Consider the following 45,465-nt stretch of genomic DNA (forward strand, 5'->3'; position numbering starts at 1 on the left):
CTACAACCTCAAGTAGATGGCCCCCACGCTCGTCGCTTCGCGTGCCTACGGCGGTTCGCTGCCCCTTTCCTCACGTATGGGGGCGCGTTTTTTCTTGGGGCGGCCCGGCGAAAAAACCTTGTCCTTTAATCATCACCCTCGAGCATAGGCATGGGAAAGCGACTCGTCCCCGCCATCCTGATTGCGCTGTTGGCTATCTTCCACGCGCAACTCTGGATCGGCCGGGGCAGCATTCCCAGCGTGCGCGACATGCAGCACCGGCTCACTGAGCAGCTCGCCAAAAACGTTCAGGCGCAGGCTGCCAATGACCAGCTCGCCGCAGAAGTCCGGGACCTCAAGGAAGGGCTCGAAATGGTCGAGGAGAAGGCCCGGATCGAGCTAGGAATGGTCAAGCCGAATGAAATTTTCGTGCAGGTGACCAAGTAAGCCCCTGGCATCCAGCCTGCGAAAGTACCCTGTGCTGAAAATTGCTGTTACCGGCGCTCCTCTCACCGGGAAGAGACAGCTTGCCGATGCGTTGGCCTCTGCCTTGAAAACCTCGGGGCATGAAGCCACGGTGGCCGTGACCGATGCCGAATTCCTTCCCGCCGAACTCTGCAGGTTTGAGCTGACACTGCTAATGGGGCTGGAAGATGCGCCGTTGCGGGCGGCCCCAACCGCCGTTGAAAACCGGCAACTTCAACAGGATGCCGATCTGTCGATACGTGCCGCCCTGTCGCAGGCAGGCATTCCCTATCGCGTGATGTACGGTCCCGCGGACCAGCGTCTTGCCCAGGCGCTGGAGGCCGCGCAAAGCCTGCGCTCTCGCGCCCCTGCTTTGGCGCAAAGCCCATCCGGCATTTCATCCGGATCCGGAGAAAGCCGGAAAGCCTGGACCTGGGCCTGCGAAAAATGCAGCGATCCCGTCTGTGAGCACCGCCTGCTCAGCGACCTGCTGGCAAAGCGCGCCGCCGCAATCGCTTGAACGCTTGAGGCACTCATGGCCGCAGCGCGGCTCGTGACGCTATTGCACGGTCGAGGTAGGCGGTTGCTGGTTGGTCTGGCTGGTGAAAAGCTGCGCTGCATCGACCGGGTCAAACTCGTACTGCGCACCGCAAAACTCGCACCCAACAGCGACCTTGCCGCGCTCGGAAATGATGCTTTCGATCTCGTCCGTCCCCAGGCTGCGCAGCATGTTGCCCACGCGGTCACGCGAGCAGCTGCAGGCAAAGCTGGGTACCGAGGGTTCAAACCGGGTGACCTGCTCCTCCCAGAACAGGCGGCGCAGGATGGTGTCTGCATCCAGGGTTAACAGCTCTTCTCGCTTGAGCGTGCCGGCCAGCATGGCGATGCGTTTGTAGTCCTCGTTCACGCCGATCTGGTCTTCGTTGGCGTCACGGTCAATCGTACCTTCCAGGTTGCCCTGGCCCTTCACCGGCAGGCGCTGGATCAGCAGGCCAGCGGCGACCTTGCCGTCGGCGGCCAGAATCAGTTTGGTGTCGAGCTGCTCGCTTTGCAGCATGTAGTGCTCCAGCACTTCGGCCAGATTCTCGATTTTTTCGTGATGGTCGCCAAAGAGCGGAACCACGCCTTGATAGGCTTGCTGCCCCGGCAGCTTGTCTTTGGGGTCCAGGGTGATCGCGCAGCGGCCCTGGTTGCCCACATTGACAAGCTGGCTGAGCGAGCTGCCCGCGTCGACCGTGCCGGTGACCGTGGCTGTGGCACGCAGCGTCAGGTCGGGCTGCACCTCGGCCACGGCCAGTTTGACCGGGCCGTCGCCAAAAATTTGCAGGATCAGCGCACCGTTGAACTTGATGTTGCTTTGCATGAGCGCCCCCGCGGCCGTCATTTCGCCCAGCAGCTGCATGACCTCGGCCGGGTAGCCACCACCCGCCTGCCTTCGCTTGAGGATTTCCTGCCAGGAGTCGGTCAGGCGAACCAGCATGCCGCGAACCGGCAGGCCTTCAAAGATGAATTTATGCAATTCAGACATTAGGCCCCCACGCTTTTCACTTCGCCTTCGGCTCCGTGTAATGCGCTGCCCCCCGAGGGGGCGCTGCGCCTGCGGCCCGGCAAAGCCGGTTCCGCGGCCCCTGCTGGAATGGGAACTCCGACGCTAGCGCTCTGTGGGTATTTTTTGGATTTGATCATGCTTAAGTGCTGTTCAGGCGATTTTCTTGAGCCCGGCCTTGTAGCGCTGGGCATTTTCTATATAGTGCTTCGCGATCATTTTTAAACCCTCGATCTGCTCGGGGGAAAGCTGCCTTATCGCCTTGGCGGGGCTACCGATGATCAGGGAACCGTCCGGGAATTCCTTGCCTTCGGTGACGACAGAGCCCGCGCCGACCAGGCAGTTTTTTCCGATCTTCGCGTGATTGAGCACCACTGCCTGGATGCCGATCAGCGAGCCATCGCCGATGGTGCAGCCGTGCAGCATGACCTGGTGGCCCACCGTGACGTCTTCGCCGAGGGTGAGGGGCACGCCCATGTCGGCATGCAGCACGCTGTTGTCCTGGACATTGGTGCCCCGGCCCACCGTGATGGTTTCGGTGTCGCCCCGGATCACCACGCCAAACCAGACACTGCAGTCTTCACCAAGCCGTACATCGCCTATCACCTGGGCGTTGTCCGCTACCCAGGCAGATGCAGGCACATCGGGGGTCAGCTTGTCCAATTGGTAAATAGCCATGCGTTCTCACTCAAATTCAGGCAAAGGCCACACAACACGAAGAAAGTGGCACCGATGCCTCATTGTAAGGAGGCCTGCTTCCTGCACCCCGGGGGCGCCGCGGGCACCCGGCCGGCGGCGGCAGCATCAACGACAATGGCGCCATGACGGCAGATCTCACGGCTTTCACAGAACTGCGCCAGCAAGCGCTGCAGGCCTTGCTCACCACAAATCCGGAGCAAAAAGTGCTCCTGACCCAACAGACACGTGCGCAAGCAGCTACTATTTTGATAGCAACGGAGCTGCAAATTCCCGCACCGCCTTGCGTGCCCGGTTGCCCGGAACGGCCCGAGCTGCGCTCCCACCTCGACGTCCCCAAGCGCTCACCTTTCACCCACGAAGGATTGGCGGCGCTGCTCCATGCCGTCACCCATATTGAGTTCAACGCCATCAACCTTGCCCTGGACGCCATCTGGCGTTTTGCCGGCATGCCGCGCGCCTACTACCTCGACTGGCTGCAGGTGGCGGCCGAAGAAGCCCATCACTTCAGCCTGCTGCGCGCTCACCTGCAAAGTATGGGTTACGACTACGGCGATTTCCCCGCGCACACGGGCCTCTGGGACATGACGGCCAAAACCGCCGGCGACGTGCTCGCGCGCATGGCGCTGGTGCCGCGCACACTGGAAGCCCGCGGCCTGGATGCCACCCCGCCTATGCAGGCGAAACTGCGCAAGGTCGCAACGCCCGACGCGCTTCGGGCCGTCGGTATCCTGGACATCATCCTCGCCGACGAGATTGGCCACGTCGCCATCGGCAACCACTGGTACCGCCACCTGTGCACCCAGCGCGGCCTGGACCCCGTCGCAAGTTATGCGATGCTGGCCCGGCAGTACGAGGCGCCCCGCATCAAGGGCCCGCTGAACCTGGACGCCCGGCGTCAGGCGGGTTTTGACGAAGCCGAGCTTGCCGTCCTGGGCCTGTAACGCTATTTAATTAAGCCCAGTCAGAACTGGTTCCAAGACGCGGCGAATTCCTACGCAGGAAGGCGACAAGGATTTTCGGGAGACGCTAGACTGCAAAACTCTTGAAAAGGAGTTTGCGCATGATCCGGCATCTCGTTCCAGACATTCCCTCGCAAATGCCGCGTTTGCCCGCGGACATCGCCTTGCAGCTCCCGCAGGGCCAGCGCCTCGGAGAACCCAACGCTCCGGTCAAGCTCGCGTTTTCCCACTGGTCCTCTATCGCCCGCCTCAAGGCCGGCCAGATTGGCGCCCTGGCAGAAGAGTATGTTGAGGGCAAACTCCAGCTGGAAGGCGCCATGCGCGACGTGATGCGCGCCGTCACCAAGCTGCTGCCCGGCAACCCCGTACACAGCGACACCGGCTGGTGGTCGGCCCTGCTGCACCGGGCCAAATCCATGGCGCACCACACCCATGCCCGCGATGCTGCGCAAATCCAGTTCCATTACGACGTGTCRGATGCCTTTTACGCGCTCTGGCTTGACCCCCGGCGGGTTTACTCGTGCGCGTATTACCGCGATGCCTCCATGTCGCTGGCCCAGGCCCAGGAAGCAAAGCTTGACCACATCTGCCGCAAGCTCATGCTCAAGCCGGGCGAACGTTTCCTGGACATAGGCGCCGGCTGGGGTGGATTGCTGATGTGGGCGGCTGAACATTACGGTGTCGACGCCACCGGCATCACCCTGTCGAAAAACCAGCACGCGCACGTTCAGCGGCTGATCCAGGAAAAAGGCCTGGAGGGGCGCGTGCGCATGGAGCTGCGCGACTACCGCGACCTGCCGGAAGACCAGCCCTTCGACAAGGTATCGTCCGTCGGCATGTTCGAACACGTGGGCCATGCCAACATGACCGCCTACTTCCAGAAAATCATGCGCCTGCTGGCCCCGGGCGGGCTGGTCATGAACCACGGCATCACGGCCGGCGGCCTGGAAAATCGCCAGCTCGGCGCCGGCATGGGGGAATTCATCGAGAAATACATTTTCCCCGGCGGAGAGCTGATGCATGTCAGCGCCGTGCTGGAACACATGTCTCGCGCCGGGCTTGAGATGGTCGACACGGAAAACCTGCGGCCGCATTACGCCCGCACGCTCTGGAACTGGTCGGATGCCCTGGAGGCACGGCTGGACGATGCGCGGCAGGTTCTTGCGCGGGACGGCGGCGCATCGCGTGCCGAAAAAACCCTGCGTGCCTACCGTCTGTACCTGGCCGGCAGCGCCATGAGCTTCGAGCAGGGCTGGATATCGCTGCACCAGATGCTGGCGGCGCGGCCTTCAGGCGATGTGCACAGCGCAGCCATGGCCGGCGCCCAGTCTGCCTACCCGTTCAACCGGGGGTATATGTACACCCCCGTCCAGGCTCACTCCGTGTAGCCTGTTCCCCCCTCAAGGGGGCGGCGCCTGGGGCCGGCGAAGCCGGACCCTCGGCCCCCACTGGTGAATACCCCATTCAACCGAACATATATATACACCCCCGTCCAGGCTCACTCCGTGTAGCCTGTTCCCCCCTCGAGGGGGCGGCGCCTCGGGCCGGCGAAGCCGGACCCTCGGCCCCCGCTGGTGAATACCCCCGGTGGTTATACCGTTGACTCTTCAACTCAGCCGGCGCCCGGGGGCGGCGGTCACTCGGCCTTGATGTTGGCGGCTTTCACAATACGGGCGTTGCTGGCGGACTCGCCGGCGATCTGGCGGGCGAAGTCTGCCGCGCTGCCTCCGGTGGGAACGTTGTCGGCATCCAGCAGCTTTTTGCGCAGCTCGGGCGTGCGCAAAGCCTGGTTGATCTCGGCATTGAGCCGCAGCAGCACATCCGGCGGCGTTTTGGCGGGCGCAAACACACCAAACAGCGACGTCAGGTTGGCAGGCGCGAAGCCCAGCTCGGCAAAAGTCGGGACCTGCGGCAGGGCTTCCACCCGCGCTGGCGCACCCACGGCAAGCGGCCTGAGTTTGCCCGCCTGGATATGTTGCATCACGACGCTGCTGAGGTTGGTGGAAATGACCTCCACCTGCCCACCCAGTGCGTCGGTAAGCTGCTGGCCGCCGCCCTTGTAGGGTATGTGGGTGAGTTCAACTTTTGCGCCCTGGCTGACCTGCTCCAGCACGATATGGCCCACCGTGGCGAGTCCTGACGTAGCCCATCGCACGCTGCCTGGCCGGTTCCTGGCCGCGGCCAGAAAATCCTTGAAATCCGTGCCGGCGAATGCGGGCGTGGCCAGCAGCACCACCGGTGAATACATCACGCTGGCCACGGGAGCAATATCCCGGGCAGGGTCAAAAGCCTGCTTGCCCAGGTGAGGATTGAGGGCCAGCGGGCTGATGGACGAAAACCCTAGCGTGTAGCCGTCGGGTGCGGCCTTGGCGACCGCATCCATGCCGATGCTCCCGCCGGCCCCGCCGCGGTTTTCAACCACCACCGGCACGCCCAGCTGCTGAGCAAGCTTTTCGGCCAGCGCCCGTGCAACACCATCGCTGATGCCGCCTGGCGGGTACGCCACCACAATACGGACCGCACGCGCCGGCCATGGGGCCTGCGCGATTGAAAACGAAGGGAGCGTGCAACCGCACAGCGCAAGCAAAGGCAGCGCAAGCAGGCGGCGGCGCGGTGGTGTCAATGGCATGAATTTTCCTGATGTGGTGTTGCCGGTATTTTGCGGCAAGCACAGGCTGATCGGTTCGCAGCCGCGAGTAGGGTCCGTGAGAGTCTTCCTCGCCAGCAGGGGCCGCGGAACCGGCTTTGCCGGGCCGCAGGCGCAGCGGCCCCCTCGGGGGGCAGGGAGTACACGAAGTGAGCGACCGTGGGGGCGAAATCAGCCTCTGGGGTGATGCTGCGCATGCAGCGCTTTGAGCCGCTCGCGTGCCACATGGGTATAGATCGTGGTGGTGGAGATGTCCGCATGGCCCAGCAGCATCTGCACGGCGCGCAGGTCAGCGCCGTGGTTCAGCAAATGCGTGGCAAACGCGTGGCGCAAGGTATGCGGAGACAGCGGCGAATTGATGCCGGCCAGCCGCGCATATTTCTTCACCAGCATCCAGAACATCACGCGGCTCATGCCCTTGCCGTGGCCGGTGACAAACAGGTCATCCGTCTGCTGCCCGCCCAGGATGGCCGGCCGGGCGTCGGCGAGATATTTCACAATCCATTCCCGAGCCACCTGGCCGAAGGGCACCAGCCGCTCCTTGCTGCCTTTGCCCATGACGCGAAGCACCCCTTCGTTCAGTCCCACATGAAATGTCTTGAGGCCCACCAGCTCGCTGACGCGCAGGCCGCTGGCGTACAAAAGCTCCAGCATGGCGCGGTCCCGCTGGCCCAGCGGCGTGCCGTCGTCGGGTGCGCCCAGCAATGCCTCAACCTGGGCTTCGCTCATGACTTTGGGCACGCGCAACGCCTGCTTCGCCGACTGGAGCTTGAGCGTCGGGTCCGCAGCAATCAGGCGTTCACGCAACGCCCAGCGAAAGTAGCGCTTGAATACTGTCAGGCGCCGGTTTGCGGACGTTGCCTTGGTCGAGGTGTGCCTGGCCGAAAAATAGCGGTTGAGGTCGCCCTCCGCCGTCTCGTCAAGCTTTCGCCCACCCTGCTCTTTCGCTCCCAGCCAGCCAGCGTAAAGCGACAGATCGCGGCGGTAAGCCGCCAGGGTGTTTTTGGACAGCCCGTCCTCCAGCCACAAGGCGTCAATAAACCCATCAATGCTGGACTGGCTTTCTGGCTGCATGGGGTGACCATAACAAAAAAGCCGCCGCACATTTGAATGCGCGGCGGCCAGTCTGCAGTTTCGCTTCCGGCAAGCCGGATTCCCAGTCTTATTCGAGTTTGAGCTTGGCGGAATCAACCACCTTTTTGTACACGTCGAATTCGGCCTTGATCTGCGCCGTGAACTGCTCAGGCGTATTGGCGATGATGAGCGAGCCGGTGTCCTCGATCCGCTTGCGGATCGCCGGATCTTCCAGCGATTTCTTCACGCCGGCGCTGACCTTGTCGACCACTTCCTTCGGCAGCCCCTTGGGGCCGATGATGCCGTAGTAGGCCATGCGGTTCACAGGCTCCAGGCCCACTTCCTTGAAGGTAGGGATATCCGGCAGCACGGCCAGGCGCTGCGGCGCGGCCACCACAATAGGGATCAGGCGTTTTTGCTGGATGAATGGCAGCGCTGACGGCAGGTTGTCGAAAATCATCGGGACCTGTCCCGCCACGGTATCGTTCAGGGCGGGGCCCGCACCGCGGTAGGGAATGTGCGTCACGAAGGTGCCCGACATGCTCTTGAAGAGCTCCATCTGCAGGTGGCCGATGCCGCCAGTGCCTGAAGACGAGTAGGAGTACTTGCCCGGGTTCTTCTTGAGCTCAGCCACAAACTCCTTGTAGTTGCGCGCCGGAAAGCTCGGGTGTACCGCAATGATGTTGGGCGTTGCCGCGATATTGATGATGGGCGTGAAGTCCGTCAGTGTGTTGTACGGAATCTTGGCGTTGATGGCCGGATTGGCCGCGGTGGTGGACACCGTGGCCACGCCCAGCGCATACCCGTCAGGAGCGGCGCGGGATGTCTCAAGCGCGCCCACGACGCCGCCGCCGCCAGCACGGTTCTCGACGATCACGCTTTGGCCCAGTGCCTTGCCCAGGGGCTCGGAGATGACGCGGGCGACGATATCAGTGGTGCCGCCGGGCGCGAAGGGCACCACCAGCTTGACCACCTTGTTGGGATAGCCCTGCGCCAGAACGGGGCCTGCGGCAGCACCCAGCGCAAGCGCGGACACCACGGAATAGGCAAACAAATAACGACGTTGCATGTTCAGTCCTTCAATAAAAACAGCAGAAATGGTAATCGCAACATCCGTGCCCTGCAGTTGTGGATTACGCATAAGGGCAAACCCGAAGGGATTGCGGTTATTCTCGGCGAGTGAACTACGCGCAGCTTCTTTTTCCCGACTTTTCCCTCATCGTTTGCGGCTACCTTGTCTGCCGCTACACCGCCCTCAACCGCACGGTATGGGAGCAGGTGGAGAGCCTCGTTTATTACTTTTTGTTTCCGGTCCTGCTCTTCCACTCCATCGTCAAGAGCCCGCTGGACCTGGGCGCCGCGTCCAGCCTCATCAGCGCCGGCATCCTGCTGGGGGTTGCCGGTATTGCGATGGCCTACAGCCTGCCGCACCTGCCATGGCTGGGCAGGCACATCGACTCGCGTGAGCACGCTGCCAGCGCGCAGGTGGCGTTTCGCTTCAACTCCTTCATTGCGCTGGCTCTGGCCGACCGGCTGGCGGGCAGCCAGGGCCTGCAGCTGATCGCCGTGCTGATCGGCGTGTGTGTTCCCCTCTTCAACGTGGCGGCGGTGTGGCCCATGGCGCGGCATGCCCAGCGCGGTTTCATGGGCGAGCTGATGCGCAATCCGCTGATCCTGGCCACGGCCACAGGCCTGGCGGCCAACCTGCTCGGCTTTACCCTGCCTGTCTGGCTCGAACCCACGGTGACCCGCATTGGCGCCGCCTCGCTGGCACTGGGCCTGATGGCGGCAGGCGCCGGCATGCAGTTCGGCCACCTGTCGCAAGCCAAAACGCTGGCAGTGGCCGTGCTGTCGATACGGCATCTGTTGATGCCGCTCGTGGCTCTGGGTCTGTGCAAAGCCTTCGGGCTGTCGCCCGTACAAAGCACCATCCTGCTGGCGTTTTCCGCCCTGCCGACAGCTTCCAGCGCGTACGTGCTGGCGGCGCGCATGGGCTACAACGGGGGTTACGTGGCGGGCCTGGTGACCTTGTCCACCATCCTGGGCGTAGTCAGCCTGCCGTTTGCGCTGGGTGTGCTGCGTTAGAACGAAGCTGGTTCGTTGCTATTGATTTAATAGCTGCTTGCGCACGTCGTTAAAGGGCTGCGGGCCAATTTCATTCAAATTTACTGAGCGAGAGCCCAGGCCACATGCTCCCGCACCAGCTCGCTGGGAGAGGCGGCATGCATTTGCAGGGCTTCGCGCAGGGGCTTTGCCGCCTCGGGATCAAGCACACGCAGGGCATTGCCCATGGCCACCGCAATATTGCGCAGCCAACGTTCATGGCCGATCCGCCGTATGGGGCTGCCTTCGGTAAACCGCAGGAATTCCGCCTCCGTCCAGCCCAACAGGGTGATGAGCTGCTGCTCCGTCAGACCCTTGCGTTCGTCAAAATCCGGCAAGGCGCTACGCTGGGCGAACTTGTTCCAGGGGCAGACCAGCTGGCAGTCGTCACAGCCGTAGATCCGGTTGCCCATCAATGGGCGAAGCTCCAGCGGAATCGCACCCGCATGTTCGATCGTGAGGTAAGAGATGCAACGCCGCGCATCCAGTTTGTGGGGCGCGATGATTGCCTGCGTGGGGCATATATCGATACAGGCCTGGCAGGTGCCGCAGTGTGGTGTCACTGGCTCGCTGGGCGGCAGGGCAATGTCGACGTAGATTTCCCCCAGGAAGAACATGGAGCCCGCTTCCCGGTTGAGCAGCAAGGTGTGCTTGCCGCGCCAGCCCTGCCCGCTGCGGGCCGCCAGCTCGGCTTCCAGCACGGGTGCTGAATCAGTGAAAGCCCGGTGGCCCAGCTGGCCGACATGGCCGGAGATGCGTTCGCTGAGTTTTTGCAGGCGGGTACGCATGATCTTGTGATAGTCGCGGCCGCGCGCATACACCGACACGATGCCTTCGGCCGGCCGCTCCAGCCGGCTGAACTCAAGGGCTTGCCATTCGCCCGGGGCGGCGGCTGTCGAGGCGGGCAGGTAGTCCATGCGTGCCGTGATGACGCTGACAGTGCCCGGTATCAGCTCGGCCGGCCGGGCCCGTTTGAGCCCGTGCGCCGCCATGTAATGCATGTCACCATGGAAGCCCGCGGCCAGCCAGGCCGATAATCCTGGCTCGGCCGACGATAAATCCACACCGGCCACGCCAATTTGCGAAAATCCAAGCTCGCGCGCCCAGGTTTGAATTTGAGAAACGAATTGATGACTGTTCAAAGAATTGCTGGCGGGCACCCGCTGATTGTAAAAAATATTCGCTGGCCCGACGAGGCGGCCACGGCGGCATTCGCACAAACACTGGCGGGTCATCCCGCCATTGGCCGCGCCCTCATTGAGCTTCAGGGCGACCTTGGCGCCGGCAAGACCACCTTTGTGCGCCACCTGCTCAAGAGTTTGGGTGTCGAAGGCCGCATCAAAAGCCCCACGTATGCGGTGGTCGAGCCCTACACTCTGCCGAAGATGAATATCTGGCATTTTGACTTCTATCGCTTTAACGATCCGCGCGAGTGGGAAGAGGCGGGGTTACGCGACATCTTTGCCAGCACAGGGCTCAAGCTGGTCGAATGGCCGGAAAAAGCCGGCCCGCACCTGCCGCAACCTGATCTGCTGCTCCACCTGGAAGTCCTGCCGGACGATACCCGTGCAGTGACCCTGACGGCGCACACGCCTACGGGCGCGGAATTGATGGCATGAAGAGCCAGCCCGTCACCCGCCGCAGTGCCCTGCAACTGGGCAGCGTGGTGTTGCTGCTGGGCGTGCAGCACATCGCGCGCGGCGCGACCATCGTGGCAGTGCGCGTCTGGCCGTCCAAAGATTACACGCGTCTTACCATCGAGTCTGACGGCGAGATCAAGGCGAAGCAATTCTTCATCGCCGACCCGCCGCGCCTTGCCGTTGACATGGAGGGCATAGACCTGATCCCCGCACTGCGCGAACTGGTGGCCAAGGTCAAATCGGACGACCCGAATATCTCGGGCATACGCGTGGGGCAAAACGCCCCTGGCGTGGTGCGGCTGGTGATTGACCTCAAGCAGCCCATCCAGCCGCAGGTGTTCACCCTGCCGCCTGTGGCGGCCTATCAGTACCGGCTGGTGTTCGACCTGTACCCGACGCAGGTTGCCGATCCGCTCGAGGCCCTGATCGCCGAGAAGCTCGCCGACAGGCCACCGGGCGCGGCGGCCGCGCCTGCCAACGACCCCATCGCCGACCTGATCGCTCGGCAGTCCGGCAAGCAGGCCGACAGCAGGCCGCCACCGGCCGCCGCGGAAAAAGACAAGGACAAGGCCCACGGGCCAACTTCCAGCCCTGCCAGCCCGGGCGGCGCCAAGACCTCTCCCGAAGCGGCCATCATCGCGAAGAACAAGACCGACCGTCTCGTCATCGTCGCGCTGGACCCGGGCCATGGCGGTGAGGATCCCGGCGCCGTTGGGCCGGGTGGCACGCGCGAGAAAGACGTGGTTCTGCAAATTGCCCATCGCCTGCGCGACCGTATCAACCAGCAGCCCAATATGCGCGCCTACCTCACGCGCGACGCCGACTTCTTTGTGCCGCTGCATGTACGCGTGCAAAAAGCGCGGCGCGTGCAGGCCGACCTCTTCATCAGCATCCATGCAGACGCATTTTTTACGGCACGGCCGCAAGGTGCCAGCGTGTTTGCACTCAGCGAAAAAGGCGCATCCAGCAGCGCCGCACGCTGGATCGCCGACAAGGAAAACTCCGCCGACCTGGTGGGCGGCATCAACGTCAAGGCCAAGGACGCCCAGGTGCAGAAGGCCCTGCTGGACATGAGCACCACCGCGCAAATCAATGACAGCCTGAAGCTTGGCAGCGCCATGCTGGGCGAGATCGGCAATGTCGGCAAGCTGCACAAACCGAAAGTCGAACAGGCCGGCTTTGCAGTGCTGAAAGCGCCTGACATTCCGAGTGTGCTGGTGGAGACCGCGTTCATCAGCAACCCCGACGAAGAAGCCAAACTGCGCAGCGATGAATACCAGGTGCAGCTGGCGGATGCGCTGATGCGCGGCATCACGCGCTACTTCGCCAGAAACCCGCCGCTGGCCCGCAACCGGGCCGTGTAAACACCCCACCATGCGCGTCAGCGCGCCGAAATTACCCAAAAGGACCGCAGCAAACCGACACAGCGCGGCAACCTTCTCCTACAGCGCCCACCTGCCCAGCTCCCTACAGTGAAGCAACAGGCAAAGCCCGGTGTCACACAACGTGACACCCATGGCAAGAGTCTGAAACTCTGAAAAAGGTGAACCACATGAACACGAAACTGATGATGTCAGCAGTCGCAGCGGCAGCCCTTATTGGCCTGGCCGGCTGCAGCACCAGCCCGACCAACGCGCAAATCGGAACCGGCGTTGGCGCTGTGGCGGGTGGTTTGGTGGGCAACGCCGTCTTCGGCAGCACCCTGGGCACCGTGGGCGGCGCAGCAGCGGGCGCCGTGATCGGTAATGAGGTCGGGAAAAAACGCTGACCGCGTAACCCCGGCAACCCGTGCCGGAGTGGTGGCCCCTGCCATCTCCGCTATCCTTTACACCGGATAGATCAGAGAGTTGAGGATCATCTCGCTGTCATAGACACAAAGACGGCTCCTGAATTTCAGGAGGCCGTCTTTTTTGATGAGTTCATCAATATAGCGCCCGACGTTGTAGACCTCGCTCACGCCGCCCGGCTTGGTGCGGAACACCGCGTAGTTGGCCTCGGCCCTGACGGCATCGCCTTCCCCCGAAAGGATGCGCGCCGGGCTGATGATGTGGCGCATGTAATAGGGCCCGTGGTAAATCGTCTGGGTGATGCCGTACACACGGTCTTTCATCATGCCCCGGCTTTCCAGCGCCATCAGCGCCAATGGCAATCCGCGGTCAAAGTTCTCCCGGGCCTGGACTTTGTAGCTGCCTTCCTCCACAAAAAATTCCGGCCACGCATCAAAACGTTTTTCGTCCAGCACCGCAGCGTAAGCCGCATTGAGCTGGTCGATTTCCAGTTGCAGTGCCAGGCGCTGCAGCGCTTGTTCGCTCAACGTCATAGACCCATGACTTTCTTCCAGTAGGCATACATGCTGCGGATCAGGGTTTCCGTGACCATGTGCTCCGTCATCTCGGTGTCTGTGCCGCCCAGCTCGCACAGCGTTGAGCCCGTATCGCCGGCCTGTGCAAAGCCGGCCTGGCTGAACTCAATCACTTCACCGTCGTCCGCACTCACAAAGCCGGCCGGGCCGAACAGGTTGGCCTGGCGCAGGCGACGTTCTGTCATCTCGGGCGTGTCGTCGGCAAAACCAAAATGCGTCCAGATGAAATCAAACTCGCCCTGCCCGCGCGGCACGATGTGGCGGGTGCTCAGCGAATTGACCTGCTGCTGGATGATCAGGCTGGGAAACAGCGTGATCATGGTCACGGTCGGCGTGATGTCGCTGCCCGGGCGGGATGGATCGGGCATCTTCCACCAGGGCTCGGGCACCACGTCAAGCAGGCGGTCGTCATGCAAGGCCATGTTTGCCTTGAAAGAAGTCACGCCCTCAGTCACGGCGGCGTTTTCCCCGCCTTCGTTGCGGCGCGAGATCATCACGGCATGCCGGCCCTGCCCATCCATCACCATGCGGCTTTTCTGGTCAGCGCGCCAGAGGCCGAAGGTGACAAACCAGGTGTGCAGCAAGCCGGGGTGATAGGGATCCTTGATGTTTTCCATCATCAGCTTCCAGTTGCCCGGAATGCGCTGGCGGTTGTAGCCGAGCAGCGTCAGCTTGCGCGCCCCTTCAGGCCCTTTGAAGATGCGGTCMAGCCACGGCATGACCTGCGGGCCGAGGTAGTCTTCCAGCGGCTCTGTTTCGTCGCTGAAGGTGGCAAACACCAGGCCGTGCAGCACCGCCACACGCAGCTTGGTCAACCCGTGGTCCTTGAGCTCGAAATTATCAGGCATGCCGCCGTTGACGCACTCGCCTTCCTTCACCCCGTCCTTGAAAGGCRGCCCCGCCAGATCACCATTGAGCTTGTAAGTCCACTGGTGGTAAGGGCAGACAAAGCTCCGCGCATTGCCCTGCTGGTTCTGACAAAAACGCACCCCGCGGTGCGCACAACGGTTTTCAACAACGCGTATGCCGTGGTCGGTGGCCCGGTCCTTGGGCGCGATGCGGTCGCGCACCATCAGCACCTGCCGTTCGCCGACATGGCTGAGCTTGTAGTCGCCCACATGGGGAATTTCGGACTCCAGGCCCACATAGCACCAGTGCGCACCATAAAAGATCTTTTCCAGCTCACGCTGGTACAGCTGCGCATCGGTGTAAACCCAGAACGGCACGCGGCTGGAGCCGGGTTGCGTCCAGCGGGACAGTTCAGCGGGTGAAAGCGGCGCGTTCATGGTTCCTTGCCTGTTGATAGGTGCAGCCATAAATAATACGCTTACTTATTAATTTTCGCGACCCTCGGCAGCACAGGGTTTATGCGGATACCCGGGGCTTTGCGCCAGGCAGGTACAGGCCGTCGATTTCGCGCGCATAACGGGCCATCAGGTTGTTGCGCTTGAGCTTGAGCGTGGGTGTCATCAAGGTGTTCTCGGGCGTCCAGGATTCCCGCGTGAGGTACACGGCACGCGGCGTTGCGTAGCGTGCGAAGTCCTTCGTCCGTGCGGCCATGCGCTCCAGCGCAAGCTGATGGACGGCCGGCTGGTGCAGGCTGGCCGGGTCCTCGGGGTCCAGTCCCAGCGCTGAGGCCACACGCCGCCATTCGGCCGGATTGACCACCGCCACGCAGGCAATGAAAGGGCGATTCTCACCGACCACAAAGGCCTGGTCGAACAGGGGGTCGGCGGCAATGGCCACCTCAAGGTCTCCCGGCGGGACTTTTTCGCCGGTCGACGTCACGATGATTTCCTTCAGGCGTCCCATGATGCGGATGCGTCCGCCATCGATCACCGCCTGGTCTCCGGTGCACAACCAGCCATCATGGGTCAACACGCGAGCCGTGTCTTCGGGCCGCTTCCAGTAGCCCTTCATGACCAGCGGGCCACGCACCTGCAGCTCCTGGTTGGCACTGATGCGCACCTCCACGCCCGGCAGTGCCCGGCCCACCGTGGCCGGGTCGTTGTCGTCCACAGCATTGCCCGACACCACGGGCGATGTCTCCGTCATGCCGTAGCCCTGCAACAGCGGCAGGCCCAGCCCCAGAAAACAGCGCGCCACCGCATGCGACAAGGGTGCGCCGCCGCTTACCGCCACCCGCACGCGTCCGCCGAACTGCGCCCGCAAGGTGCCGGCTACCAGCCGCTCCAGCAAGGGCCACGCCAATGAATCCAGCCAGGACCACCTACTCTTTTCGCTTTCCGCCAGAGGCAGGCCCTGCGCGCGGCAAAACCGCCGCCAGCCAACGGACTGCGCCGCCGTGAACAGGCGTGTTTTAAGGGGCGACTGCGCCAGCGTTTCCTGCAGTTTGGCAAATACGCGCTCATAAATGCGCGGCACCGAAATCAGCACGGTGGGGCGCACGGTTTTCAGGTCCTCGGCCAGCAAAGGCACCGAACGCGCATAGGCCACACAGCTTCCGGCGGCAATCGGCAGGTAGTAACCGGCAGTCCGCTCAAACGTGTGCGACAGCGGCAGGAACGACAGGAACACATCGTCCACCGTCGGCACCACCAGCGACAGGATTGCCCGCACGTTGGAGACGATATTGCGGTGCGTCAGCATCACGCCCTTGGGTTTGCCCGTGGTGCCGGAGGTATAGACAATCGCCGCGAGGTCGTCGTCCTGCGGCGCGGACAACACGCCGGCGTAGCCCTCCCCCGCCGCCAGCCAGCCGGCTAATGACACAACCGCAACCGGCCCGCCGGCCCCGCTCAATGCCGCTTCGGGCGCGGCAACCACCACGCAGCGCAAGGCGGGCAAAGGTGTTCCCACAGCCTCAATGGCCCGCCACTGCGAAAGCGACGACACCATCAGCAGGGATGCTTCGCAGTCCGCCAGGATGTAGGCAATGCTGCCGGCGTTGTCAATGGCGTGCAGCGGCACAGGCACCAGCGCCAGGGACAGGGCCGCCTGGTCGATGCTCACGGCATTGAGTCCGTTGGGCAACAGGATCGCGACACTGGCATGGGCCGGCAATTGCGCGGCCGCCAGGGCGCGCCGCCACTGCGCTACCCGTTCGCTGGCCTCAGCCCAGCAGGTGCTGCGCCATTGTCCGGTGGTGGCATCGAATTCGCGGTAAGCCTCGGCTTCGGGGCTGTGCGCCACGCGAAAGGCCAGCAATTCCGGCAGCGTGTGCACCGCGGCAAGGTCCAGGGGAGAGATGTTCATTCAGGGTTTCCTGCCGGCCCGAATAGGCGGCACAGTCATTTTTTATCACGTGCACCGTTGCGCCCGGCTGCGTTGCATCAAGTCCATGCGACAGCGACCCTTTTTGGGCGAATGCGCATCAGCACATCTTCAGGCACCGGCGTTGCGGGCTTTGCGCCTGGCCTTCCAGGCGCCGAAAATCACGATCAGGCCGGGAATGAAAATCATGGCCCAGATGATTTTGTCAAGATGGGTTTTGACAAACGGGATGTTGCCGAAAAAGTACCCGACAGTAATGATGCCGCCAACCCATAGCGCGCCGCCCACAAGGTTGTACAGCGTGAACTTGCTGCGCGTCATGTCCGATACGCCTGCGACAAAGGGGGCAAAGGTGCGAAGAAAGGGCATGAACCGTGCCGCGATGATGGTGATGCCGCCATACTGCTCGTAAAACGCGTGGGCCTGGTCAAAGGCCTTTTTGTTGAACCAGCGCGAGTTTTCCCACTGGAACACCTTCGGCCCCAAGGCCCGCCCTATGCTGTAGTTGCACTGGTCGCCCAGAACAGCCGCCACAAACAGCAACGCAACGGCCACCGGAAAGCTCATCAGGCCGACACCGCACATCGCGCCCACCACGAACAGCAGTGAATCGCCCGGCAAAAACGGCATGACCACCACGCCGGTCTCCACAAAGATGATCAAAAACAGCAGCGCATACACCCATGCGCCATAGCTGGTGACAAAGGCTTCAAGATGCTTGTCGACATGAAGGATGAAATCAATCAGAAAAGTAGCTAGTTCCATGCGGGTGATTTTGACAGGTAAAAAAACCGGTAAAGCCGCGGCGACGCCATCGGGCTTCACGGTGTGCCCAGCTTCGCGGGCAGCCGGACAGACGCTTACAAATTGCCCCATTGAATCAGCACGRTGAAGCGCCGGGAACAGGCGCCTGCTGCGTTCGCCCAACAAGCCAAACCCGTAAAATCACCGGCAATGACTCTCCCCGACCGCCGCCCGATCCGCGAACTTCCCGATGAACTGATCAGCCAGATTGCGGCCGGTGAGGTGGTGGAGCGCCCCGCCTCAGTTGTGCGTGAGCTGGTCGACAATGCGCTAGATGCCGGGGCGACCCAGGTGACGGTGCGGCTGCTGGCCGGCGGCGTGCGGCTCATTGTGGTCGAAGACGACGGTTTTGGCATCCCTCGCGAGGAGCTCCCCGTCGCCCTGAGGCGCCATGCCACCAGCAAGATCGCCTCGTTGCAGGACCTCGAAGCCGTCGGCACCATGGGGTTCCGGGGCGAGGCGCTGGCGGCGATCAACTCAATCGCCGACATGAGCCTGCTGTCGAGAACCGCCGCCGATGAACACGCGTGGCAACTCGATGGCCGTACCGGCGAACTGAAACCGGCCGCGCGCAGCCGCGGCACCAGCGTGGAAGTACGTGAGCTGTTTTATGCCACGCCCGCGCGGCGCAAATTCCTGAAGACCGACGCTACCGAACTGGCCCATTGCATTGAAGCCGTGCGCCGCCATGCGCTGGTGCGCCCCGATGTGGGTTTTGCTATCTGGCACGAAGGAAAGCTGGTCGAGCAATGGCGCGCAGCGACAGGCGACAACGCCCACCAGCAGCGCCTGGCCGACGTGCTGGGCAGCGAATTTGTCGAGCAGTCTGTCACCGTCAGTTATGAAAGCTCGGCGCGCCGCGCCGACGGCCTGCCTGCCGTGCGCGTGTGGGGCGTCGCCGGCATTCCGGATGCCGCCCGCTCGCGTGCCGACCAGCAGTTCGCGTATGTCAACGGCCGTTACGTGCGCGACAAGGTGCTGACCCATGCCGCGCGCAGCGCCTATGAAGACGTGCTGCACGGCCACCGCCAGCCGGTCTACGCGCTCTATATCGAGATCGACCCGTCCCGCGTGGATGTCAACGTTCACCCGACCAAGATCGAAGTGCGGTTTCGCGACAGCCGGGAAGTGCACCAGGCAGTGCGCCATGCCACAGAAAACGCGCTGGCCGTACCGCGTTCGACCGCAACCGCCCAGACCGGCGCGGAGACAGAAGCCACGGCCATGTCACCCAATGGTTTTTTCGAGCAAAAAACGGCGTTTGCCCAACAGGGATGGGCGCAACCAGCTATTAATTTTGTAGCAAATGGCGGGCACCGGGCTTCCGACTTCGAAGCCATGTGGCCGGCATCGCAAGCCATCGCGCCCAACCGGCGCGATATCAGCGATGCCGCCCCGTACACCGATCCCCCGGCCGGAAATGGGATGGCGAACCACGCCGCGCCCGAAGGCGCCAGCGCCCTGCCCTCCGGCGACTGGCCGCTCGGCCGTGCCATCGCCCAGCTGCAGGGCATCTACGTGCTGGCCGAAAACACCCAGGGCCTTGTCATTGTGGACATGCATGCTGCCCACGAGCGCATCGTCTATGAACGCCTGAAAACCCAGATGGACGGTGCCGATGGCGCCGATGGCGCCAGCATCGTCAGCCAGCCGCTGCTGATTCCGGCCACCTTTGCCGCCAGCCCCCAGGAAGTGGCCACGGCCGAGGCCAACGCCCAGGCATTGGCAACGCTGGGCCTGGAAATCACGCCTTTTTCGCCCAAGACCCTGGCGGTGCGCGCCGTGCCCACCAGCCTGGCGCAGGGCGATGCGGTGGAGCTGGCCCGCAGCGTGTTGGCCGAGCTGGCCCAGCACGACGCCAGCACCGTCATACAGCGGGCCCGGAACGAGTTGCTGTCGACCATGGCCTGCCACGGCGCCGTGCGCGCCAACCGCAAGCTCACGCTCGACGAAATGAATGCCCTGCTGCGCCAGATGGAAGCCACTGAGCGCTCCGACCAGTGCAACCACGGGCGGCCCACCTGGCGGCAGGTCAGCATCCGGGAGCTTGACACGCTCTTCATGCGCGGACGCTGAACTTTCCGGCGCCCGGCGAATCATTCACTTGCATGAAACGCTGGCACCTCTTTACTTCTTTCCTGATGACGCTGGCGTTGCTGGCGGGCTGCGCCACCCTTGACGAAAAGCAGCGGGCCTGGATCTTTCAGCCCAGCGACCGCACCTGGAGCGGGGGCGCTGCCGCCGCTGTTGGCATGGAAGACGTCTGGATTGACTTCAACGCCGCTGGCGGCAACGGCAGTGGCGTCGACCACCCCGTCCGCCTGCACGGCCTGTGGCTGCCGGCAGACCCGCCTGATGCCGCAGGCAAAACCCCCGTGCTGCTGTACCTGCATGGCGCGCGTTACAACGTTACCGGCTCCGCGCCGCGCATGCGCCGCATGCAGGAGCTTGGCTTSTCCGTGCTTGGAATCGACTACCGCGGTTTTGGCAAAAGCACTTACGAGTTGCCATCGGAAACGTCGGCCTATGAAGATGCCCGCGCCGCCTGGGACTGGCTGGCCAAAAAATACCCTGACCGTCCCCGTTACATCTTCGGGCATTCACTGGGCGGCCCTATCGCCATTAACCTGGCCACGGAGGTGGCCGATGAAAGCGGCACGATTGTCGAGAGCACATTCACCTCCATCGCCGACGTGGTGAGCACATCCCAGTGGGGCTGGATGCCGGTGTCGCTGTTGATCACCCAGCGTTTCGAGGCCGTCCGCAAGGTCGGCAAGATTGGCTCCCCCCTGCTGGTGGTGCATGGCGGGGAAGACCGCCTGATCCTGCCGGACCTGGGGCGCAAGCTGTATGAAGCAGCCGCACAGCCCAAAATGTTCCTGCTGGTGCCGGGCGGTTCGCACCACGACACCAACCTGGTGGGCCAACCCCAGTACCGACAGGCACTGGCACAGCTGTTTCATATGGACAAGGGACTTGCTGAGGACACCCAGGCTGAGGCATTGCAGGTGGCTGGCGGCAAGCGTGCTCAAAAACAAGCCGAAATACTGCAGAACAAGGAATAATGCCCAAAAACGGGTATTTTTTACTTACCCAATATATGTAGCCGGATGTAACATCACCCTACGCATAACAGCTAATAACAGCTGAAGCAACGAGGGGAATGTATGAACCAAGTCCTGCCCATCCGCAGACCGGCTGCCTTCAGTGCACTGATCCCTGCACTGGCGCTTCTGGCGTCAGCCCCGCTTCATGCCCAGACCGCCGCCGCGGCCGCGGCACCCGCCGTTGCGAAATTCAATGGCGCGGATACGGCCTGGATGCTCATCTCGACCGTCCTGGTGCTGTTGATGACCATCCCCGGCATCATGCTGTTCTACAGCGGCATGATGCGGGCCAAAAATGCGCTTTCCATTGTGGCGCACACCTTTGCAGCCACCACGGTGGTCACACTGGTATGGGCAGGCATTGCCTACTCGCTGGCCTTCACGCCGGGCAACCCCTGGATTGGTGAMATGAGCCGCGCGCTGAGCGATGGGCTACTGGGTGCAAAAGTCGGCGCGCACGTTTCAGCGCCTTCCGTGCCCGAATCTGCTTTTTTCCTGTTCCAGCTGGCATTTGCCATCATCACCTTCGCACTGATCATCGGCGCGACGGTGGAGCGCATGCGCCTGAGCGCCACCATTTTCTTTGCGGCCTTCTGGACCATCCTGGTATACGCCCCCGTGGCGCACTGGATCTGGCAACCCACCGGCTGGCTCGCCAGCATGGGGCACATGGATTTCGCGGGTGGCACGGTGGTGCACATTGCCGCGGGCGTCAGCGGCCTCGTGGCGGCCAAGGTTGTGGGGCCGCGCAAGGGTTTCGGAACCGAACCCATGGTTCCGCACAACCTGCTGGTATCCATCATCGGGGCCGGGCTCTTGTGGGCGGGCTGGTTCGGCTTCAATGCAGGCTCGGCCTTTGAAGCCGGTTCGCGCGCCGTGGGCGCCTTGCTGGCCACCCAGGTGGCGGCCTGCGTCGGCGCGTTCATGTGGGGCATTTGCGAATACGTCCAGCGCGGCAAGTTCAGCGTGCTGGGCATGGCAACAGGCGCCATTGCCGGCCTCGTCGCCATCACGCCGGCATCCGGTTTTGTCGGCGTCATGGGTGCATCGGTGCTGGGCTTTGCAGGCGGCGTCGGCTGCTTCCTCGCCGTCACCCGCTTCAAGCGCGCCACAGGAATCGACGATTCTCTCGACGTATTTGCCCTGCACGGCGTGGGCGGCATTATCGGCACAGTCCTGACCCCGGTCTTTGCGCTCAAGGAAATTGCCCCCGTGACCGCGACCGTGATGACCAACCTGATGGGCGCCTGCGCTGTTGCGGCTTATGCAGGTGTGGCGACCTGGCTGATCCTGCTGGTGGTCAAGCCCCTTGCAGGCCTTCGCGTCACCGCGGCAGAGGAGGAACTGGGCCTTGACCTTGCCCAGCACGGCGAAATGATTTCAGGTGCGTGAGTTCCCCGCCATCAAGACACCTAAACCATGCTGTTAACCATGACACCGCCTGACGACTCCGATCTCATGGCCTACGCGGTGCGGATGGTCATCCCCATGAAGCGGGAGTTCGGCCGTTCGTTGAACGTCGATCAATTCCTGCACGACCTGCCGTACGCCACTGAAGTGATTCAGGAGGCGCTCAACAGCAAGGATGAGCGCCTGCGCAGCTATGCGGCCTATGCGCAGACCAAGATTTTCGGGCCTCGCAGCGGCAGCGAACCGTTGCTGTCAGCGTCCGCCGCAGCGGCTGCTGCTCCCGCAGCCAGTGAAACAGAGATCAGCGATGACCTGCGGGCCAAGGCCATCGCCCGGTACAAATCAGGCCTGCGCTGAACGGCCCKGCGCCCCGGCAGCGCCCTGATACCACCAAGCTTGGTCAGCCGGCCTTCACCACACGCACACCAGCACGTCTGGCACTGCTAATCCACGATGCTTGCGTGTCCCCGTGAACCACCACCGCCGACACATCGGCCAACGCCATGATCCGGCAGGCCGAAGCCGCGCCAAGTTTTTCGCCCGATGCCAGCAGCACCGTTTCCGAGGCACAGCGGTGCAGCGCCCGCTTGACGGCGGCTTCTTCGGAATCGCCCGTGGTCACGCCCGCCGACGCATGCACGCCGGTCGCCCCCATGAAAAACACATCAGCCCGCAGGCGGGATAGCTGCTCCATCAACTCGGCCCCCATGGCCACCATGGAGTGCCGGAAAAGCCGCCCGCCCAGCAGCTGAATTACAAGGTGGGGACAACGCGCCAGCTCCATCGCGACCGCCGGGCTGTGGGTAAACACCGTCGCGTGGAGGTCTTCGTTCAGGTGCCGCGCCATCTGCAGCGCGGTGGTACCGCCGTCGATGATCACCACCTGCCCAGGCTGGACCATGGCCGCCGCCGCCCGGCCGATGGCCTGCTTGTCCAGCGGCGCAATCCGCTCGCGCATCGCCACATCGCCCACGGCAGGAGAAGCAGGCAAGGCCCCGCCATGGACACGCTGAAGCTTGCCCGCCTGGGCCAGCTCGCGAAGGTCGCGCCGGATGGTGTCTTCCGAAATACCCAGTTCCTGGCTGACGGCCTTGGCAACCAGTTGGCCATCACGGTCAAGGCGCGTCAGCAGCAGGTGTTTGCGTTGGCTGGTCAGCATGGGGCTTCGGCTCCGGTTTTTGTCCAGGATGAAGTGGGATGGACAACTGCACGAAATGTCATAATAATGCACGATATTACACGAATCAAGCAACCCTCATGCGCCCTTCTTTCCTGATTCCACCACCCGCACAACACGTGCGCGTGCTCGGCGATGAACGCCTGTCCGACAACTGGTATGTGCTGCGCAAGCTCACCATCGAGCTGCGCCTTCGCGGCGGCACGTGGCAGCAGCAGACCCGCGAGGTTTACGATCGCGGCAACGGCGCAACGCTGCTGCTGTTCAACGCACGGCGGCAGACCGTGGTGCTGACGCGGCAGTTCCGGTTGCCGGCCTGGGTCAACGGGTGTGCCGACGGCATGCTCATTGAGGCCTGCGCCGGATTGCTCGACGGTGACGACCCCGAGACCTGCATCCGCCGGGAAGCGGCCGAGGAGACCGGGTTCCACATCCAGGCGCCCCACAAGGTGTTCGAGGCCTACATGAGCCCGGGTTCGGTCACTGAAAAGCTGCATTTCTTCGTGGCCGCCTACGAAAGCTCAGACCGCACCGGAGAAGGCGGCGGCATCGTCAATGAAGGCGAAGACATCGAGGTGATCGAGTTGCCGCTGGAAGAAGCGCTGGCCATGGTGCGCAGCGGCGCCATTGAAGACGCCAAAACCATCATGCTGCTGCAGCACGCAAAAATCACCGGCCTGGACCGCCTGCTCCCTCTGCGCCCTCCGTTCCCTTCTTCCGGGTCCTGAGTGCATTCTGGAAACGGCCCCACGGGCCATGCCAGTGCCGCGATGCAGCAGGCATTTGTCTGATACGCTCAGTTGAATGGATGTTCCTGTTTCGAAGACCGCGGCGCGCGCCATGTCGCCCGGCATGGTGGTGCTGGTGCTGTCGATGCTGCTGGGCATCCAGCCTGTCACGACCGACCTCTACCTGCCCGCCCTGCCCGCCCTGACCGAAGGTTTCGGCGCGCCGATGTCGCAAGCGCAGCTCACGCTCAGCGCCCTGCTGCTGGCCTTCGGCACATCCCAGCTGATCTGGGGCCCGCTGTCGGACCGCTTCGGCCGCCGCCCCATCCTGCTCTGGGGCCTGTGCGCCTACACCCTTGCCTCTGTCGGCAGCACGCTCGCTTCGTCGATGGCGCTGCTGATCGCCTGGCGCATCGTGCAGGGCGCCGCCATGGGCGCGGCAGTCATGTGCGCGCGCGCCATTGTGCGCGACTTGTACCAGCCGCTTGAGGGCGCCCGCGCCATGTCCAAGGGTTTGAGCGGCCTGGGCGTGCTGGCCTGCATCAGTGCACCGCTGGGCGGCTTGCTGTCGGAGCTTTTCGGCTGGCGTATGGCCCTGATGGCGCTGGCCGTGTTCGGCGCGGCCACGCTGGCCCTCATCTCGCTGCGGTTTGAAGAAACCCTTGCACAGAAAAACCCGCGTGCGCTGCAGCCGGCCACACTGCTGCGCACCTGGGTCCATATTCTTCGCAACCCCACATTCCTGGCGTTTTCGCTGCTGACCGCGGCGTCCTATGGCGGCCTCTTCACTTTCCTGGCCACCTCGTCTTTCGTGTTTATCAAGGTGCTGGGCCTGACCAAAACACATTACGGCCTCATCATGTTTTCGATGTGTTTTTGCTACCTCACCGGCACCTTCATCTGCCGGCGGCTGCTGCCGCGCTTTGGCGTGCGGCGCTCGGTGGCCGTGGCCGCCTGCCTCACACTGGCCGGCGGAACTTTGATGGGCGTGCTGGCCTGGGCCGGCATCCAGAACGTCTGGGCCATCATGCTGCCCTACTACCTCTTCATGCTGGGCCATGGCGTGCACCAGCCCTGCGGGCAGAGCGGCGCGGTAGGCCCCTTCCCCCAGGCAGCGGGCGCTGCCTCGGCCCTCAACGGTTTTCTCATGATGGTCGTGGCTTTCGGCATGGGCGGCTGGCTGGGAACCCACATGGACGGCACGGTGCGGCCGCTGACCAACGGCGTCTGGTTCTGGAGCGCATTGATCGCCGCCACGGCCTGGACCGTGATCCAGAAATACGGAGAGCCCGCCCATGAGGCCGCAGCCAGGGCCTGACATGCGCGGCATCGCGCTGGCCGGGCCAACCGCCTCCGGAAAAACCGCCGCCGCGCTGGCGATTGCGCAGCGCCACGCGGTGGAAATCATCAGCGTCGACTCCGCACTGGTTTATCGCGGCATGGACATCGGCACCGCCAAGCCCACGCCCGCTGAGCTGGCCGCCGTGCCGCACCATCTGATCGACATTCGCGACCCGCTGCACGCCTACAGTGCGGCCGAATTTGTGGCCGACGCCAAGCGGCTGATGGAAGACATCCGCGCACGCGGCAAACTGCCCCTGCTGGTGGGCGGCACCATGCTGTACTTCAAGGCGCTGTTCGACGGACTGGACGACATGCCCAAGGCCGATCCAGCTACCCGCGTCCTGATTGCCGATGAAGCAGCCGCCAAGGGCTGGCCGGCGCTTCATGCCGAACTCGCCCGGGTGGACCCGGTCACGGCCGCGCGGCTCGCGCCGAACGACTCGCAGCGCATCTCGCGCGCGCTGGAGGTTTTCCGCGTGTCAGGCCAGCCGCTGTCGTTCTTTCATCAGCAAAATGCTACAAAAAACATAGCTGCTGGCGCACAGCCATCAACACCTACAGCCCTTATTTCCCTGGAACCTCAAGACCGGAGCTGGCTGCACGAGCGCATTGCCCAGCGCTTCGACGCCATGCTGGCCAGCGGTTTTATGGATGAGGTGAAAGCCTTGCGCGCACGCGGCGACCTCAACCCCGACCTGCCTTCGATGCGCTGCGTCGGCTACCGCCAGGCGTGGGAAGCACTGGATGGCAACTACCCGCTGGCCGAGCTGCGCGACAAAGGCATTTTTGCCACGCGCCAGCTGGCCAAGCGCCAGATCACCTGGCTGCGCTCCATGCCGCAGCGCCAGGTTGTGGCCTGCGATGCGGCCGATGCTTTGCAGCAGGTGCTTGCGTTGGTCGACTCCTCTGCAGGGCAGACGACGTGAGCCTTCAACTCAGGAACCTCGCCAAACGCTACGGCACCACTGCCGTGTTCAGCCACGTTACGCTGGATGTAGCGCCCGGCGAATTCGTCGCCATCATCGGCGAGTCGGGCGTCGGCAAATCAACGCTGCTCAACTGCATGGCCGGGCTCGACACCTGGGACGAAGGCACGGTGCTGCTGAACGGCCAGGACCTGGGCGCCATGACCGATGACGAGCGCGCCCTGCTGCGCCGCCGCCATGTGGGTTTTGTGTTCCAGGCCTTTCATGTGTTGCCGCACCTGGATGTTGCGCAAAACGTGGCCCTGCCCTTGCTGCTGCTCGGTGAGCCGGACGACGCGCGCGTGCAGTCGTTGCTGGATGCGGTGGGGCTGTCGGGCATGGGCGGGCGTTTGCCCCAGCAGCTCAGCGGCGGCCAGCTGCAGCGCGTGGCGATTGCCCGTGCCCTGGTGCACCGGCCCAGCCTGCTGCTGGCCGATGAGCCCACCGGCAACCTGGACCCCACGACAGCCGCAAAGGTGATGGATGCGTTGATCGCCCAGACCCGCGAACACGGCGCCTCGCTGGTGCTGGTCACCCACTCCGAAGCCGCCGCAGCACGCGCAGACCGCCGGCTGCATCTGAGCGCTGACGGGATTCTTCCCTAAGCTGCGCTCCTCGTAGTCAGGACTTCAGGCCTGGGTCAGCAACTCTGCGTAGCGCGTCAAATCAACATTTCCGCCACTGATGATGACGCCCACTTTTTCGCCAGGCGACGGCGGGTTGGCATGCAGCGCGGCGCAGGCGCCGGCAAAGGCCAGGCAGCCTGTCGGCTCCACCACCATCTTCATGCGCTCGGCAAAAAAGCGCATGGACTCGACCAGCTGCGCATCGCTCACGGTAAGGATGTCGTCCACATCGCGCCGGATGATGGCAAAGGTGTAGTCGCCCAGGTGCTGGGTTTGCGCACCGTCGGCAATGGTTTTGGGTGTTTCAATGTGCACGATGCGGCCGGCGCGCAGCGACTGCTGCCCGTCGTTGCCGGCTTCGGGCTCCACACCATAGACCTTGCACTGCGGCGACAGCGCGCGCGCCGCAAGCGCCGAACCGCTGGTAAGCCCGCCGCCGCCCAGGCATATGTAGAGGCGGTCCAGCGGACCGGTTTCCTCGATCAGCTCTTTCGCTGCCGTACCCTGGCCGGCAATCACGTCGGGGTGGTCATAAGGAGGGATCAGGGTCATGCCGCGTTCAGTGGCGAGCCGTTTCGTCAGCGCCTCGCGATCTTCGGTGAAACGGTCGTACAGCACCACTTCCGCGCCATAGCCCCGCGTGGCGGCCAACTTGGCCGCGGGTGCGTCCTTGGGCATCACGATGACCACGGGCATGCCAAGCAGCCGCGCCGAAAGCGCCATCGCCTGTGCATGGTTGCCTGACGAAAACGCGATAGCCCCGCCCCGGCGCTGCGCCGCGTCGAACTTCGACAACGCATTGAAGGCGCCGCGAAACTTGAAGGCACCCATGCGCTGGAAGTTTTCGCATTTGAAAAAGAAGCTCGCGCCCCAGCGGGCATCGGCCGTACTGGACCGCAGCACGGGCGTGCGGTGCGCATGGCCTTCAAGCCGCGCGGCGGCGGCCGTGACGTCGTCGTAGGTAGGGAGTTGCATGGTGAATCAACTTTCATTCCGGTGGGGAAAATCAGAAATATCTGGGTCGTCCCGAAGACCGATAGATTAGATGACAAGGCGCTTTCCCGACAGAGCCAGAAAACCCGATTCTGTACCGATACAGATGGCTGATTCGTTCAATTGCTGCGACCAGGTTTCGCCGCAACGCTGAAAGGCACAATGAGCGCATGCGCGCCCTGCTCTCAAGCTTCTCCTGGCGGGAATTGCAACACCACCCCTGGCGCAACGCCGCCGCCGTGGTGGCCGTGATGCTGGGCGTGGCCCTGGCGTTTTCGGTGCAACTTATCAACGCCTCCGCCCTCAGTGAGTTTTCGCAGGCGGTCCGCGCAGTCAATGGCCAACCCGACCTGGAGCTGCGCGCCGTGCAGGGCAGCTTTGACGAGGCGGTGTACGCGCGCGTGGCCAACCACCCGCAAGTCGCGCTGGCCAGCCCGGTGCTTGAAATCAGCACCTATGCGCTGGATGACACATCCGCAGGCGCCCGCCTGCCGCTGCGCATCATCGGCATCGATGCGCTGGCGGTGGCCGCCATCGCACCGTCGCTGATGCCGGTGCCGTCATCCGATGCTGCACGCTTCGCACTGTTTGCGCCCGGCCAGGTTTTCCTGAACCCCGCGGCGCAGCAAGCCCTCAAGGCTCCCGAGCTGCGCCTRCAAAGCGGCCTTGAACTGCGCCGGGTCTCTGTGGCCGGCAGCGTCAACGCCGGCGGCGGGCCGCTGGCGGTGATGGACATCGCTGCTGCACAGGATCTCTTCGGCAAAGCCGGCCAACTCTCCCGCATCGACCTCAGGCTCAGCGCCGGTGCCGACGCGCGCCGTGTGATCGAGTCGCTGGAACTGCCATCGAACATCACCGCCACAGCGCCGGGCGACGCGGCTGAACGCGTCAGCAACCTGTCGCGCGCCTATCGCGTCAACCTGACGGTGCTGGCATTGGTGGCCCTGTTCACCGGGGCCTTCCTGGTGTTTTCGGTACTTTCGCTGAGCGTGGCCAAACGTGCGCAGCAGTTCGCATTGCTCGGCGTGCTCGGCCTCACCGGCCGGGAACGCCTGCAGCTGGTGCTGGCCGAGTCGCTGCTGCTGGGTGCGGTTGGCAGCGTGCTGGGCATTGCACTCGGCACCGGCCTGGCTACGCTGGCGCTGCGGCTGCTGGGCGGTGACCTGGGCGGCGGCTACTTTTCTGGCGTGGCGCCCACCTTGCAATGGAGCGGTTGGGCGGCACTCATTTACGGCGCACTCGGAATTGCCGCCGCCGGCGTGGGCGGCTGGTGGCCGGCGCGGACGGCACAGAAACTGCCGCCCGCGCAAACCCTCAAGGGCCTCGGCGTTGCGTCCGGCAGCGGACGCGGCCACTGGCTCAGTATTATTTTGATAGCTGCTGGCGCTTTGCTGGCGCTGGTTCCGCCGTTATTTGGCATTCCGCTGGCAGCGTACGTGTCCGTGGGCCTGCTGCTGGTGGGTGGCATCACCGCCTTGCCGTGGCTGGTTTCGCTGATCTACAACCGGCTCAGCCCGCGGGTAGCCCACCGGTTGCTGCCACTGCTGGCCGTGGAGCGCGCGCGCCGCGTGCGCGAAAGCGCCGCGGTGGCGGTGAGCGGGGTGGTGGCGTCACTGAGCCTGGCCGTGGCGCTCACGGTGATGGTGACCAGCTTTCGCGAGTCGGTGACGCACTGGCTGGACGTGGTGCTGCCGGCCGACCTGTATGTGCGCACGGCGCTGGGAACCTCCGCCAGCGACACGGCGTATTTCTCGCCGGAGTTTGTGGCCGCGCTGGGCCGCCTGCCCGGCGTGGCGCGGGTGGGCAGCCTGCGCACCACACAGCTGCAGCTGGACACCGCCAGGCCCAGCGTGACCCTGATCGCCCGGCCGCTGGACAACCCGGCCACCACGCTGCCACTGGTCGGCCAGGCGCTGCCTGTGCCGCCCGGGCACATCGGCATCTACGTGAGTGAGCCGATGGTGGATCTGTACGATGCCCGTCCGGGTACGGTCTTTCGTCCACTTTCACAGGCTTTTGCGGCCCTGACCCAATCAGGACGCGCGCAAGCAGCTCCTGATTTGATAGCAAACATCGCGCAGCCAGGTATGGCGGCAACCCCGCCGGTGTTCTATGTGGCAGGCGTCTGGCGCGACTACGCACGCCAGTTCGGCGCCATCGCCATGCCCCAGGCAGATTTCGAACGCCTGACCGGTGACCGGCGCAGCAACGACCTCGCGCTTTGGCTGACGGAGGGCGCCAGCGACAGCCAGGTGCAGCAGGCCGTACGCGGGCTTGCCGGGCAGCAGTCCGGCGCCGGCGCGCTGCTGGAGCTGGCCTCCGTCAGCCAGCTGCGCGCCACGTCACTGCGCATTTTTGACCGCAGCTTTGCCGTGACGTACTGGCTGCAGGGCGTGGCGATTGCCATCGGGCTCTTCGGCGTGGCCGCCAGCTTCAGCGCCCAGGTGCTGGCGCGCCGCAAGGAGTTCGGCCTGCTGGCGCACCTTGGGCTGACACGCCGGCAAATCCTGGCCGTGGTGGCCGGCGAAGGCGCAGCCTGGACGGTGATCGGCGCATTCGCCGGGCTTGCCCTGGGACTCGCGGTGTCGACGGTGCTGGTGTATGTGGTCAACCCGCAAAGCTTTCACTGGACCATGGACCTCATGGTGCCCTGGCTGCGCCTGGCCCTGCTGTGCGCCGCCGTGGTCGTGGCCGGAACCGTCACCGCGTGGCTGGCAGGCCGCGCGGCCGCAGGCAGGGACGCCGTGCTGGCGGTGAAGGAAGACTGGTAAACGGGCACCCTTCTGCATTGCCGTGCAGAAGCACCGCAGCGCGGAGCCCGTGCACCGTCCTACAGGTGTGGAGGCCTGTTTCCGACGCCATCGCGCAAGCACCAGGATCACACTGCTACTCATGCGGTGGCCTTCAAGCAAGCCAGGTTTTGCCAGCCCTTGCGTTCCACGCCATCTCCTTTTCCTTCTTTCTCTTTCAATGCCAGCGGAGACGCCATGACCACCAACACCAGCCCCCAGACCGGCACCCACGCGAACATGACGGGCAAGTTCGCCCGGCACACGCCACCTTTGCCGTCCCAAGGCCTGCAGGTCACCCGCAATGATGACGGCAGCGTGACGCTGGCACTTGACCAACCCCTGACGCTGCAGGCTGAAGCCCTCGAAGAGCTCGTCACCAGCCTTGCCGGCCTGCGCGCCGACATGGACCCGCCCTATCCGCTTGACTGCCCGCCGCTGAGTGCGCTGGAGCCCAGCTACAGCCCGCGGCACTGGGTGGCCTGCGATCCGTTGACCGGCAAGATCCTGCTGTTCCTGCGCCACCATCTGTTCGGCTGGCTGGGCATTGTGCAAACACCGGAGACCGCACTCGACATGCTGAAGTCGGTGGCCGTCGAGATGAAAAACCTCGAGCTTTCCGAGCGCGACCCCGGGCACGGCTTGCACTGACAGGGCGCCGGACAGTCACCAGGGCCACCACCACCCCAGCCGCATTCCGCGCCGCGCCCATGCAGGAGCCCATCCGCTTCATCCTGCTGTACATCGTGATGCCGGGTTGGCTGGCCGCAGGGCTGGCTGACTGGGCCTGTCACCGGCGCAGCGACATCGCCCACACCAGTGGCGCCAAGGAGTCGCTCCTGCACATGCTGATGATTGGGCAAGTGGGCATGGGTGTGCTCGCGGCGCTTTTCCTGCAGATCAATTCAGCCGTTCTGCTGCTGTTGCTGCTCTTGCTGTTGGGCCATGCACTGACAAGCCACTGGGATCTGCACTACACCACCGGACGCCGCCATGTCAGCGCGGCCGAGCAGAGCGTGCATGCCTACCTGGAAGGATTTCCGCTGGCAGCGTATGCGTTATTGATGGCCGGCCACTGGCCCCAGTTTGCGGCGATCTTCGGTGCCGGTAACGCCACGCCCGACTGGACCTGGGCGCTCAAGGAAGAACCTCTGTCAGTGCGCCAGACGGCAGTGTTGTTGCTGGCGAGCTTTTGCCTGGGCTTTGCCCCCTTTGCCGAAGAGCTGTACCGCAGTGTTCGCGCATCAGGGCAATCCAAACCCAAACTACAACCCCGCCGCTGAACAGACGCTGCGTTCGCGCCGCTTATGGGGTTGTACATCTTGATACGAGGCTGGCTGCAGACCGGGCGACAGATGCCGGGACTTTCAGGAACGCCCGCGAAACTCCCCGGCACCTGACGTTGCCTCGGGCAGTTGCCCGGTTTTTAGTTTTCTTCAATGCTTCCCGCGACGGCCCAAGGCGTTTTCGTTTGCTTACCCAAAGACACGTTTTTGACGCGTGATTGTCATCACAGCGCCCGGATGAACTCCTACCATGGAGGCATTTACCAGAGAGGGCTTGCATCATGAGATCTGCTAAAGCACCGCCGCACGACTACCGCATTGAAAACATCGACCCGGCCGAAGGCAGCCTGCTGCCGTCGAGCTCAAACCATCTTTTCGCCGACTATTCGCTGGCTGTGGCGGTGGCCGTGAAAAGTGTGGCCGACCCCACAAGGCAGGAGGTGCGTGTCGTGCACGTCCCCAGCGGGGAAGTTGTCTTCCGGACTTCAGCGTTTTGACGTCGATGTCCGCCGCATCAGGCCAACCTGATGCTGTTTGCAAAGTGGTCATACACCACGGAAATTCTCCGCAGGTGGCGCGACTCCGCGTGCGCCAGCAACCACAGGTCTGACTCACAGTCGGCCAGGGTGTCCGCCAGCGGCACCAGCCCGGGCTCTCCCGCCAGCATGAAGCGCGGCACAATGCCCACCCCCAACCCCGCCTTGATCGCATCCATCACCGCCACAATGCCATCCGCATAGTGCCTCGGCGTCACCTTGGGCAACTGCTTGCGCCGCCACAGCACGGAGGGATGCTCGGGAAGCGATTCGTCAGGCGCAATCCAGTCCAGCTTCGCCAACGTGTCAAGCAAGGGAATTTTCTTGGCCGACACCGCCCTTGCTTGCGCTTTCGATCCGCACAGCACAAAGCGCACGGTGCCCAGCTTTCGGCCCACCAGGTGGTCGGGTGGCTTGCGCGTTGCACGCAGCGCCAGGTCGGCATCGCGCCGGCTCAGGCTCACGAGTTCATTGCCGGTGCGCATGTCCAGTTGCAGCAGCGGATGCTGCGCCAGCAGCGGCTTGAGCGAAGGCAACACCAGCCCGCGCAATACCGCGTCGGTTGTGGTCAGCCGCACCAAGCCTGAAACCCCTTCATGCGGCCGCTGCATGCTGGCACGCACGGCTTCTAGCTCGGCCTCCACGCGCTCCGCATGCGGCACCAGGCCCAGCATGGGCTCTGTCGGCAGGTAGCCCAGGCGCGACCTTTCGAACAGGCGCTGGCCCAGGTTTTTCTCGATACGCTGCACCGAGCGGAACACTGTGGACGCATCCGCGCCCAGCCGCCGCGCAGCCTCGGCGAGCGTCATGCCCCGCACCATGGCCAGCAAGATTTCCAGGTCAGAGGCCGTCAGCGCATATTGCGTTTTTGCAATAGATGTTTTCATAATTGCCAATTTACATTGTATTTTTGCAATCGTAAAGTGGCGGCTCCTTCAACGCTTCGCCCTTTGCCGGGCTTTACATCATGACCATCGAAACCCCTGAAAACTCCAGCGCCAGCCACGGCGCCACCCTGCTGCGCCTGGCCCTTGGCACCATGTGGGTCACCCACGCGCTGCTCAAAATCTTCGTCTTCACCCTGCCCGGCACGGCGCAGTTTTTTGAATCGGTCGGCTTGCCTGGCTTCATGGCTTACGTCGTCGTGGCGGTCGAACTGGCCGGCGGTGCGGCACTGCTGCTGGGCTTTTATGGGCGCCAGGCATCACTGCTGCTCGCGCCGGTGCTGCTGGTGGTCGTCTGGGTGCACTGGCCCAACGGCTGGGTGTTTACCAGCCCCAAGGGCGGCTGGGAATACCCGCTCTTTCTGCTGGTGGCCTCGCTCGCTCAATGGTTGCTGGGTGACGGCGCTTGGGCTGCACGCCGCAGCCGCCTGCTGGTGCTGCGCTGATCTGTGTTGAAAGACATCACCATGAAACTCACCCTCATCAGCCACACACTGTGCCCCTACGTGCAGCGCGCAGCCATCGTGCTGGCCGAAAAAGGCGTCGCCTTCGAACGCATCAACGTCGACCTCGCGAACAAGCCCGACTGGTTCAAGGCGATCTCACCGCTGGGCAAGACGCCTGTGCTGCTGGTAGACGACGATCCGGTTTTTGAATCGGCCGTGATCTGCGAATACCTGGACGACACCCTGCTGCCGCGCCTGCATCCGGCGGACGCCCTCAAGCGCGCACAGCACCGCGCATGGATGGAGTTCGGCTCTGCCCTGCTCAATGCCATCGGTGCGTTCTACAACGCTGGCGATGCGGCGTTGCTGGCACGGCAACGTGAAGACATCCGGCGCCGGTTTGGCCAGCTTGAGGCGGTGCTACCGGACCAGGGCCCCTATTTCGCAGGTACATCTTTCAGCATGGTGGATACCGTGTTCGGCCCCGTGTTCCGCTACTTCGATGTGCTGGACGATGTGGGCGAGACGGGGTTCTTCGAGCATTTGCCGAAAGTGCAGGCCTGGCGCGCCGCTCTCGCTGCGCGCCCCTCAGTCCAGCAGGCGGTGGGCAGCGGCTATGCCGCAGAGTTGCACCGCTTCTTCCTGGCCCGTGGCTCCGAACTCTCGCGCCGTATCGTGGGGCGTGAGGTTAGCCCGATGCTATAAAGCGATTGGCTGCTTTTGGACAGAAGCTGACATTGCACTACTCCATCATATGAACTCAGCAAATAGCGAAGACACACATTGGCTTGCGGCCCGCTCCGATATCGATCGAACTCGATTCCTGGCGAAGCTTATGCATGGGCTGACGGTTGGACAAAGGGTGCTTTTTTACGACGACAATCTCGAAGGGGCCCGGCAACTGAACGAAGCCAATCATCAGGTTTCGGGGTTTCTTGTCGATGCCCTCGACGGTCGAACGCAGCGAATGCTCGACTCGTCTCTGTTTAAGCCGACTGATGAACAAGCCGGACTGCAATACGCCCAGGCCTGGGCCTACGCAAAAGGCCAATTTGGTGGGTGACGACTAAAACGGTCACCTGATTCTTCTGGTCACCCAGCCGAAGACTTGCCACTGAAAACCGCCAACTGCGCATCAAAAGCACGCTGATATGCTGGCCGCGCTTCAGCGCGGGCAACATAGGCTGAAAGGGTCGGGTATTTCTCCAGCAGCCCTGATACCGCCGCCCTGCGCAGCACCGTCACCATCAACAGGTCACCGGCACTGAATGCACCGTCAAGCCAGTCGGCATTGCCCAGCCGGCTGGAAAGGTCGCCCAGCCGCGCATGGACGCTGTCCTCGAGGGCGGGCAGGCGGTCTGCATACCAGGGCTTGTCACGCTCGAAGAGTACGGCCATTGCGCGCTCAATGATGGGTGGCTCCACCGTGTTGAGCGCGGCAAACATCCAGGCGACGGCGCGGGCCCGTGCATTCCCATCGGCTGGCAGCAGGCCTTGATGGCGCTCTGCAATATGGAACACGATCGCCCCTGACTCGAACAGCGCGAGATCGCCTTCTTCATAGGTTGGAATCTGCCCGAAAGGATGAAGCGCCCGATGCGCTGGTTCCTTCATTGCCGCGAACGAAACCAGGCGGACGTCGTAAGGCTGGCCCACTTCTTCAAGTGCCCAGCGAATACGCATGTCACGCGCCAGTCCCCTGCCGCGATCGGGCGAGCGTTCAAAGGCGGTAATGGTAGGGGTCGTCGGAAGGGCCATGGTGTTTTTTCTCCTTTGCTGGATGTTTCGTTGAACTCTTCAGTGAGTGGCTTGTTGATGTCGGCTACACAATTTGTAGTTCATCAACCAGACGACGTTCGGGATGGGCCCAAATCGACATCTCTGAACTGACTTTTTTGCCGACTCTCGAAAATCGGGCAAATCTGATCACGGGTGCCAGGTTGCCCGCAGTGCCGTGGACGGCATCGCGCCGAGTGCCTCTCCGAGCTGCTTTGCAGCAATCACCGTGGCGGGCGCGTAACGCGCGAGTACCGCAGCCGTCAGTCGTTCTATTGGCCCCGCCGTGCTGACAGAGCCCAGCACGGCACCGTGCCGTCCTCGCACGGCGGCGGAGACGCTGGCGATCTTCGAGTTCCGCTCGCCGCGGGTGATGTGAAAACCGCGTCGGCGGATGCGCTCATTGAGATCACCCGGCTCGCCCAGGGCAGCCAGGATCACCCGGCCGGCGGATCCGCGGTCCAGGGGAAAAACTTCGCCGGAGCGAATCTGGCTCTGCACACCGGCCGCCCCCTCACAACGCATCAGGCAGCTGCGCAGGTTGCCTTCGAAAACGAAGAGCGACGCGCTTTCTCCCGTGGCGGCACTGAGCTGGCGCAGGATCGGCTCTATGGCGGAGTCGAGGTCGAACTGCGCCTGATAGCGGGAGCCCATCCAGCCGACCGCGGGGCCAAGCCGCCACGCCCCGTCTTCGCGCCTGACAAGGAATCGGGCTGCGGCGAGCGTGCGCGCAAGCCTCAACACCGTTGGTTTGTGCATGCCGGTTCGGCGGGCCAGCTCCGCGAGCGACAGGTAGAGCTCGCCGCCTTCGAAGGCCGTGAGGATGGACAAGGCACGCATGACGGCCGTGACGTTCTCGTCGGCCGGGCGTGGCAAATCCCCCGGCGGCTCATCCGTGAGCAGTCGCTTGGGTGTGGCAAACGGCGGCGCTGTCCTGGACTCCTGCGGCATGGCGCGATCATATTCCAGGCCACCGCATCGTTACGTCAGGCGTAACGCATTGCCGGGCAGGGCCATTCTTCCGATCATGCGGGCCTAATTACAGGAGACACGTTCCATGACACATATGCAGACCACCCGCCGTACCTTTCTTGCTTCGGCGGCGGCGATCTCCGCGTTCGGCGCCCGAGCCCAGGGCGCATCCCCAGCACCAACCCGAATCGTGATTCCATTCGCCGCCGGAGGCGCCACGGACGTCCTCGGCCGCGATCTGGCCAAGGCCATGGGTGCGGTCCTGGCGCAGATTTTTGTCATCGAGAACGCGGGCGGCGGCGCCGGCGTGCCGGCCATGAACAAGGTGACCGGCGCCAGGGCCGATGGCACCACGCTGCTGTTCGCCGCCTCCGGCAACATCACGGCCCAGCCCCTGCTGCTGAAGCCCCGGGTAGATATCCTCACGCAGGTGACGCCGGTTGGCATGATCGCCACGGCGCCGCACGTGCTTGTGGTGACGGGGAAGATGCCGTTCAGGACCGTCGCGGAGCTGGTCGCTTACGCCAAGGCCCATCCGGGCCAGCTGAACTTCGGGTCCGCAGGTGTGGGGGGCCTGGCGCACCTGGGCACGGAGCTCTTTGCGCGCGCCGCGCAGATCGACATCAAGCATGTGCCATACCGCGGGGCTTCGCCAGCCACAACCGATCTTGCTGCGGGCCAGATTCAGGCCATGTTCGGCACCATGCCATCGTTCACGGGCATGGCCCAGAGCGGCGCCATCCACGTCATCGGCTTGACGGCCCCAAGCGCCGCAGCGCCTCTCAAGGGGATTCCTCTGATCGCCAACACTGTGCGGGGCTTCGGCTACAAGAGCTGGAATGCGATCTTCGCGCCCGTCAGTACGCCCGCGCCGGTCGTCACACGGCTCTACGCGGCAATGAAGCAGGCGTCCGTGGACCCAGGGATGGCCAGGCGCTTCGAGGAGCAGGGCGTCGACATCGAACTGGCGGACACCGCCGAGCTCACTGACATGATCCGCAAGGAGACTGCGATGTGGGACAAGGTCATCCGCGAAGCAAACATCCACATCAACTGAGCGACGCATGCTGCAACTCACTTCCTCCGTGGCAAACCCGGTGGGCACGCGCCCGTCCCCAAGTGCCCGCCCCGCCGTGCCAGCCGGCTTGCGGAATTACCTGTCGCTGCAGGATTTCGAGCGGGGCGCTCGCCGTCACTTGCCGCGGCCGCTCTTTGCCTACATCTCCGGTGGAGCGGAAGACTCGGCCTCGCTGCACGACAATCGCGCCGCATTCTCCGAGTTCGGCTTTGTCACGCAGGTGCTGCGCAACGTGTCGGGTCGCAGCCAGGCGGTCGACCTTCTCGGGCGGCGCTACGCGTCGCCCTTTGGCATCGCCCCGATGGGCATCAGTGCGCTGAGCGCGTACCGCGGCGACCTGGTACTGGCCCGCGCAGCGGCGGCCGAGGGCGTGCCGATGATCATGAGCGGCTCCTCGCTTATCCCGCTCGAAGAGGTGATCGCCGCGGCCCCAGAGACCTGGTTCCAGGCCTATCTGCCAGGCGAGACAGCCAGGATCGAGGCCTTGATCGACCGCGTCGGTCTTGCGGGCGTCAAGACGCTCGTGCTGACCGTGGACACCGCCGTGCTTGCCAACCGTGAGAACAATGTCCGCGCAGGCTTTTCAACCCCGCTGCGACCGGGCATGCGCCTGGCCTGGGAGGGGCTCACCCACCCGCGCTGGGCAATCAATACCTTGCTGCGGACGTTGGCGGTGCACGGAATGCCGCACTTCGAGAACTCGTACGCGAGCCGTGGCGCGCCGATCCTGTCGTCACGGGTGGCGCGCGACTTCGGCGCCAAGGACCACCTGGACTGGGAGCATCTGGCCCTCATCCGCCGCCAATGGAAGCACACCCTGGTGGTCAAGGGCATCATGAACCACGAGGATGCCCGCAAAGTGCGGGACATGGGCGCGGACGGCCTCATCGTGTCGAACCACGGCGGCCGGCAGCTCGATGGCACGGTGTCGCCGCTGCGCGTGCTGCCCGAGATCGTCCGGGCGGTGGGCGCCGATTTCCCGGTCATGATGGACAGCGGCATCCGGCGTGGGACGGACGTCCTGAAGGCGCTCGCCCTCGGTGCCAAGTTCGTCTTCGTGGGGCGCCCGTTCAACTATGCTGCCGCCGTGGCCGGCGAAGAAGGTGTGCGGCATGCGATCCGCATCCTTGCCGACGAAGTCCAGCGGGACCTGGGTCTGCTTGGCCTGACGTCCATCCCGGAGGTACAGCGCACACAGCTGCGCGACCTGGCCTGCCGCAACCATCCAGCACACTTGCAGACATGAACAAAGAGGTCCGTCCCGGCTTCAGGCCTGGCGAAACTTCGCCAGTGTCTTGAGCAGGTTGCGGGTGGCGCCGTCGAGCGCGTCAAGGGGCCGGTGAACCATGGCCGTATGGCGTGTCAGCGCGGGCTTTAGCGGCACCAGCTGCACGTCGTGCCGCACGTTGGATTCCTCCAGTGATTGTTCCCTGGGCAATACCGCGGCGCCATAACCCGCGGCCACCAGGCTTTTGATGGCCTCGGAGTAGTTGAGCTCAATGCGTGCGCGCGGCGTGAAGCCTGCATCGGCAAACCAGGCCATGGTCATGCGGTACATGTGGGTCGGTGTCTCGTTGAAGATCAGCGGGCGCGTGGCCAGCCATGCCGGCGTGGCGTGTCTGGGCGCCTTCCAGCGCTTGGGCACAAACGCCATCATCGGGTCGCTGCGCCAGTGGGTAATCACCATGCCGCGTTGCGCGGGCGGGGGTGTAGCGACCACGCCGACGTCGAGCGTGCCCTGCAGCAGCCGCTCCATCGTATCGGCGGAACCCAGGATGCTGACCTCGACATCGATGTCGGGGTGGGCTTCTTCCATGGCCTTGAGAACCTGCGGCAAAAAGTACACCAGCACGCCCGTGGTGGTGCCCAGGCGCACGCGGCCGGTGCGGCCTTCGACATGGCGCTTCACCGCATCGATGGCGTCGTCAGCGTCGCGCAGCAGGCGGCGGGCGCGCTCGACCAGCACGGCGCCCGCCGGTGTGGGCTCAACGCGCCGGCCGCCGCGCACCACCAGCGGCGTACCGAGCCGGCTCTCAAGCTCGCTCACATGCAGGCTCACGGTGGGCTGCGCCAGATGCAGTCCCTGCGCCGCGGCAGAGAACGTGCCCAGGTCGGTGATGGCGACCAGCGTTCTCAGTTGATCCAGGTTCAGTTCGCGCATGGCAAGTTGTTTATTGCTTGAGTATCAGTAATTCTGATAATTCCGATCAGAAAATTCAACTTCCACAATATCATGATTTTCAGCACCATTGGGCACTTCCTACCAGGAGTGCGCCAAATGCTGACGAAGACGATGAGAATTTTTCCGGGAGCCCTGCCCAGCTGCCCAGCCAGAGAGCTGGGCCAAAAGCTTCTGGACACCCTGCGCAAAAACACGCAGAGGCGACGGAACCTGAATGAGCTGCGCCTGATGAACGACCACCAGCTCAATGACCTCGGCATTGGCCGCAGTGAAATCCCCGGCCTGATGAATAACCTTGGGACCCGCCACCGGGAATGGCGCTGAAGCCCCTGCGCCAGCCGGCACGTCGGTAGACGTTTTACGTCCACAGGTCTTGCTGCGAGAATCAGGCGATGACTTCCCTCCAGACCTCCAGCAGTTCCTGGCTCAGCGCCGCCATCGCCCGAATTGAGGCCGACTACCTGCGCAGCGCCGACACGCACCTGATTCCGCTGCCGCTGCCGGAGTTCGCTGCGCGCGGCATTGATTTTTACCTCAAGGATGAATCCACCCACCCCACCGGCAGCCTCAAGCACCGGTTGGCACGTTCGCTGTTTTTGTATGCACTGTGCAACGGGCTGATCCACGAGAACTCCACTGTCGTTGAAGCGTCCAGTGGCTCCACCGCGGTCAGCGAAGCCTACTTCGCGCGGCTGCTGGGCCTGCCCTTTGTCGCCGTGATGCCGCGCAGCACCTCGCCCGAGAAAGTGGCGCAGATTGAGTTTTATGGCGGGCGCTGCCACTGGGTGGAAAGCGCCGTGCAGGTGTACGACGAGGCACGCAAGGTGGCGCTTGAAACCGGCGGCCACTACATGGACCAGTTCACCTATGCCGAGCGTGCCACCGACTGGCGCGGCAACAACAACATCGCCGAAAGCATGTTCAGCCAGATGGCCCGCGAGCGGCACCCGGTGCCGCGCTGGATTGTGGTGGGGGCCGGCACTGGCGGCACCAGCGCCACCATCGGCCGTTATGTGCGCTACCAGCGTCACGGCAGCCAGCTGTGCGTGGCTGATCCGGCAGGTTCGGTTTTCAGCGCTTACCATCGCACCGGCGACGCCGGCCTCGCGGGCGCGGGCTCGCGCATTGAAGGCATCGGCCGGCCGCGCGTAGAGGCCAGCTTTATCCGCACGGTGATAGACCGCATGGTGGAAGTGGCCGACGTGGACTCGCTGGCCGCCATGCAGGCCTTGTCGCAGCTGCTGGGCCGCAGGGTCGGGCCTTCAACCGGCACCAACCTGGTGGGCATGCTTACGCTGGCGCACGAGATGCTGGCGCGCGGCGAGGAGGGCTCTATCCTGTCGCTGCTGTGCGACTCCGGCGAGCGCTACCTGCCCACGTATTACAGCGCCAGCTGGGTCACCGAAAAAATGGGCGACTGCACGGTGGCGAACGAGCAGATCAACCGGCTGATGCGGCCCGCGCAGGCCTGAAAAGTCTGGAGCCCCGCATGCGCCCGCTCTCTTTGCCCGGTGTGCCAAGACGCCAGCTGTTGCTGGGAGGCGTGGCCGGCCTGGCAGGCTTGGCAAATCTGGGAAAAGCGCACGCCCTGCCCGCCAAAACACTGGTGTTTCCGCGTGACCGCGGGGCGCACCCCGGCTTCCGCACCGAATGGTGGTACATCACGGGCCAGGCCACGGCCAGCGCAGAGGGCCAGCGCCTGTTCGGGTTCCAGCTGACCTTTTTCCGCTCACGCGTGGACGATACGCAGGGCATGTCGTCAAATTTCGCAGCTAAACAGCTGGTGTTTGCGCATGCCGCCATCACCGATGTGCAGGGCAACAAGCTCTGGCACGACCAGCGCATTGCGCGGGAAGGTTTTGGTATTGCGATGGCCAGCGAGCAGGACATGGCCGTCAAGCTGCGCGACTGGTCCCTGAAAGCTGAAGGCACCAGGTACACCGCAGAACTGCCGGCCAGTGACTTTGCACTCAAGCTGCAGTTTGAAGAATCGCAAGGTGTGCTGCTGCAGGGCAACAAGGGCCTGTCGCGCAAAGGGCCTGACGACAAGCAGGCGAGCTACTACTACAGCCAGCCGCAGCTCGCCACGCGCGGCAGCCTGCAAGTCAAAGGCAAAAGCTTTGCCGTTACCGGGACAGCCTGGCTGGACCACGAGTGGAGCGAAGAGATATTGCACCCCGACGCCATGGGCTGGGACTGGATTGGCATGAACCTGCTGGACGGCAGCGCCCTCACCGCTTTCAGGCTGCGAGGCAAAGACGGCAGCACGTTGTGGGATGGCGGCTCGTTCCGCTCAATGAAGGGAGGGCTTTACACCTTCAGCCGCGGCGAGGTGATTTTTAAACCCGTACGCTACTGGAAAAGCCCTCTCACGCAAGCGACCTATCCGGTGGAGTGGATCGTGCGAACACCGGCCGATTTTTATACCGTACGCGCCATCATTGACAACCAGGAGCTGGACAGCCGCCAGTCGACCGGCGCAATTTACTGGGAAGGCTTGAGCGAGCTGATCGACAGTAACGGCAAGCGCGTGGGCATGGGGTACCTGGAGATGACGGGGTATGCGCAGCGCCTGAAGATGTAGCGCGAGCCTGACGTCGGCCGCAGCTGCGGCGCGACGCCCCCCCCCCGGGAACATCAATAGTCGGCGCGGATCAGGCGCTGGGCACGCGGGCTCATGTTGCGGCGCATAGTTGCCGTCAGCCATGGGTAGGGCTGACTGGGCGTCTCAACACCGGACGCCGTGCCAGGCAACAGGAATTGCATAACGTTCAGCACTTTACGCAGGAAAGACGAAGAAGCAGCAGAAGAAGAAACTGCTGCCGAACGGCCACCCATCGAACCATTGGCAGGTGCGGGCTGGTTAAAAAAAGCAGTGCGTGTCATGGAAGTTCCTTTCGAGGTGACATGAGAGGCAACGATTGCCAAAACAGCGGTCATGACGAGAATATAGGGTTTACGAGTATAAAAGTAAAACGACTTATATTGCGTTTGAGTGCAGAAAAATTGCTTTTAGAGCAATGCCTCCAGATCATAAAAATGGGAGACAAGTCATGGATATCAACCTCGCCCGCACCTTTCTCGAGATCGTCTCCTGCCATAGCTTTGTCCAGGCCGCCGAAAGGTTGCACGTCACCCAGACGGCGGTAAGCGCCCGCGTGAAAACACTGGAGGACCTGCTCGGGCGCACGCTGTTTGTCAGGAACAAGGCCGGTGYATCGCTCACTCCCGCGGGGGAGCAGTTTGTGCGGCATGCCATGACGCTGGTACAGGTATGGGAGCGGGCCAGGCACCAGATGGCGGTACCGCCCGGGCGCCGCGCGCTGGTGACGGTTGGCTGTGAAATCAGCCTCTGGCAGCCTCTGATGCTCGACTGGTTGTTCTGGATGCGTAAAAACGCGCCCGACCTGGCACTGAGGACTGAAGTGGGTGTCGCTGATGACCTGCTGGAGCGCGTGGCCCACGGCACGCTGGACATCGTCATTGCCTATGCGCCCCGGCAACGCCCCGGCCTCAGGATCGAACTGCTGATTGAAGAGAAGCTGGTGCTGGTCACCACTTCGCCAAGCCTTGAAACGCCCCAACCGACCGAGTACGTGTATGTGGACTGGGGACGCGAATTCTCCGCGCAGCACAGCCTGGCGTTCCCGGAACTTTCCAGCGTCGGAGTTTCATCCAGCCTGGGGCCGCTGGGGCTGGAATACCTGCTCGCCGTGGGCGGTGCCGGCTACTTTCGGCAAAACGTGGTGCGCAACCACATCAAGGAAGGCCGTCTCTATCGGGTACCCGGCAAGCCGGAATTTTTGTACCCCGCCTACGCTGTCTATGCGGCCAATGCCGACATGAAAGTACTGGAACCCGCACTGGCCGGCTTGAGGCAAGCCGCAGCGGGAAGCCAGGGCGGCAAGCTGCGCGCCGCCAGGCCGCCCAAAAGCGCCGGCAAGAGCACACGACCCTCCGCATGATTCACCGCCTCCACCCCTCGCCTTCACCACTTCAGCCCGCCGTTCTTTTCCGGCTTGGAGGCAAGGCACTGGCAGGCATCTTTGTAAGCAGACGCTCAAAATCGTTGCCCCGGCGTCACCGTTCAGCAATCGGGGAAATCAATGTAAGGGTGTTCCGCAGCGGTAAGCGCGGGGAAGGATTGCCTGACTACACTCAAGCAATGGTGCCGGGCCCCTACCCGCCCCGTTTCCTTCCTGACGCAACCGGAACATACATGGACTTTTTTCTTCTGGTGACTTTTGTCGCCATCGGCACCTACTTCCTGAAAGCCAGGGAGGAGCGCAAACGCATCGCACTGCTGGGCAGCCATCTGGGCCACTACCAGATCGAAAAACTCATGGAAACACTTGCCGACGGCTACCTGCGGGCACTCGGCGAAAAAGAACCGGAGCGGCGCGAGCAGGTCTGGCAACAACTGGCCAACACCGAAACACAACTGGCCGTGCAGTTCGGCAAATTTGCAGCGGAGTTTGCCAAGGTGCCTGAACCCGAAGCGCGCGTCAGCCGTCTGCCGATTGGCCTGCCCTTTGCCACCCAGATCCTTCCAGCCATGAGCTTTGACATGCGCAAGGCGCTGGCAATTCACGCGGCCGGCATCATCCGCACGGCCCAGAATGCCGCCGGGCTCAGCCCCAAGGCCAAGGCCTTCACGATGTCAGCCGAACTGTTCCTGATGCAGCACACCTGCCATTGGTTCTGCAAATCAAAAGCCATCGCCTCAGCCCGCGTGCTGGTACGGCACAAAACGCCGCACGCGCAGCTGGTGGATTCGGTGTCGCCGGAGACGCGTGAGGCATATAGCGTGCTGATCAGCGGCGGTAGATAAATAAGCGTGTGAGGCACTTTCACGCGCGACGCCTCACGGTTTTGCTACCATGGCCTTCACTTCCTCGCTGAGGCGAAGAACTTCCGGGCTTGTTGTCACCCCCACAGATATCGCGTCCAGGCCGTCGACCATCGTGCATTTGAAAGTCGCATCCGCTTGCCTGTTGCACTCCATGACACCAAGAGGCTTGCTAGCGGCCTTGAAGCGCGTGGGGTGAAAAATGTAAGTAAAGTCCGAAGGATTCTTCGGATAAACAGTTCGATCCAGAAGATCATCCGGAAATTTTTTCTCAGTCATTTCCCTGATGAGGTAAGCCATCCGGGCTCCAAGTTGCGGCATCGCTTGTTTGGTTTCCTTGTTATGCGCCCCGTGCAGACCAATCATCGTTTTCTCCAGCGCAACCCCGTCGCTGTAGTAGCGTTGCACTCCCCCCAGAAAAACAAGTCCGCATGCCGACTCACATTTGCCTGAGACGGCAGTGTCGAGACCGGCTTCCCGAATGCGCCTTGCAAGTTCTTGCCCATTCCAGAGATCGCCCCCGGGGCTGTTGTGCAGCAAAACGAGTTTCACTTGATTCGTGGCAAGCTGGTCCTTGAGCTGGGCAACGTCACCGCCAACAACCGGTCCGGACATGATCAGCGTTTCCCCAATGAGATTGAAGTCCATGGCCAGGACYGGCGTGACGGCGAACTTGAACGCGACCAGGACGAGCCATTTTCTGTAGTTGAACGGCATTTGTGGCGCCTTAAAGGTTTGCCAAAGC

General features: G+C 63.4%; 47 protein-coding genes and 1 pseudogene. 30 read left to right on the forward strand and 18 right to left on the reverse strand.

Features of this window, described 5'->3' with window-relative positions; genetic code table 11:
* Window positions 1-150 precede the first annotated feature (150 nt).
* Together AC1D0Z_RS04250 and AC1D0Z_RS04255 are read left to right on the forward strand one after the other, a co-directional pair.
* Entirely contained in the window at window positions 151-426 is a 276-nt protein-coding gene (locus AC1D0Z_RS04250; protein WP_477657002.1) for a septum formation initiator family protein, read from the forward strand.
* Between the two features lie 31 nt (window positions 427-457).
* Window positions 458-964, forward strand: a complete 507-nt coding sequence (locus AC1D0Z_RS04255; protein WP_477657003.1) for a hypothetical protein — start codon at window positions 458-460, stop codon at window positions 962-964.
* A gap of 39 nt (window positions 965-1,003) precedes the next feature.
* Here the strand turns inward: AC1D0Z_RS04255 and hslO are convergent, their stop codons facing one another.
* Window positions 1,004-1,972, reverse strand: coding sequence for an Hsp33 family molecular chaperone HslO (hslO, locus tag AC1D0Z_RS04260; RefSeq protein WP_477657004.1), 969 nt, complete (start codon window positions 1,970-1,972; stop codon window positions 1,004-1,006).
* Between the two features lie 171 nt (window positions 1,973-2,143).
* Window positions 2,144-2,668: a gamma carbonic anhydrase family protein gene (locus AC1D0Z_RS04265; protein WP_477657005.1), complete on the reverse strand. Its 525-nt coding sequence runs from the start codon at window positions 2,666-2,668 to the stop codon at window positions 2,144-2,146.
* Between the two features lie 143 nt (window positions 2,669-2,811).
* On the opposite strand from AC1D0Z_RS04265, the gene AC1D0Z_RS04270 reads away from it, so the two are divergent.
* Window positions 2,812-3,630, forward strand: coding sequence for a ferritin-like domain-containing protein (locus tag AC1D0Z_RS04270; protein WP_477657006.1), 819 nt, complete (start codon window positions 2,812-2,814; stop codon window positions 3,628-3,630).
* 119 nt (window positions 3,631-3,749) lie between these two features.
* Window positions 3,750-5,036 (forward strand): class I SAM-dependent methyltransferase, encoded by a 1,287-nt coding sequence (locus AC1D0Z_RS04275; protein ID WP_477657007.1) that lies wholly within the window; start codon window positions 3,750-3,752, stop codon window positions 5,034-5,036.
* Window positions 5,037-5,284: 248 nt separating this feature from the next.
* Here the strand turns inward: AC1D0Z_RS04275 and AC1D0Z_RS04280 are convergent, their stop codons facing one another.
* The 3 genes from AC1D0Z_RS04280 to AC1D0Z_RS04290 all read right to left on the reverse strand — a co-directional run bounded on the left by AC1D0Z_RS04280 (window position 5,285) and on the right by AC1D0Z_RS04290 (window position 8,438).
* Complete coding sequence (locus tag AC1D0Z_RS04280) at window positions 5,285-6,277, reverse strand: Bug family tripartite tricarboxylate transporter substrate binding protein (protein ID WP_477657008.1); 993 nt, start codon at window positions 6,275-6,277, stop codon at window positions 5,285-5,287.
* 189 nt (window positions 6,278-6,466) lie between these two features.
* Entirely contained in the window at window positions 6,467-7,369 is a 903-nt protein-coding gene (gene xerD / locus AC1D0Z_RS04285; protein ID WP_477657009.1) for a site-specific tyrosine recombinase XerD, read from the reverse strand.
* A gap of 88 nt (window positions 7,370-7,457) precedes the next feature.
* Complete coding sequence (locus AC1D0Z_RS04290) at window positions 7,458-8,438, reverse strand: tripartite tricarboxylate transporter substrate binding protein BugE (protein ID WP_477657010.1); 981 nt, start codon at window positions 8,436-8,438, stop codon at window positions 7,458-7,460.
* A gap of 110 nt (window positions 8,439-8,548) precedes the next feature.
* On the opposite strand from AC1D0Z_RS04290, the gene AC1D0Z_RS04295 reads away from it, so the two are divergent.
* Window positions 8,549-9,454, forward strand: coding sequence for an AEC family transporter (locus tag AC1D0Z_RS04295; RefSeq protein WP_477657011.1), 906 nt, complete (start codon window positions 8,549-8,551; stop codon window positions 9,452-9,454).
* An 80-nt stretch (window positions 9,455-9,534) separates the two neighbouring features.
* Here the strand turns inward: AC1D0Z_RS04295 and queG are convergent, their stop codons facing one another.
* Window positions 9,535-10,587 carry a tRNA epoxyqueuosine(34) reductase QueG gene (gene queG / locus AC1D0Z_RS04300; RefSeq protein ID WP_477657047.1) on the reverse strand — a complete coding sequence of 351 codons (1,053 nt, stop codon included), beginning with the start codon at window positions 10,585-10,587 and terminating at the stop codon, window positions 9,535-9,537.
* 15 nt (window positions 10,588-10,602) lie between these two features.
* On the opposite strand from queG, the gene tsaE reads away from it, so the two are divergent.
* From tsaE to AC1D0Z_RS04315, 3 genes are all read left to right on the forward strand, one after another.
* Window positions 10,603-11,091, forward strand: coding sequence for a tRNA (adenosine(37)-N6)-threonylcarbamoyltransferase complex ATPase subunit type 1 TsaE (tsaE, locus tag AC1D0Z_RS04305; RefSeq protein WP_477657048.1), 489 nt, complete (start codon window positions 10,603-10,605; stop codon window positions 11,089-11,091).
* Entirely contained in the window at window positions 11,088-12,476 is a 1,389-nt protein-coding gene (locus AC1D0Z_RS04310) for an N-acetylmuramoyl-L-alanine amidase (protein ID WP_477657012.1), read from the forward strand. The genes tsaE and AC1D0Z_RS04310 overlap by 4 nt, the downstream gene beginning before the upstream one ends.
* A 188-nt stretch (window positions 12,477-12,664) precedes the next feature.
* Window positions 12,665-12,880, forward strand: coding sequence for a glycine zipper 2TM domain-containing protein (locus tag AC1D0Z_RS04315; RefSeq protein WP_477657013.1), 216 nt, complete (start codon window positions 12,665-12,667; stop codon window positions 12,878-12,880).
* Window positions 12,881-12,937: 57 nt separating this feature from the next.
* On the opposite strand, the gene AC1D0Z_RS04320 is transcribed toward AC1D0Z_RS04315, so the two are convergent.
* The 4 genes from AC1D0Z_RS04320 to AC1D0Z_RS04335 all read right to left on the reverse strand — a co-directional run bounded on the left by AC1D0Z_RS04320 (window position 12,938) and on the right by AC1D0Z_RS04335 (window position 17,473).
* A complete protein-coding gene (locus AC1D0Z_RS04320; protein ID WP_477657014.1) occupies window positions 12,938-13,432 on the reverse strand; it encodes an aromatic-ring-hydroxylating dioxygenase subunit beta in 495 nt (164 codons plus the stop codon).
* Entirely contained in the window at window positions 13,429-14,760 is a 1,332-nt protein-coding gene (locus AC1D0Z_RS04325) for an SRPBCC family protein (protein WP_477657015.1), read from the reverse strand. Before AC1D0Z_RS04325 ends, AC1D0Z_RS04320 begins: the two co-directional genes overlap by 4 nt.
* Before the next feature lie 79 nt (window positions 14,761-14,839).
* Complete coding sequence (locus AC1D0Z_RS04330; protein WP_477657016.1) at window positions 14,840-16,690, reverse strand: AMP-dependent synthetase/ligase; 1,851 nt, start codon at window positions 16,688-16,690, stop codon at window positions 14,840-14,842.
* Window positions 16,691-16,819: 129 nt separating this feature from the next.
* Complete coding sequence (locus AC1D0Z_RS04335; RefSeq protein WP_477657017.1) at window positions 16,820-17,473, reverse strand: DedA family protein; 654 nt, start codon at window positions 17,471-17,473, stop codon at window positions 16,820-16,822.
* 189 nt (window positions 17,474-17,662) lie between these two features.
* Here AC1D0Z_RS04335 and mutL point away from each other — a divergent pair, with 189 nt between their 5' ends.
* From mutL to AC1D0Z_RS04355, 4 genes are all read left to right on the forward strand, one after another.
* The gene (gene mutL, locus AC1D0Z_RS04340) at window positions 17,663-19,588 is read left to right on the forward strand and encodes a DNA mismatch repair endonuclease MutL (RefSeq protein WP_477657018.1); all 1,926 of its coding nucleotides are present in this window, start codon (window positions 17,663-17,665) and stop codon (window positions 19,586-19,588) included.
* Window positions 19,589-19,620: 32 nt separating this feature from the next.
* On the forward strand, window positions 19,621-20,577 hold the full coding sequence (locus tag AC1D0Z_RS04345; RefSeq protein ID WP_477657019.1) for an alpha/beta hydrolase: 957 nt from the start codon (window positions 19,621-19,623) through the stop codon (window positions 20,575-20,577).
* 102 nt (window positions 20,578-20,679) lie between these two features.
* Window positions 20,680-22,011: an ammonium transporter gene (locus AC1D0Z_RS04350; protein WP_477657020.1), complete on the forward strand. Its 1,332-nt coding sequence runs from the start codon at window positions 20,680-20,682 to the stop codon at window positions 22,009-22,011.
* A 27-nt stretch (window positions 22,012-22,038) separates the two neighbouring features.
* Complete coding sequence (locus tag AC1D0Z_RS04355) at window positions 22,039-22,386, forward strand: hypothetical protein (protein WP_477657021.1); 348 nt, start codon at window positions 22,039-22,041, stop codon at window positions 22,384-22,386.
* A 43-nt stretch (window positions 22,387-22,429) separates the two neighbouring features.
* Here AC1D0Z_RS04355 and AC1D0Z_RS04360 read toward each other — a convergent pair whose 3' ends face one another.
* Window positions 22,430-23,188, reverse strand: a complete 759-nt coding sequence (locus AC1D0Z_RS04360) for a DeoR/GlpR family DNA-binding transcription regulator (protein ID WP_477657022.1) — start codon at window positions 23,186-23,188, stop codon at window positions 22,430-22,432.
* 98 nt (window positions 23,189-23,286) lie between these two features.
* Here AC1D0Z_RS04360 and nudK point away from each other — a divergent pair, with 98 nt between their 5' ends.
* The 4 genes from nudK (at window position 23,287) to AC1D0Z_RS04380 (ending at window position 26,848) form a co-directional block, all read left to right on the forward strand.
* Window positions 23,287-23,934 (forward strand): GDP-mannose pyrophosphatase NudK, encoded by a 648-nt coding sequence (nudK, locus tag AC1D0Z_RS04365; protein ID WP_477657023.1) that lies wholly within the window; start codon window positions 23,287-23,289, stop codon window positions 23,932-23,934.
* Between the two features lie 76 nt (window positions 23,935-24,010).
* Complete coding sequence (locus tag AC1D0Z_RS04370) at window positions 24,011-25,252, forward strand: multidrug effflux MFS transporter (RefSeq protein WP_477657024.1); 1,242 nt, start codon at window positions 24,011-24,013, stop codon at window positions 25,250-25,252.
* Window positions 25,230-26,204, forward strand: a complete 975-nt coding sequence (gene miaA, locus AC1D0Z_RS04375) for a tRNA (adenosine(37)-N6)-dimethylallyltransferase MiaA (protein ID WP_477657025.1) — start codon at window positions 25,230-25,232, stop codon at window positions 26,202-26,204. The genes AC1D0Z_RS04370 and miaA overlap by 23 nt, the downstream gene beginning before the upstream one ends.
* Entirely contained in the window at window positions 26,201-26,848 is a 648-nt protein-coding gene (locus AC1D0Z_RS04380) for an ABC transporter ATP-binding protein (protein ID WP_477657026.1), read from the forward strand. Before miaA ends, AC1D0Z_RS04380 begins: the two co-directional genes overlap by 4 nt.
* A gap of 24 nt (window positions 26,849-26,872) precedes the next feature.
* Here the strand turns inward: AC1D0Z_RS04380 and AC1D0Z_RS04385 are convergent, their stop codons facing one another.
* Entirely contained in the window at window positions 26,873-27,844 is a 972-nt protein-coding gene (locus AC1D0Z_RS04385; protein WP_477657027.1) for a threo-3-hydroxy-L-aspartate ammonia-lyase, read from the reverse strand.
* A gap of 188 nt (window positions 27,845-28,032) precedes the next feature.
* Here AC1D0Z_RS04385 and AC1D0Z_RS04390 point away from each other — a divergent pair, with 188 nt between their 5' ends.
* From AC1D0Z_RS04390 to AC1D0Z_RS04405, 4 genes are all read left to right on the forward strand, one after another.
* Window positions 28,033-30,633, forward strand: coding sequence for an ABC transporter permease (locus AC1D0Z_RS04390; RefSeq protein ID WP_477657028.1), 2,601 nt, complete (start codon window positions 28,033-28,035; stop codon window positions 30,631-30,633).
* A gap of 216 nt (window positions 30,634-30,849) precedes the next feature.
* Complete coding sequence (locus AC1D0Z_RS04395; protein WP_477657029.1) at window positions 30,850-31,302, forward strand: hypothetical protein; 453 nt, start codon at window positions 30,850-30,852, stop codon at window positions 31,300-31,302.
* A gap of 59 nt (window positions 31,303-31,361) precedes the next feature.
* Window positions 31,362-31,934, forward strand: a complete 573-nt coding sequence (locus AC1D0Z_RS04400; RefSeq protein WP_477657030.1) for a diguanylate cyclase — start codon at window positions 31,362-31,364, stop codon at window positions 31,932-31,934.
* Window positions 31,935-32,218: 284 nt separating this feature from the next.
* Window positions 32,219-32,434, forward strand: a complete 216-nt coding sequence (locus AC1D0Z_RS04405; protein WP_477657031.1) for a hypothetical protein — start codon at window positions 32,219-32,221, stop codon at window positions 32,432-32,434.
* 17 nt (window positions 32,435-32,451) lie between these two features.
* On the opposite strand, the gene AC1D0Z_RS04410 is transcribed toward AC1D0Z_RS04405, so the two are convergent.
* On the reverse strand, window positions 32,452-33,360 hold the full coding sequence (locus AC1D0Z_RS04410) for a LysR family transcriptional regulator (RefSeq protein ID WP_477657032.1): 909 nt from the start codon (window positions 33,358-33,360) through the stop codon (window positions 32,452-32,454).
* A gap of 80 nt (window positions 33,361-33,440) precedes the next feature.
* Here AC1D0Z_RS04410 and AC1D0Z_RS04415 point away from each other — a divergent pair, with 80 nt between their 5' ends.
* Genes AC1D0Z_RS04415 through AC1D0Z_RS04425 form a run of 3 tightly spaced genes read left to right on the forward strand, consistent with a single transcriptional unit; the run spans window position 33,441 to window position 34,926 of the window.
* Window positions 33,441-33,863, forward strand: a complete 423-nt coding sequence (locus AC1D0Z_RS04415; protein ID WP_477657033.1) for a DoxX family protein — start codon at window positions 33,441-33,443, stop codon at window positions 33,861-33,863.
* A 21-nt stretch (window positions 33,864-33,884) separates the two neighbouring features.
* Window positions 33,885-34,568 carry a glutathione S-transferase family protein gene (locus AC1D0Z_RS04420; RefSeq protein WP_477657034.1) on the forward strand — a complete coding sequence of 228 codons (684 nt, stop codon included), beginning with the start codon at window positions 33,885-33,887 and terminating at the stop codon, window positions 34,566-34,568.
* A gap of 49 nt (window positions 34,569-34,617) precedes the next feature.
* Entirely contained in the window at window positions 34,618-34,926 is a 309-nt protein-coding gene (locus AC1D0Z_RS04425; RefSeq protein WP_477657035.1) for a hypothetical protein, read from the forward strand.
* Window positions 34,927-34,955: 29 nt separating this feature from the next.
* Here AC1D0Z_RS04425 and AC1D0Z_RS04430 read toward each other — a convergent pair whose 3' ends face one another.
* Both AC1D0Z_RS04430 and AC1D0Z_RS04435 read right to left on the reverse strand, forming a co-directional pair.
* Entirely contained in the window at window positions 34,956-35,621 is a 666-nt protein-coding gene (locus tag AC1D0Z_RS04430; RefSeq protein WP_477657036.1) for a glutathione S-transferase family protein, read from the reverse strand.
* A 168-nt stretch (window positions 35,622-35,789) separates the two neighbouring features.
* Entirely contained in the window at window positions 35,790-36,590 is an 801-nt protein-coding gene (locus tag AC1D0Z_RS04435) for an IclR family transcriptional regulator (protein WP_477657037.1), read from the reverse strand.
* Window positions 36,591-36,696: 106 nt separating this feature from the next.
* On the opposite strand from AC1D0Z_RS04435, the gene AC1D0Z_RS04440 reads away from it, so the two are divergent.
* Window positions 36,697-37,668, forward strand: a complete 972-nt coding sequence (locus AC1D0Z_RS04440) for a Bug family tripartite tricarboxylate transporter substrate binding protein (protein ID WP_477657038.1) — start codon at window positions 36,697-36,699, stop codon at window positions 37,666-37,668.
* 7 nt (window positions 37,669-37,675) lie between these two features.
* A complete protein-coding gene (locus AC1D0Z_RS04445; protein ID WP_477657039.1) occupies window positions 37,676-38,935 on the forward strand; it encodes an alpha-hydroxy acid oxidase in 1,260 nt (419 codons plus the stop codon).
* 21 nt (window positions 38,936-38,956) lie between these two features.
* Here the strand turns inward: AC1D0Z_RS04445 and AC1D0Z_RS04450 are convergent, their stop codons facing one another.
* Window positions 38,957-39,850 carry a LysR family transcriptional regulator gene (locus AC1D0Z_RS04450; RefSeq protein WP_477657040.1) on the reverse strand — a complete coding sequence of 298 codons (894 nt, stop codon included), beginning with the start codon at window positions 39,848-39,850 and terminating at the stop codon, window positions 38,957-38,959.
* 72 nt (window positions 39,851-39,922) lie between these two features.
* Between AC1D0Z_RS04450 and AC1D0Z_RS04455 the strand changes: the two genes are divergently transcribed.
* From AC1D0Z_RS04455 to AC1D0Z_RS04465, 3 genes are all read left to right on the forward strand, one after another.
* Window positions 39,923-40,195 carry a DUF1127 domain-containing protein gene (locus tag AC1D0Z_RS04455; RefSeq protein WP_477657041.1) on the forward strand — a complete coding sequence of 91 codons (273 nt, stop codon included), beginning with the start codon at window positions 39,923-39,925 and terminating at the stop codon, window positions 40,193-40,195.
* 68 nt (window positions 40,196-40,263) lie between these two features.
* Window positions 40,264-41,343, forward strand: a complete 1,080-nt coding sequence (locus tag AC1D0Z_RS04460; RefSeq protein ID WP_477657042.1) for a PLP-dependent cysteine synthase family protein — start codon at window positions 40,264-40,266, stop codon at window positions 41,341-41,343.
* A 17-nt stretch (window positions 41,344-41,360) separates the two neighbouring features.
* The gene (locus AC1D0Z_RS04465; protein WP_477657043.1) at window positions 41,361-42,455 is read left to right on the forward strand and encodes a lipocalin-like domain-containing protein; all 1,095 of its coding nucleotides are present in this window, start codon (window positions 41,361-41,363) and stop codon (window positions 42,453-42,455) included.
* 53 nt (window positions 42,456-42,508) lie between these two features.
* Here AC1D0Z_RS04465 and AC1D0Z_RS04470 read toward each other — a convergent pair whose 3' ends face one another.
* The gene (locus AC1D0Z_RS04470) at window positions 42,509-42,811 is read right to left on the reverse strand and encodes a hypothetical protein (protein ID WP_477657044.1); all 303 of its coding nucleotides are present in this window, start codon (window positions 42,809-42,811) and stop codon (window positions 42,509-42,511) included.
* 113 nt (window positions 42,812-42,924) lie between these two features.
* Here AC1D0Z_RS04470 and AC1D0Z_RS04475 point away from each other — a divergent pair, with 113 nt between their 5' ends.
* Window positions 42,925-43,836, forward strand: a complete 912-nt coding sequence (locus tag AC1D0Z_RS04475) for a LysR family transcriptional regulator (RefSeq protein ID WP_477657045.1) — start codon at window positions 42,925-42,927, stop codon at window positions 43,834-43,836.
* A 254-nt stretch (window positions 43,837-44,090) separates the two neighbouring features.
* The gene (locus tag AC1D0Z_RS04480; protein ID WP_477657046.1) at window positions 44,091-44,702 is read left to right on the forward strand and encodes a hypothetical protein; all 612 of its coding nucleotides are present in this window, start codon (window positions 44,091-44,093) and stop codon (window positions 44,700-44,702) included.
* 33 nt (window positions 44,703-44,735) lie between these two features.
* On the opposite strand, the pseudogene AC1D0Z_RS04485 reads toward AC1D0Z_RS04480, so the two are convergent.
* Window positions 44,736-45,465, reverse strand: a pseudogene (locus AC1D0Z_RS04485) (hypothetical protein); the annotation flags it as partial.

The organism is Polaromonas sp. P1_E3 (assembly GCF_056405935.1).

Coding starts and splice junctions, on each gene's coding strand:
- AC1D0Z_RS04250 (WP_477657002.1), top strand. CDS start 151: ATGGGAAAGCGACTCGTCCCCGCCATCCTGATTGCGCTGTTGGCTATC.
- hslO (WP_477657004.1), bottom strand. CDS start 1,972: ATGTCTGAATTGCATAAATTCATCTTTGAAGGCCTGCCGGTTCGCGGC.
- AC1D0Z_RS04265 (WP_477657005.1), bottom strand. CDS start 2,668: ATGGCTATTTACCAATTGGACAAGCTGACCCCCGATGTGCCTGCATCT.
- AC1D0Z_RS04270 (WP_477657006.1), top strand. CDS start 2,812: ATGACGGCAGATCTCACGGCTTTCACAGAACTGCGCCAGCAAGCGCTG.
- AC1D0Z_RS04280 (WP_477657008.1), bottom strand. CDS start 6,277: ATGCCATTGACACCACCGCGCCGCCGCCTGCTTGCGCTGCCTTTGCTT.
- xerD (WP_477657009.1), bottom strand. CDS start 7,369: ATGCAGCCAGAAAGCCAGTCCAGCATTGATGGGTTTATTGACGCCTTG.
- AC1D0Z_RS04290 (WP_477657010.1), bottom strand. CDS start 8,438: ATGCAACGTCGTTATTTGTTTGCCTATTCCGTGGTGTCCGCGCTTGCG.
- tsaE (WP_477657048.1), top strand. CDS start 10,603: ATGACTGTTCAAAGAATTGCTGGCGGGCACCCGCTGATTGTAAAAAAT.
- AC1D0Z_RS04310 (WP_477657012.1), top strand. CDS start 11,088: ATGAAGAGCCAGCCCGTCACCCGCCGCAGTGCCCTGCAACTGGGCAGC.
- AC1D0Z_RS04315 (WP_477657013.1), top strand. CDS start 12,665: ATGAACACGAAACTGATGATGTCAGCAGTCGCAGCGGCAGCCCTTATT.
- AC1D0Z_RS04320 (WP_477657014.1), bottom strand. CDS start 13,432: ATGACGTTGAGCGAACAAGCGCTGCAGCGCCTGGCACTGCAACTGGAA.
- AC1D0Z_RS04330 (WP_477657016.1), bottom strand. CDS start 16,690: ATGAACATCTCTCCCCTGGACCTTGCCGCGGTGCACACGCTGCCGGAA.
- AC1D0Z_RS04335 (WP_477657017.1), bottom strand. CDS start 17,473: ATGGAACTAGCTACTTTTCTGATTGATTTCATCCTTCATGTCGACAAG.
- mutL (WP_477657018.1), top strand. CDS start 17,663: ATGACTCTCCCCGACCGCCGCCCGATCCGCGAACTTCCCGATGAACTG.
- AC1D0Z_RS04355 (WP_477657021.1), top strand. CDS start 22,039: ATGCTGTTAACCATGACACCGCCTGACGACTCCGATCTCATGGCCTAC.
- AC1D0Z_RS04360 (WP_477657022.1), bottom strand. CDS start 23,188: ATGCTGACCAGCCAACGCAAACACCTGCTGCTGACGCGCCTTGACCGT.
- nudK (WP_477657023.1), top strand. CDS start 23,287: ATGCGCCCTTCTTTCCTGATTCCACCACCCGCACAACACGTGCGCGTG.
- AC1D0Z_RS04370 (WP_477657024.1), top strand. CDS start 24,011: ATGGATGTTCCTGTTTCGAAGACCGCGGCGCGCGCCATGTCGCCCGGC.
- miaA (WP_477657025.1), top strand. CDS start 25,230: ATGAGGCCGCAGCCAGGGCCTGACATGCGCGGCATCGCGCTGGCCGGG.
- AC1D0Z_RS04385 (WP_477657027.1), bottom strand. CDS start 27,844: ATGCAACTCCCTACCTACGACGACGTCACGGCCGCCGCCGCGCGGCTT.
- AC1D0Z_RS04395 (WP_477657029.1), top strand. CDS start 30,850: ATGACCACCAACACCAGCCCCCAGACCGGCACCCACGCGAACATGACG.
- AC1D0Z_RS04400 (WP_477657030.1), top strand. CDS start 31,362: ATGCAGGAGCCCATCCGCTTCATCCTGCTGTACATCGTGATGCCGGGT.
- AC1D0Z_RS04405 (WP_477657031.1), top strand. CDS start 32,219: ATGAGATCTGCTAAAGCACCGCCGCACGACTACCGCATTGAAAACATC.
- AC1D0Z_RS04410 (WP_477657032.1), bottom strand. CDS start 33,360: ATGAAAACATCTATTGCAAAAACGCAATATGCGCTGACGGCCTCTGAC.
- AC1D0Z_RS04415 (WP_477657033.1), top strand. CDS start 33,441: ATGACCATCGAAACCCCTGAAAACTCCAGCGCCAGCCACGGCGCCACC.
- AC1D0Z_RS04420 (WP_477657034.1), top strand. CDS start 33,885: ATGAAACTCACCCTCATCAGCCACACACTGTGCCCCTACGTGCAGCGC.
- AC1D0Z_RS04425 (WP_477657035.1), top strand. CDS start 34,618: ATGAACTCAGCAAATAGCGAAGACACACATTGGCTTGCGGCCCGCTCC.
- AC1D0Z_RS04430 (WP_477657036.1), bottom strand. CDS start 35,621: ATGGCCCTTCCGACGACCCCTACCATTACCGCCTTTGAACGCTCGCCC.
- AC1D0Z_RS04435 (WP_477657037.1), bottom strand. CDS start 36,590: ATGCCGCAGGAGTCCAGGACAGCGCCGCCGTTTGCCACACCCAAGCGA.
- AC1D0Z_RS04440 (WP_477657038.1), top strand. CDS start 36,697: ATGACACATATGCAGACCACCCGCCGTACCTTTCTTGCTTCGGCGGCG.
- AC1D0Z_RS04445 (WP_477657039.1), top strand. CDS start 37,676: ATGCTGCAACTCACTTCCTCCGTGGCAAACCCGGTGGGCACGCGCCCG.
- AC1D0Z_RS04450 (WP_477657040.1), bottom strand. CDS start 39,850: ATGCGCGAACTGAACCTGGATCAACTGAGAACGCTGGTCGCCATCACC.
- AC1D0Z_RS04455 (WP_477657041.1), top strand. CDS start 39,923: ATGATTTTCAGCACCATTGGGCACTTCCTACCAGGAGTGCGCCAAATG.
- AC1D0Z_RS04460 (WP_477657042.1), top strand. CDS start 40,264: ATGACTTCCCTCCAGACCTCCAGCAGTTCCTGGCTCAGCGCCGCCATC.
- AC1D0Z_RS04465 (WP_477657043.1), top strand. CDS start 41,361: ATGCGCCCGCTCTCTTTGCCCGGTGTGCCAAGACGCCAGCTGTTGCTG.
- AC1D0Z_RS04470 (WP_477657044.1), bottom strand. CDS start 42,811: ATGACCGCTGTTTTGGCAATCGTTGCCTCTCATGTCACCTCGAAAGGA.
- AC1D0Z_RS04480 (WP_477657046.1), top strand. CDS start 44,091: ATGGACTTTTTTCTTCTGGTGACTTTTGTCGCCATCGGCACCTACTTC.